This window comes from Pseudarthrobacter adonitolis (assembly GCF_055412845.1).
The window spans coordinates 1-57,671 of the sequence record NZ_JBVAYW010000020.1 but is presented as its reverse complement, the minus strand read 5'-3'; the positions used below and the strand labels follow the sequence as shown (position 1 = coordinate 57,671).

The 57,671-nt window shown below is 64.0% G+C and carries 46 protein-coding genes, 1 tRNA gene and 3 pseudogenes (1 of these 50 running past the window's edge); 25 read left to right on the top strand and 25 right to left on the bottom strand.

Annotated features, from left to right (window positions below):
- Window positions 1–1,570, top strand: the 3' portion of a protein-coding gene (locus tag ACZYZ4_RS16280) for a glycoside hydrolase family 3 protein (RefSeq protein WP_463862552.1). 866 nt of this gene lie to the left of the window's left edge; 1,570 of the gene's 2,436 nt are visible here — the last part of the coding sequence; the start codon falls outside the window, past its left edge; it ends in the stop codon at window positions 1,568–1,570.
- Window positions 1,571–1,642: 72 nt separating this feature from the next.
- Here ACZYZ4_RS16280 and ACZYZ4_RS16275 read toward each other — a convergent pair whose 3' ends face one another.
- From ACZYZ4_RS16275 to ACZYZ4_RS16225, 11 genes are all read right to left on the bottom strand, one after another.
- Window positions 1,643–2,617 (bottom strand): formylglycine-generating enzyme family protein, encoded by a 975-nt coding sequence (locus ACZYZ4_RS16275; protein ID WP_463862550.1) that lies wholly within the window; start codon window positions 2,615–2,617, stop codon window positions 1,643–1,645.
- A gap of 29 nt (window positions 2,618–2,646) precedes the next feature.
- Window positions 2,647–4,428 carry a sulfatase gene (locus tag ACZYZ4_RS16270; RefSeq protein WP_463862540.1) on the bottom strand — a complete coding sequence of 594 codons (1,782 nt, stop codon included), beginning with the start codon at window positions 4,426–4,428 and terminating at the stop codon, window positions 2,647–2,649.
- 4 nt (window positions 4,429–4,432) lie between these two features.
- The gene (locus tag ACZYZ4_RS16265; RefSeq protein WP_463862538.1) at window positions 4,433–5,164 is read right to left on the bottom strand and encodes an MgtC/SapB family protein; all 732 of its coding nucleotides are present in this window, start codon (window positions 5,162–5,164) and stop codon (window positions 4,433–4,435) included.
- The gene (locus ACZYZ4_RS16260; RefSeq protein ID WP_463862536.1) at window positions 5,161–7,062 is read right to left on the bottom strand and encodes a glycoside hydrolase family 3 protein; all 1,902 of its coding nucleotides are present in this window, start codon (window positions 7,060–7,062) and stop codon (window positions 5,161–5,163) included. Before ACZYZ4_RS16260 ends, ACZYZ4_RS16265 begins: the two co-directional genes overlap by 4 nt.
- A gap of 121 nt (window positions 7,063–7,183) precedes the next feature.
- Window positions 7,184–8,026: an ATP-binding cassette domain-containing protein gene (locus ACZYZ4_RS16255; RefSeq protein WP_463862535.1), complete on the bottom strand. Its 843-nt coding sequence runs from the start codon at window positions 8,024–8,026 to the stop codon at window positions 7,184–7,186.
- Complete coding sequence (locus tag ACZYZ4_RS16250; protein WP_463862533.1) at window positions 8,019–9,914, bottom strand: dipeptide/oligopeptide/nickel ABC transporter permease/ATP-binding protein; 1,896 nt, start codon at window positions 9,912–9,914, stop codon at window positions 8,019–8,021. Before ACZYZ4_RS16250 ends, ACZYZ4_RS16255 begins: the two co-directional genes overlap by 8 nt.
- Window positions 9,911–10,852: an ABC transporter permease gene (locus ACZYZ4_RS16245; RefSeq protein ID WP_463862531.1), complete on the bottom strand. Its 942-nt coding sequence runs from the start codon at window positions 10,850–10,852 to the stop codon at window positions 9,911–9,913. Before ACZYZ4_RS16245 ends, ACZYZ4_RS16250 begins: the two co-directional genes overlap by 4 nt.
- Window positions 10,853–10,924: 72 nt before the next feature.
- Window positions 10,925–12,451, bottom strand: coding sequence for an ABC transporter substrate-binding protein (locus ACZYZ4_RS16240; RefSeq protein ID WP_463862529.1), 1,527 nt, complete (start codon window positions 12,449–12,451; stop codon window positions 10,925–10,927).
- Between the two features lie 301 nt (window positions 12,452–12,752).
- The gene (locus ACZYZ4_RS16235) at window positions 12,753–13,364 is read right to left on the bottom strand and encodes a TetR/AcrR family transcriptional regulator (RefSeq protein WP_463862528.1); all 612 of its coding nucleotides are present in this window, start codon (window positions 13,362–13,364) and stop codon (window positions 12,753–12,755) included.
- An 82-nt stretch (window positions 13,365–13,446) separates the two neighbouring features.
- A complete protein-coding gene (locus tag ACZYZ4_RS16230; protein ID WP_463862526.1) occupies window positions 13,447–14,253 on the bottom strand; it encodes a tyrosine-protein phosphatase in 807 nt (268 codons plus the stop codon).
- A gap of 99 nt (window positions 14,254–14,352) precedes the next feature.
- Window positions 14,353–15,957, bottom strand: a complete 1,605-nt coding sequence (locus ACZYZ4_RS16225; RefSeq protein WP_463862524.1) for a carboxylesterase/lipase family protein — start codon at window positions 15,955–15,957, stop codon at window positions 14,353–14,355.
- Between the two features lie 130 nt (window positions 15,958–16,087).
- On the opposite strand from ACZYZ4_RS16225, the gene ACZYZ4_RS16220 reads away from it, so the two are divergent.
- The 5 genes and pseudogenes from ACZYZ4_RS16220 (at window position 16,088) to ACZYZ4_RS16200 (ending at window position 19,940) form a co-directional block, all read left to right on the top strand.
- Window positions 16,088–17,374 (top strand): MFS transporter, encoded by a 1,287-nt coding sequence (locus ACZYZ4_RS16220; protein ID WP_463862522.1) that lies wholly within the window; start codon window positions 16,088–16,090, stop codon window positions 17,372–17,374.
- Between the two features lie 109 nt (window positions 17,375–17,483).
- Window positions 17,484–17,730, top strand: a pseudogene (locus tag ACZYZ4_RS16215) (leucine zipper domain-containing protein); the annotation flags it as partial.
- Window positions 17,731–17,858: 128 nt separating this feature from the next.
- Window positions 17,859–18,128 (top strand): transposase domain-containing protein, encoded by a 270-nt coding sequence (locus ACZYZ4_RS16210; RefSeq protein ID WP_463862520.1) that lies wholly within the window; start codon window positions 17,859–17,861, stop codon window positions 18,126–18,128.
- An 8-nt stretch (window positions 18,129–18,136) separates the two neighbouring features.
- A pseudogene (locus ACZYZ4_RS16205) lies at window positions 18,137–18,865 on the top strand (transposase); the annotation flags it as partial.
- A gap of 132 nt (window positions 18,866–18,997) precedes the next feature.
- Window positions 18,998–19,940 (top strand): annotated as a pseudogene (locus tag ACZYZ4_RS16200) (IS481 family transposase).
- On the opposite strand, the gene ACZYZ4_RS16195 reads toward ACZYZ4_RS16200, so the two are convergent.
- Window positions 19,937–20,737, bottom strand: a complete 801-nt coding sequence (locus ACZYZ4_RS16195; RefSeq protein ID WP_463862518.1) for a PaaX family transcriptional regulator — start codon at window positions 20,735–20,737, stop codon at window positions 19,937–19,939. The pseudogene ACZYZ4_RS16200 and the gene ACZYZ4_RS16195 sit on opposite strands and share 4 nt — an antisense overlap.
- A 535-nt stretch (window positions 20,738–21,272) precedes the next feature.
- On the opposite strand from ACZYZ4_RS16195, the gene ACZYZ4_RS16190 reads away from it, so the two are divergent.
- On the top strand, window positions 21,273–21,713 hold the full coding sequence (locus tag ACZYZ4_RS16190; RefSeq protein WP_463862516.1) for an acyl-CoA thioesterase: 441 nt from the start codon (window positions 21,273–21,275) through the stop codon (window positions 21,711–21,713).
- A gap of 122 nt (window positions 21,714–21,835) precedes the next feature.
- Here the strand turns inward: ACZYZ4_RS16190 and ACZYZ4_RS16185 are convergent, their stop codons facing one another.
- Window positions 21,836–22,234, bottom strand: coding sequence for a RidA family protein (locus ACZYZ4_RS16185; RefSeq protein WP_463862514.1), 399 nt, complete (start codon window positions 22,232–22,234; stop codon window positions 21,836–21,838).
- A 136-nt stretch (window positions 22,235–22,370) separates the two neighbouring features.
- Between ACZYZ4_RS16185 and ACZYZ4_RS16180 the strand changes: the two genes are divergently transcribed.
- Genes ACZYZ4_RS16180 through ACZYZ4_RS16155 form a run of 6 tightly spaced genes read left to right on the top strand, consistent with a single transcriptional unit; the run spans window position 22,371 to window position 30,140 of the window.
- Window positions 22,371–23,264: a fumarylacetoacetate hydrolase family protein gene (locus ACZYZ4_RS16180; RefSeq protein ID WP_463862512.1), complete on the top strand. Its 894-nt coding sequence runs from the start codon at window positions 22,371–22,373 to the stop codon at window positions 23,262–23,264.
- 11 nt (window positions 23,265–23,275) lie between these two features.
- Window positions 23,276–23,758, top strand: a complete 483-nt coding sequence (locus ACZYZ4_RS16175) for a cupin domain-containing protein (RefSeq protein WP_463862510.1) — start codon at window positions 23,276–23,278, stop codon at window positions 23,756–23,758.
- A gap of 5 nt (window positions 23,759–23,763) precedes the next feature.
- On the top strand, window positions 23,764–24,669 hold the full coding sequence (locus tag ACZYZ4_RS16170; RefSeq protein ID WP_463862508.1) for an acyl-CoA thioesterase: 906 nt from the start codon (window positions 23,764–23,766) through the stop codon (window positions 24,667–24,669).
- Window positions 24,670–24,711: 42 nt separating this feature from the next.
- On the top strand, window positions 24,712–26,370 hold the full coding sequence (locus ACZYZ4_RS16165; protein ID WP_463862506.1) for an AMP-binding protein: 1,659 nt from the start codon (window positions 24,712–24,714) through the stop codon (window positions 26,368–26,370).
- Between the two features lie 12 nt (window positions 26,371–26,382).
- Window positions 26,383–28,773 carry a bifunctional salicylyl-CoA 5-hydroxylase/oxidoreductase gene (locus tag ACZYZ4_RS16160; RefSeq protein ID WP_463862504.1) on the top strand — a complete coding sequence of 797 codons (2,391 nt, stop codon included), beginning with the start codon at window positions 26,383–26,385 and terminating at the stop codon, window positions 28,771–28,773.
- Between the two features lie 2 nt (window positions 28,774–28,775).
- Window positions 28,776–30,140, top strand: a complete 1,365-nt coding sequence (locus tag ACZYZ4_RS16155) for an MFS transporter (RefSeq protein WP_463862502.1) — start codon at window positions 28,776–28,778, stop codon at window positions 30,138–30,140.
- Window positions 30,141–30,199: 59 nt separating this feature from the next.
- Here ACZYZ4_RS16155 and ACZYZ4_RS16150 read toward each other — a convergent pair whose 3' ends face one another.
- A complete protein-coding gene (locus ACZYZ4_RS16150) occupies window positions 30,200–30,976 on the bottom strand; it encodes a PaaX family transcriptional regulator (protein WP_463862500.1) in 777 nt (258 codons plus the stop codon).
- An 82-nt stretch (window positions 30,977–31,058) separates the two neighbouring features.
- On the opposite strand from ACZYZ4_RS16150, the gene ACZYZ4_RS16145 reads away from it, so the two are divergent.
- Complete coding sequence (locus ACZYZ4_RS16145; protein ID WP_463862498.1) at window positions 31,059–31,844, top strand: hypothetical protein; 786 nt, start codon at window positions 31,059–31,061, stop codon at window positions 31,842–31,844.
- A gap of 217 nt (window positions 31,845–32,061) precedes the next feature.
- Window positions 32,062–32,132, top strand: a tRNA-Gly gene (locus ACZYZ4_RS16140).
- Window positions 32,133–32,160: 28 nt separating this feature from the next.
- On the opposite strand, the gene ACZYZ4_RS16135 is transcribed toward ACZYZ4_RS16140, so the two are convergent.
- Complete coding sequence (locus ACZYZ4_RS16135) at window positions 32,161–32,466, bottom strand: hypothetical protein (protein WP_463862497.1); 306 nt, start codon at window positions 32,464–32,466, stop codon at window positions 32,161–32,163.
- A gap of 184 nt (window positions 32,467–32,650) precedes the next feature.
- Here ACZYZ4_RS16135 and ACZYZ4_RS16130 point away from each other — a divergent pair, with 184 nt between their 5' ends.
- Together ACZYZ4_RS16130 and ACZYZ4_RS16125 are read left to right on the top strand one after the other, a co-directional pair.
- Entirely contained in the window at window positions 32,651–32,788 is a 138-nt protein-coding gene (locus ACZYZ4_RS16130) for a hypothetical protein (protein ID WP_167349828.1), read from the top strand.
- Window positions 32,785–33,939, top strand: coding sequence for a N(5)-(carboxyethyl)ornithine synthase (locus ACZYZ4_RS16125; RefSeq protein WP_463862495.1), 1,155 nt, complete (start codon window positions 32,785–32,787; stop codon window positions 33,937–33,939). Before ACZYZ4_RS16130 ends, ACZYZ4_RS16125 begins: the two co-directional genes overlap by 4 nt.
- A gap of 68 nt (window positions 33,940–34,007) precedes the next feature.
- Here ACZYZ4_RS16125 and ACZYZ4_RS16120 read toward each other — a convergent pair whose 3' ends face one another.
- Entirely contained in the window at window positions 34,008–35,396 is a 1,389-nt protein-coding gene (locus tag ACZYZ4_RS16120; protein ID WP_463862493.1) for an MFS transporter, read from the bottom strand.
- Between the two features lie 162 nt (window positions 35,397–35,558).
- Between ACZYZ4_RS16120 and ACZYZ4_RS16115 the strand changes: the two genes are divergently transcribed.
- Window positions 35,559–36,413, top strand: a complete 855-nt coding sequence (locus ACZYZ4_RS16115) for a LysR substrate-binding domain-containing protein (RefSeq protein WP_463862491.1) — start codon at window positions 35,559–35,561, stop codon at window positions 36,411–36,413.
- Window positions 36,414–36,570: 157 nt separating this feature from the next.
- Window positions 36,571–36,885: a hypothetical protein gene (locus ACZYZ4_RS16110; protein WP_463862489.1), complete on the top strand. Its 315-nt coding sequence runs from the start codon at window positions 36,571–36,573 to the stop codon at window positions 36,883–36,885.
- A 131-nt stretch (window positions 36,886–37,016) separates the two neighbouring features.
- Here ACZYZ4_RS16110 and ACZYZ4_RS16105 read toward each other — a convergent pair whose 3' ends face one another.
- Both ACZYZ4_RS16105 and ACZYZ4_RS16100 read right to left on the bottom strand, forming a co-directional pair.
- Entirely contained in the window at window positions 37,017–40,496 is a 3,480-nt protein-coding gene (locus ACZYZ4_RS16105) for a proline dehydrogenase family protein (RefSeq protein WP_463862488.1), read from the bottom strand.
- 328 nt (window positions 40,497–40,824) lie between these two features.
- Window positions 40,825–42,288, bottom strand: a complete 1,464-nt coding sequence (locus ACZYZ4_RS16100) for an amino acid permease (RefSeq protein ID WP_463862486.1) — start codon at window positions 42,286–42,288, stop codon at window positions 40,825–40,827.
- A 155-nt stretch (window positions 42,289–42,443) separates the two neighbouring features.
- On the opposite strand from ACZYZ4_RS16100, the gene ACZYZ4_RS16095 reads away from it, so the two are divergent.
- The 3 genes from ACZYZ4_RS16095 to ACZYZ4_RS16085 all read left to right on the top strand — a co-directional run bounded on the left by ACZYZ4_RS16095 (window position 42,444) and on the right by ACZYZ4_RS16085 (window position 44,238).
- Window positions 42,444–43,370, top strand: a complete 927-nt coding sequence (locus ACZYZ4_RS16095) for a LysR substrate-binding domain-containing protein (protein WP_463862484.1) — start codon at window positions 42,444–42,446, stop codon at window positions 43,368–43,370.
- A gap of 105 nt (window positions 43,371–43,475) precedes the next feature.
- Window positions 43,476–43,901 carry an aspartate 1-decarboxylase gene (gene panD / locus ACZYZ4_RS16090; RefSeq protein ID WP_205630562.1) on the top strand — a complete coding sequence of 142 codons (426 nt, stop codon included), beginning with the start codon at window positions 43,476–43,478 and terminating at the stop codon, window positions 43,899–43,901.
- A 79-nt stretch (window positions 43,902–43,980) separates the two neighbouring features.
- Window positions 43,981–44,238, top strand: a complete 258-nt coding sequence (locus tag ACZYZ4_RS16085) for a hypothetical protein (RefSeq protein WP_463862555.1) — start codon at window positions 43,981–43,983, stop codon at window positions 44,236–44,238.
- On the opposite strand, the gene ACZYZ4_RS16080 is transcribed toward ACZYZ4_RS16085, so the two are convergent.
- From ACZYZ4_RS16080 to ACZYZ4_RS16070, 3 genes are all read right to left on the bottom strand, one after another.
- A complete protein-coding gene (locus ACZYZ4_RS16080; protein ID WP_463862482.1) occupies window positions 44,153–44,413 on the bottom strand; it encodes a LacI family DNA-binding transcriptional regulator in 261 nt (86 codons plus the stop codon). The two genes, ACZYZ4_RS16085 and ACZYZ4_RS16080, sit on opposite strands and share 86 nt — an antisense overlap.
- A gap of 256 nt (window positions 44,414–44,669) precedes the next feature.
- Window positions 44,670–45,659 carry an LLM class flavin-dependent oxidoreductase gene (locus tag ACZYZ4_RS16075; protein WP_463862481.1) on the bottom strand — a complete coding sequence of 330 codons (990 nt, stop codon included), beginning with the start codon at window positions 45,657–45,659 and terminating at the stop codon, window positions 44,670–44,672.
- 195 nt (window positions 45,660–45,854) lie between these two features.
- A complete protein-coding gene (locus tag ACZYZ4_RS16070; protein ID WP_463862479.1) occupies window positions 45,855–48,176 on the bottom strand; it encodes a coiled-coil domain-containing protein in 2,322 nt (773 codons plus the stop codon).
- Between the two features lie 532 nt (window positions 48,177–48,708).
- Between ACZYZ4_RS16070 and ACZYZ4_RS16065 the strand changes: the two genes are divergently transcribed.
- The 3 genes from ACZYZ4_RS16065 (at window position 48,709) to ACZYZ4_RS16055 (ending at window position 51,746) form a co-directional block, all read left to right on the top strand.
- Window positions 48,709–48,864 (top strand): GNAT family N-acetyltransferase, encoded by a 156-nt coding sequence (locus tag ACZYZ4_RS16065; RefSeq protein WP_463862477.1) that lies wholly within the window; start codon window positions 48,709–48,711, stop codon window positions 48,862–48,864.
- A 46-nt stretch (window positions 48,865–48,910) separates the two neighbouring features.
- Entirely contained in the window at window positions 48,911–50,623 is a 1,713-nt protein-coding gene (locus ACZYZ4_RS16060) for a helicase HerA-like domain-containing protein (RefSeq protein ID WP_463862475.1), read from the top strand.
- Between the two features lie 130 nt (window positions 50,624–50,753).
- Window positions 50,754–51,746 carry a hypothetical protein gene (locus ACZYZ4_RS16055; protein WP_463862474.1) on the top strand — a complete coding sequence of 331 codons (993 nt, stop codon included), beginning with the start codon at window positions 50,754–50,756 and terminating at the stop codon, window positions 51,744–51,746.
- A 231-nt stretch (window positions 51,747–51,977) separates the two neighbouring features.
- On the opposite strand, the gene ACZYZ4_RS16050 is transcribed toward ACZYZ4_RS16055, so the two are convergent.
- From ACZYZ4_RS16050 to ACZYZ4_RS16035, 4 genes are all read right to left on the bottom strand, one after another.
- Complete coding sequence (locus tag ACZYZ4_RS16050; protein ID WP_463862472.1) at window positions 51,978–52,751, bottom strand: type IV toxin-antitoxin system AbiEi family antitoxin domain-containing protein; 774 nt, start codon at window positions 52,749–52,751, stop codon at window positions 51,978–51,980.
- A gap of 69 nt (window positions 52,752–52,820) precedes the next feature.
- Window positions 52,821–54,842 (bottom strand): NHL domain-containing thioredoxin family protein, encoded by a 2,022-nt coding sequence (locus tag ACZYZ4_RS16045; protein ID WP_463862470.1) that lies wholly within the window; start codon window positions 54,840–54,842, stop codon window positions 52,821–52,823.
- A complete protein-coding gene (locus ACZYZ4_RS16040) occupies window positions 54,842–56,992 on the bottom strand; it encodes a bifunctional copper resistance protein CopD/cytochrome c oxidase assembly protein (protein ID WP_463862469.1) in 2,151 nt (716 codons plus the stop codon). Before ACZYZ4_RS16040 ends, ACZYZ4_RS16045 begins: the two co-directional genes overlap by 1 nt.
- A gap of 102 nt (window positions 56,993–57,094) precedes the next feature.
- A complete protein-coding gene (locus ACZYZ4_RS16035; RefSeq protein WP_056341443.1) occupies window positions 57,095–57,382 on the bottom strand; it encodes an HU family DNA-binding protein in 288 nt (95 codons plus the stop codon).
- Between the last annotated feature and the right edge of the window lie 289 nt (window positions 57,383–57,671).

The window sequence follows — 57,671 nt, the reverse complement described above, 5'->3', positions numbered from 1 at the left end:
TGCCGCGGGGTCAGTGTTGGTCAAGAATGACGGGATACTGCCGTTGCCGGCGGCGCCGACGCGGGTCGCAGTCATCGGCCACAACGCCAGGTTCGCCCGTACCCAGGGCGGTGGCAGCGCAACCGTCCTCCCGGAGCGGGTTATCTCGCCGCTCCTCGGAATCTGCCTCGCGATGCCCAGCGGCGAAGTGTCGTATTCAATCGGCGCCGTGGTCCAGGAGGGGGTGGCCGAACTCCCCCTCGAGCGGATGTCCAACCCCGTTACCGGCGGAGCCGGCGTGCGCGTGCGGTTCCTGGATGCCAGCGGCGTGGAACTCGCAGCCCAGGATCGCCGCTCCACCGCACTGGTGTGGCTCGGAGGCGGGGTCCCGATCGCCGAGTCAGCCGTAGTTGAGCTGTCAACACACTACGTCCCGGAACAGACCGGCGAGATCCTCTTGGGCTTCGCCGCGGTCGGAACCGCACGGATCATTGCTGACGGCAATCTGGTTGTTGAAGGCACCGTCACACCGGCAGGGAACGATCTTGGCGCTTCTTTTCTCGCTCCTGATTCCCTGACGGGGAAACTCTCCGTATCTGCCGGAAAGCCGATCGATATCCGGGTCGAGTACGAAATCGGCGACCGCAGCGGCCCGTTAGCGGATGCGCTGGCATTCACCTTCGGCCTGGCAGCCGATGATTCGAACCCTAAGGCCCTGATTGCCCAGGCTGTTCAGGCAGCCAGGGGTGCGGATGTGGCCGTTGTTGTTGTCGGGACGAATTCACGGGTGGAATCTGAAGGGTATGACCGGGACTCCCTCGCCCTTCCGGGGCGCCAGGACGAATTGGTCCGGGCCGTGGCAGCCGCGAATCCGCGAACCATAGTTGTGGTCAACGCCGGATCACCGGTGCTTACGCCCTGGCGCGACGATGTGGCGGCAGTCTTACTGACGTACTTCGGCGGACAGGAGTATGGACACGCTGTCGCGGACATGCTGTTCGGCAAGGTGGAACCCGGGGGCCGGTTGCCCACCACCTGGCCCAAGGAGGAGCTGGATGTTCCCGTCCTGAACGTCACACCGGCTGACGGAGTGCTCGGCTACGACGAAGGTATCCACATCGGATACCGGGCCTGGCTCAAGAACGGCACTGCGCCGGCCTACGAATTCGGACACGGGCTGGGTTACACCACATGGTCCTTCGACGGCCTCGAAGTGGAAACACTCAACGCAGCGCAGGGCGCGGCCGAAACTGGGTTCGAGGTCCAGGTATCCGTGAAGAACACCGGGTCGCGAGCAGGCAAGCAGGTGGTCCAGGTCTACGCAGAACGCGCGGACTCCGTTGTGGACCGCCCCGTGCGCTGGCTTGTCGGCTTCGCCCCGGTCTGGGCGGAGGCGGGAGCTACTGCCACCGCCGCTGTCCAGCTCACAGCACGGTCCCTTGCCCACTGGCAGGACGGGTGGCAGTACGAGGCAGGCGAGTACACGCTCTCTGTCGGGTCAAGCGTCACGCAGCTTCCGCTCAGCACAACGGTTTCCCTTGATGCCGGGAGTATCGCGGTGTCCAGCCAGGCTGCCGTGGGCGTAGCTTAGACCCGGCACCGCTCAAACCAGGCGGGAGCAGCACATCGCAATGTGCTGCTCCCGCCTGACGTTCGCTACTGGCTACAGGGCAACCGTCCTGAAACCAAGATTCCCGCTGGAGGAATCAGGCAGGCTTGAACTGCGTGCGGCCACCCGGTAGCGGTTGCAGTAGGACTCGTGGCACAGATATGACCCTCCGCGCATCACTTTCTTCTCGCCGTGGCCGGGGCCCAGGGGGTTGGCCGCCGCGGCCGCCGCTTCGCCGTAGTACGTAGGTGAAAACCAGTCCTGGCACCATTCCCAGACGTTCCCTGCCATGTCATGAAATCCATAGTCATTGGGCGGGTAACTGCTGACCTTCTCGGTGGCCATGGTCCCCTGTGGGTAGGTGCTGCTCCAGGGGAATGTCCCTTGCCAGATCTTGCATTGAGCTTCACCGCGGGGCACCAGCTCGTTTCCCCATGGATAGCGGGCGCCTTCCAGCCCGCCGCGGGCCGCGAACTCCCATTCAGCCTCCGTGGCCAGGCGGCGCCCGGCCCAGAGGCAGTATGCCACCGCATCCCGGTAGGCAATATGCGTCACCGGATGCTCGTTGAGGTCCGACGACGGGTCACCGGCCCGGGCGCCTGCGGCACCAAAGGGCTGACGCCAGTTCGCGCCGCGGACAGTAAGCCACCACGGCGTCTCCCTGGAGAAACCCAGGATGTCCTCCGGCTGTGCAGCACAGGCCAAATGGAAAACGGCCGAAGTTCCCAGATGCTCCGCCACCGAAAGGTAGTCCGTGTCTGCGACGAACCGGGCAAACTCCTGGACCGTCACCGGGGTCTGGTCCATCTGGAAGCTGTCCACCCGTACCCGGTGCAGGGGAAGCTCGCCGTCGGACTCATAGCCCTCTCCCCAGGCGTCCCCCATCAGGAAAGACCCGCCCGGAACCCACACCTGGGGCATCAACGTCTGCGGCGGGGCCGCCGTCGGGGAGGCCCTGGAAGGCCGACCCGGGAGGGCGGACGTGACTGAAAGTGGCTGCAGCCTGGCGGCAGGGGCACTGCAACACATCGGATTCTGCTCCGACACGCCTGCGCCCGTCAGCGGCTGCTGGCTGAAGCTGCCAGCAGCCCATCCAGTGACATCAAGTCTTCCAGCGTGATGTCTGCCTTCATCGCGGCTATTTCCACCAGGGTCATTGACCCGGCCATCATCAGGATGAACGGGTTGGCCAGGAACGGAATGGAGGCCAGGACGATCTCCTTGGCCTGCCCGTCCTCGAGTAGCTCGGACAGGCTCCGCTGTGCCAGCACCGAGTTCACGGACAGCTGTCCACTCTGCGGTGCCGGGCGCAAGGACTTCTGGACTTGCTCCCATTGCTTGTCAATCAGCAGATGCTCCTCACCCAGCGGCCCCTCGATGGGCAAGGCCAGGCGCTGGTACTGCTCCAGTGGTGCATCGGATTCCTTGAGGCAATCGCGGAGCAGGGTGGCCATGGTCAGCTCAAGACCCCGGTCACGCAGCGGATTATCCTGGGCCGGGTCAGTCTGCAGATCAAACAGCAGGGTGCCATAGACATAGGGATTCCCGAAGCTGAACGCCGGCACCTTCAGTACCGGAGCTCCCTTGGTGAAACTGAAGGGTTCCACCAGTTCCGCCTGCCGCAGTTCCTGGGGGCTGAAGAGGGCATGCATGTGCATTGGCATCAGCGTGTAGTCGAAGAGCGGCGAGTTGGACTCATCCCCGCACGCCCGCATGTAGACATACCGCCCGTCGGTGACATTGACGTGGCCGCCGGTGTTCCCGAAGAGCCCCGCCTTGCGCACCGGCTGGTCATTGACCACGGTATTGGCCAGGGGAACGCCCTGCATATCCGGAGTGACGGGAACGGCGAAGAACTCCAGCAGGGTGGGGCCGAAGTCGATGGTCTGCACCAGGGCGGACCTGCGCTGCCCGGCACTTTCGGCGCTTCTGGGATCCCACACAAAGAGCGGGGTGTGGATGTTTTCGTCATACCAGGGCTGGACGTTTTTGCCCCACCAGTTGTGCTCGCCCAGGAGCAGCCCATGATCGGTACACACGATCAGCATGGTGTCCTGCCAGAGCCCGTGTTCGTCCATCGCGTCAAGGACCCGTCCCAGGGATCGGTCGCACATGGTGAGCAGCGCGTTGTACTCGTTTTTCAGGTGTGCGGACTCCTGATCGTTTTCAATGACTTTCCGGTACATCGGCCAATCAAAATGCCGGCCGGTGTAGCCCTCTTCGTACAGCTCGCGGTACACGTCGTAGCTGAAAAATGGCTCGTGCGGGTCGAATGCTTCAATCTGCAGGAACCACTTGTCCTGGTCCTTGTTGGTGCTGATGAATTCAAGCCCTGCGTCAAACGTCAGGGTTTGCGGATGCTGCTTCTCGTCCTGCAAATATCCACGGTTTATCCAGTCCTGGCGCCACAGGGGGTCGCTGCGTTTGTTCACCGTCTCGGGGATCTCCGGGTCTGCCAGCTGGCCCTTCCACGCGTCCCCCTCCTGCCCGCGGAAGAACTCAAAGGTGTTGAACCGCCCGTGGTAGGTGGCGCCGCCGTCGCCCCAGTAGTGCTTGTTGTCCGTCACCAGGTGCGTGTAGACCCCGCTCTTCTTGAGCATCTCGGGAACGGAATCGTCGAAGGGCTCAATTGGCCCCCATGAACGGTGCAGGAAGTTATAGCGCCCGGTGTGCATCTCGCGTCTGGCGGGCACGCAGGGCATCGAGCCGCCGTAGCAGTTCTCGAACGTAACGCTCCGCTCCGCCAGTCGGGCGAAGTTGGGGGCTATTATTCTGCTTGACCCGTAGGGCGGCAGCATCTTGCGGTTGAGCGTATCGAACATCACCATGATTGCCTTCACAGCGTTACTCCTCTTCAATGTCTTCAGCACGCCAACGTACGGCGTAAATCTTGGGATCCAGGCTCATGCGTTGCACGGTTCTCTCCAAGGAGCCGATGTCCGCCTCCACACTCGCCGAAAGCTCCGCCCGCACCTTGACCAGCGCGTTTTTCGTCCCCCGCGCTGACATCGACTGCAGGCTGAAACCGGGCCGGCTGATCGCCTGCACCAACATGGAACGCACCATGCCTTCACTCTCGCCGTCAGTTGTGGCCTCCAGCAGGTAGCCGACGTCCGCCGTCGACTGAACGTCCCCAGCCACCCGCCGCGGATGCCGGTTGATCATCCGTCCCACCGGGCGCAGGAGTGTGTTCACTCCAACGATGCACAACGCCCCAAGGATCGCGATCAGGTAGAGCCCTGACCCGGCCAACGAGCCGACGGCGGCAGCGCACCATAGCGTCGCGGCGGTATTCAGCCCGCGGACGTTGAGTCCCTCACGCATGATCACGCCGGCGCCGAGGAACCCGATGCCGGACACGATCTGGGCCGCTACGCGGGTGGGATCCGCCCCGATGCCCCCGAAGGAGTACGCGCCCATCACCACGAAGAGCGCGGACCCCCCGGCGACCAGCGCGTTGGTGCGGATCCCGGCCATCCGGGACCGCCATTGCCGTTCCAAACCTATGGTGGCGCCCAGGAGCAGGCTCGTGATGACCCTCAGCGAGAGGTCAAACAGCTCGGCGCTGAAGGTCACAGCTCCTGCGGAACGGCAGCGTAGCGGAGGCCGAACCCGCAGTCGAAGAGCGGATCGGCGGTGTCGTTGGGAACGTCAGGGCTTGACGCCTCAATCGCGGCCGTGCTGGACGGCAGTTCGAAAGGAAGCCTTCCTTCCGGCTGGGCCTCGCCAAAGAGCACAGAGAGCAGCGCACGGTCCGAGGACCCGTAATTGACGGTCAGGACCGACGCCGCAGCCGCGATTTCCGGCATGACGGCCGGGCGCTCCAGGTACACGTCGACGACGGTCGGTACCGTGGCGGCCAGGGCGGACACCTTGGCGATGGTGGCGGCGTCGAACTCGAGGGAGCCGGCGTGGAAAAGCTGTTCCAGGAAGTTCCCTGTGCGGGGCTCAAAGGGTGTCCGCAGCCGGACGATGGCGACGTCGGCCTCCTCCGCCGTCTCGACGATGGTGGCGTACCGGCTTGCCTCGGCGGCCGCGACGCCATCGAGGAACACTTTGATTCCGGTGGTGAGGGGAAGCAGCGGGCCGGGGCCGCCGCCGTCGTCGTCGGAAGCACTGCCGGCTGTTGCCGGGGCGTTCTTCAGCAGGGTGATGCTCCGCTGCTGGACCCGGAAGCCGGCCTCGATGTATTCGGCGCGGCCAACGTTCTCCGCGGCCTCCTTTTCACTGACGAAGGGATCCTCGAAGAGGCCCAGTTCAAACTTGACCTTCAGCAGCCGGGCAACCGACTCGTCCAGCCGGGCTTCGCTGACAATGCCTGCACGGATCAGGCCAAGCACCAGCTCCGAATCGTTTTCCCCGCCGAACTGGTCGCAGCCGGCGTCGATGATCTTCGCGGCGCGTTCGCCGGGGGTAAGGTGCTCAACTCCCCACGCACGGGCAGGGAACGGGATGCCGGCCAGGTTGCCGTCGGAAACCAGCCCCCAGTCGGTGCACACCACGCCGTCATAACCGTAGTGGCCGCGGAGGATCCCGGTAATGACGTCCTTGTTGAAGCCGAAGCCCACCTCCTCCACCTTTTTGCCGTCGACTTCCAGCCCAACGGGCATGCCGTAGTAGGGCATCACGGCGCTGGTGCCGGCGGCAAAGGCAGCCTCAAACGGGCCCCGGTGGTAGGCCTCGTTGTTCCCGGGGTAGACCTGCTCGCGGCCGTAGTCGAAGTGCGGGTCCTCGCCGTCCTTCTGCGGCCCGCCGCCGGGGAAATGCTTGGTCATGCAGGCCACCGATTCCGCGGACAGCCCGCTTCCCTGGAAGCCCTGCAGCATGGCCGCCAGCTGGCGTCCGGCCACTGCGGCGTCTGCGCCAAAGGTGCCGGATTGACGCGCCCAGCGCGGCTCGGTCGCGAGATCCGCTGTGGGGTGAAGGGCCGCGCGGATTCCCACCGCACGGTATTCCTTACGGCAGATATCGGCAAAGTGCCGGGTGGTCTCGGCATCGTCCAGCGCGCCGAAGCCAAGCGGTTCGGGCCACTGCGAAAAAGGCCCGGCCGCGAAGGAGGCTCCCATGTTGTCCGTGAACGAGTGCCGCGGGTCTGTCGAAATCGTGACCGGGATGCCGTGCGGAGTCTGCTCGGCCCCCTGCTGAATCCTGTTGTGCCAGCCGGCCAGCTCGCCGGGTCCCGGTGTGGAAAGCACGTTGAAGTGGTTGACGTACCGCTCCTGGAGAAGGTGGCTGGTCGGCTTCCCGCCGAACATTCCTGCGTCCTCGATCAGTTCGCCGTGGGGGCCAACCTCAATCATCGGCTGGAACATGAGCCCGGCTTTTTCCTCGACACTGAGACGGGCAACGAGGTCGGCAACGCGCTCGGCAACGGGCAGCTTCGGGTTTTCGTACGGCTCCATGGTGCCGTTTTTGTTCAGGTCCCGGAACACGGTGCCATCCGGGGAGGTCAGGGTTGTCAGCGGTTTGGTCATCTTGGTACTCCTTTTGCGTCAGGCCCTTTGGCCAGGTCGCGGTTTAGGTCAATCTGTTGGGGCTTATTCAGTTGGCTGGCTTGCAGTTGGCTATGCAGACAGGGCTTCGGTCTCGAGCAGGCTATGGCGGGTCCAGTCGTCGTTTGCGCTGTTCGGCGGGATCGGGAACGGGGGCTGCCATCAGGAGCCGGCGGGTGTAGGGATGCTCCGGGCGCTCCGTGATGGTCCGGCAGTCACCGTATTCCACGATTTCCCCGTGGTACATCACGGCGACCCGATGGCTGATATGCCGCACCACCGCAAGGTCATGCGAGACGAAGAGGTAGGCGACGCCGGTACGGTCCTGGATCTCCACCAGCAGATCCAGGACCCTGGCCTGTGTGGACAGGTCCAGGGCGGATACCGGTTCGTCGCACACGATGAGCCGGGGCTTGAGCGCCAGCGCCCGGGCAATGGCTACCCTCTGCCGCTGGCCGCCGGAAAACTCCCGGGGCAGCCGCTGCCCAGCATTGGCCGGCAACCCGACCTGGTCCAGGAGCCTGCTCACCTCGAGAGCAGCCTGCCCCTTCGGGACGCCCTGCGCAATCAGGGGCTCGGTCAGGATTTCGGCTATGAGCATCGCGGGATTCAAGGACGTGTAGGGGTCTTGAAAGATCACCTGGATCTCCTTGGCCAATAGCCGGCGGTTGGCCTTGGACATGCCTACCAGTTCCCGGCTGTTGTACCGGATACTTCCCGAGGCCACTGGCGCCAGGCCAAGAATCGCCCGGCCGAATGTCGTCTTTCCGGAACCGGATTCGCCCACGAGCCCCACCGTCTCCCCCGGGCGGATGTCCAGCGAAACTTCCTTGAGCGCCCGGAAGGGCGGCCTTCTGAAGCCTTTGGACGGATACTCCACCACCACGTTCCGGGCATCGAGAAGGAGCCCGGCACCGTCATCCGGCGACTGTTGTGGTCTAGACATTCGCTACCTCTTCCTTCAAACGTGCGGGCCCCTGCTTGGGCTGATCTGTCGGCCCGGGCTGCCAGGCAGGACGCGCCGGCCCACCCTCAAGGGTCGAGTCCAGAAGCATTTTTGTGTAAGGATGTTGCGGTGCAGCAAACAATTCCTGGACGGTGTTCTGCTCGACGATGCGCCCCAGCTGCATCACCGCCACACGGTCGCAAAGATCCGCGACAACGCCGAAATTGTGCGTCACCAGGATCATCGCCATGCCGCGTTCCTTCTGCAGCCCGCGCAGGATATCCAGAATCTCGGCCTGGACCGTCACGTCGAGCGCCGTCGTCGGCTCGTCTGCGATCAGCAGTTCGGGGTTGCAGGAGATCGCCCCGGCGATCAGGACCCGTTGTGCCATCCCGCCGGAAATCTGATGGGGGTAGGCGTTGAAGGTCCGCTCCGGATCACGGATCCCCACGCGGGCCAGCAACTCCAAGGCCTGCGCCTTGGCGGCCTTGCGGCCCAGGCCCAGGTGGGCCCGGATCGGCTCCACCAGCTGGTAGCCGATTTTGAAGGCGGGATCGAGATTGCTCATGGGTTCCTGCGGAATGTAGGCAATCTTGCGGCCCAGCAAGGCGTTCCGCTCTTTGACCGTCAGGGCTGCCAGGTTCTTGCCCTCCAGCCATAGCTGCCCGTGGCCGATCAGAGCCTCCGCCGGCAGCAGACCCAATACCGCGAAGGCCGTCTGGGTCTTCCCTGATCCGGACTCACCGACCAGTCCGAGGACTTCCCCCCGGTTTACGGACAGCGACACATCGTGCACCACCGTCGTGACGGTTCCAACGGCTTTCGGATAGCCGACTTCAAGGCTGTCGACCACCAGTAGCGCGGCCGGCCGGGGTGATCCTGCCGCTGACCCTGCACCTTCGGCGCCCTTCAGGGAACGTTGGGTTGTCTTCGCAGCCCGCAGTGCCTTGCCGCTGACCTTCGCAGTACTGCCGGCTTCCAGGGTGTCCCGCACCACGTTGCCCAGCAGGATAAAGGAACCAACAAACAGCCCGATGATCACGCCTGGCCAGATGATCAGAGTCGGAGCCTTGTACATGGCCAGGAACGCTTCCTGCAGCATTCCGCCCCAGGTGGGCGTCGTTGGGTCGCCCAGACCAATGAATTCCAGGCCGGCTTGGATGACGACGGCGATGCCGGCGACGAAGCTCGCCTGGATCACGATCGGTGCACGCACCGTCATCAGCACGTGCCGGCCGATAATGGCGGCATCTGAGAGGCCGGAAACCCGTGCAGCGTCGACGTACAGTTCATTTTTGACACTGATCACCAGGCTCCGGACCAGGCGGAAGAAGCCCGGCGCAACCATGACTCCCAGAACCGCCATGGTCATCACCGTGTTCGGGCCCACGACAGCGAAGAGCGCCACCAGCACGATCTTGCTGGGCAGGACCATCAGCAGTTCGGCAATCCAGTTGCTGACGGCGTCAACCGGCCCGCCGAAGTAGCCGGCCACCAGCCCGATGGTGACACCGATACTCACGGAGAGGACGACGGTCACGGCGGCCCCGATGATGGTCAGCTGTCCCGCGACCAGGAGGCGGCTGAGAACGTCCCGGCCCGAAGAGTCTGCGCCCAGCAGGTGGCCTGGCGTGAGTGGGGGGACGTTGGCCACGCTGATGTCCACAAAGTCCGCGGCAAAGGGCGCCAGCAGCTTTGCGAAGGCGCTGGCCAGCACAATCAGAGCGATGATAACGACGGCGGCCGCGCCGAAAGGATCGCGCAGCACCTTGCGGACCAGTCCACGCTTGGCCCTTCCGCGCACTACCTCGGCAGGCGATACTGCGTTTTCGGGGCTGGGCGAGCTACCCTTTGAGTCGCTTTGGGGTGGGGACAAGGGAGTTCTCATTTCACACGCGCCTTCGGGCTGACCCAGCCATTGACCAGGTCGATAGTGAGGTTCACGATGACCACGATGGCCGCCATGGTCATGACCACCGCCATCACGATCGGGATGTCGCCCCGGAGGGTCGCATTCAGTGCCAGGAGTCCCAGCCCGGGCAGGGCGAAGACCTTTTCAATCACAACGGCACCGCCAATCATTCCGACGAACTGGAGGCTGAGGACGGTGAGCGCGGCCGGGGCAGCGTTGCGGAGTGTGTGCTTGAACAGGATCGAGCGCGGTGAGAGCCCCCGTGAGCGGAGGGTCCGCACATAGTCCTGGCCCATCACATCGATGACGGAACCTCGGATCTGTTGCGCGGCCCCTGCCACACCGCTGACGGTGATGGCTATGACAGGCAAAGCTATGGACATCAGCCAGCCACTCGGGCTGGTGGCTAGAGCCACGTAGCCTGTGGCGGGAAAGATTGCCACGTTAATGGCCAGGAACACCACCAGCATCAGGGCAACCCAGAAGTTCGGCAGGGCCACACCAATCACGGACACCAGCTGAAGAACTTTGTCCACCCAGCCGCGGCGGACTGCCGCGGTGACGCCGAGCAACACGCTGAGGATGGCAACGGCTGCGAGTGCAACCACCACGATGGAAAGCGTCACGGAGAATCTGGAGCCGATAGCGGCCGTCACGGACTCGGAAGTAAACCACGAACGGCCAAAGTCGCCGGTGATCATCCTCCCAAACCATGCGAAGTACTGCGTCATGATGGGCTGGTCCAGTCCCAGCTCCTTGGCTTTCGCGTCCACCTGGGCCTGATCAGCATCACCGCCCAGAACATGGCGGGCGATGTCGCCACCGCTGGAGTAAATAAGAAGGAACGTGACAAGGGAGATGGCGGCAATCAGGATCACACCGGTGACCGCTCGCCGAATCAGAAAGTTAAGCACAATGGTCCTCTCAGGAATCTCGGATATCGGCCTGTGACGGCAGCGGTCGGCCGCCGCCACAGGCATCGATGATTAGACCCGTGAATAGTTTCTGAGGTAGGGAACTCCGCTGCCGGCCTGCATGGTGACCTTCGTGCCGGAATCCGTGAGCTGGATGCTCTTCGTGGACGTCCACGCACCGAACCAGGCATTGTCAGTGACGTATTTGTTCACTGCCTTGTAGGCCGCCAGCTGTTCCTCACCGGTGGTGCCTTGAACCTTGGCCAGTAAGGCGTCCAGGTCGGCGTTCTTGGTGCGGAACGGGTTCCATGCCGCTGTCGGCGAGATCATCTTGGAAATATCCCGCCACGGGTGACCGGAACTGGAACCAAGCGAGACAGCTGCGTACTTGCCCTTAAGGACGTCGGGTACGATCGCTTCGTTCGGCACCTTTTCCCATGTGACCTTCACACCGATTTCTGCCAGCTGCTGGGTAATGTACGGTGCGGTCAGATCGCCGGGGACAGTCGGCATGGTGAGTTCGAACCCGTCGGCGTACCCGGCGTCTGCCATCAGGGCTTTGGCCTTCGCCGGGTCATAGGAGTATGCGGTGTTGAACTTCTCGTCGTAGGCGGGGCTGGCGGGGTTGAATATCTGCTGGGTGGCCTTCGCTTCGCCACCGAAGATGTTCTTGGCGATAGCCTGTCCATCAATCGCATGGTTCAACGCCTGGCGTACACGCAGGTCCTTCAACGCCGGCGCTATTGTACCTTCGCGGTCGAACAATATCAGCCCGGTCCAGCCGATCAAGTGTTCGTTTACTGTTACTTTGCTGGCCTTGGCCTCCGCGAGCACGCTGGCATCAACTTCGGCGGCATTGACCTGGCCGGACTTCATGGCGTTGAGCCGGGCGGTGATGTCTTCCATCGGCTTCACCACCACAGAGTCGTAGGGGAAAGCCGCAGCATTCCAATAGTCCTTGTTGCGGACATAGGTGTACTGGCTGCCGCGAATGGTGGCTGCGGTATCCAGTGTGTACGGGCCGCTGCCCACCGGCACGGTTTTCAGACCGTCCGTGTCCATTGCCGCCGGTGACGCCATGACGCCGGCCACAAGGCAAAGGTAGTACGTGAAGGCCGGATCCGGCGCGCTCAGCTCGATCTGGACTGTGGTCGCGTCCACTATGGTGACTGTCTTGACCTTGGCCACCATGTAGACGCTGACTCCGGTCCCCTTCTTCAAATGCTCGATGTTCGCCTTGACCGCCTCAGCGTTGAAGGGAGTTCCATCGGTAAATTTGACGCCCTCGCGCAGCTTCAGGGTGAGAACCGTGTTGGTCTCGTTGTACTTGAACTCCGTGGCGAGGTTGGGTTCAATCTTGCCGTCCGGAGTGTAGTTCAGCAGAGTGTCATAGACAGGTTGCCAGTACTGGACCTGGGCCCCGGTGTCGAAGGCTCCGGGGTCAAACGACATCACGTCCTGGCGCGCCCCGATGGTCAGTGTGCCACCGGTTTTGGGGCCTGCGGCTTCGCTTCCTGCCGAACCACACCCGGTCAATGCAAGTGCTGCAACTGCGGCCATGGTTACCCCGGCCATCCAAACCTTTACTGCTGATCGCAAAGCGGACCTCCTCGTCCATCGAAAAAACATTAGATTCCTTGGACTCAGGCATTTTTTGTGCCTGGCAATAGCCGCTGCATGCGAGTCCGAAAGGTTCACTCGGGCCATGATGTGGCCTGGCTCACCAACTACGCCGAACATACCGTGTGATCGGTCGGTAAATCAAGGAAAACCTTTTAATGTTCGGTTTTGGTCACCGTAAGGGTAGTTCGGGGCAGGCAGCACGGGGCAGCACAACAGGAGAGGCTTGTAGTTCGGGGAACGCTTGGTCCTCACAACAGGTGAGGGCCCGGCTTCACCGCTACGAAGGCGGTCTTGGCGCGAGCCACAGATTCAGCGCCTCTTGCAGGATGGCAAAGCTGCGCTTCATGACGATCTTCTTGTTGTGCAGATACTGCAGCTGGAGCCCGTCGGTTACGGCGATCAACAAGGAAGCCAGGGCGTCCACGTCCACGTCCTCGCGGATGGCTCCCCGGACCATGTCCTGCCTCAGGGCCTCGGCCATGCTGCGCCTGACGAGCTCGTAGCGGTTCTTCATATAGTCGCTGGCCGGGTGGTCCTTGGTCAGCGTCTCCGCTGTCATGATGGCGAAGAACCGGGTCCAGATCTTGTGTTTCGCATTGTGGGAGACAACCGCATTCAGCTTCTTCCAGACGGCCTTATCGGCGCGCTTCTGGTCCAGGAACCGTTCCCTGTCCTGGCTGAAGTGTTCCTCCAGGAGCGCGAAGAGCAGTTGCTCTTTTGTAGGGAAGTGGTGCAGCAGCCCGGACTGGGTAACCCCGGCCCGGTCTGCGATCACCTGGAGGGCAGCGCCCCGATAGCCGAGTTCGGCAAAGGTGCGCTCTGCTTCGGCGAGAATTTCAGCCCGTCGCTTTTCCCCTTTGGCGTTCCTGACGCCTGCCGCTGCACCCACCGCTGCTACTTCCTTTGCGCCGCAAGTGCCTACCGGCAGCCAGTTTGCGGGTATTTCACCATACAGTCCAGCATCAGTCTACTCAGGCGACCACGAGCTGGCTGCGAAGGCGGGAGACCAGATTCTCATCCAGGCCTGCGGCCCGCAAGGGCTCCAAGGCGTCACCGTATTTCTCGTCGAGCTTCAGAAGGGCCAGCCGCAGGACCGAGGGCCTGGCATCCATCAGCGGCGGCAGGTTGTCCATGTCCAGGGACTCGAGGAACTCCCGCGGAGGCACCCGTGGCGAGTCATCCGCAGCGGCTTCCCCGGGCTCCATGCCGCTGGCCACCGTCGGAGCCGCCGGCGTAGCGGCCAGCCATCGCGCCACCATCGACCGAACGTTGCCGGCCGTGATGCCATAGTCCCGGATGATCTCTTCATCCTCGGCGCCGAGTATCCGCAACAGCAGCGCAGCCAGGATCCCGGTGCGGTCCTTGCCTGCTGCACAGTGGAAGACCAGGCCGCCCGTGCTCCATGCAATGAGACTCAAAATGCTCACGAGCTGCCGTGAATGCTGCTCAACCAGACGGACATAGAACTCCGCCATATCGTCGTCGTCGGCCGGCATTGCATAGCCGTCCATCACCTGACCGCCGAGCGCCACATTGTGGTAGTCGATCCCGCGGGAGCCCAGCCGCCCCAGATTCACCCTGGCGGTTTCCTCCGCGGCTCGAAGGTCCACTATTTCCGTGATGCCGTAATCCGCCAACAGCGAGTCGAGAAACTCGTCAGTTGCCGTGCTGAGGTCATCGCTGCGGAAAACACGCGAAGGCCGCACCTCTCCCCCGGTGACAGGAATGCCACCCAAGTCACGGAAGTTGCCCGGTTCGGTAAAAATCGTTGAAGACATAGCCCGCCATCTCTCTCTGATACCCCCGCCCGGGGGCTGGAAAACACTGTAACTGATTTACCGACCGGATAGTCGGTTTTGGTGTGACTTTATTCAGGGTCAGGGCTTACGGGGAAACAGGGTTGACTCCAGTTTTTCCATGACCTGTATGCGGTCACCGTCCGGGTCATGGACGATAGCGGACTCCGGCCAGCCGAACACCATGGTGGCGACCGTGTCCGGGTCATGCTGAGGCCAAGTTGGCAGCGCGGCTGTTGAGGGATTTCCGTTATGCGCAAACGCTGTCCAGGCCGAAACCATTTGATGTGCAATCTCATCGCGGCCGTCCCGAACACCCGAGAGCGGAATGCGGTCCTGGTTCCCGAAAACGAATGCGAGGTCCACGCTGTGAGCGGCACCCAGCTGTCCCTGGAGTACGCCGGTGGGATAGTTGAAGAGGTAGCCATAGACCGGCGCGGTTGAGTTTTGATGTTTTAGTTCAACAAACTGCCTGTTGCTCACGCGGATGTGGCGGTCTGTTTCCATCCGGCGCAGGATCTCCTGGGAGCAGGCGGCAGGGAATGCGTCCCGGTAGACCGCCAGCAGGTCTCCGGCCAAGTCGCCGTAGCCGTGCTCAAGGCGGATCGCGAGAGCTTCTTCGTCCAGTGACCCGTAACCGGTATCCATGGCCAGGAAGAGCCCGAACTCCTCGCTGGTGCAACCTATCAGGAGCGGCACATGCGACGCGCTGCTCTCCACACTTTGCAAGGGGTGGCCCACGATCGTGGTGCCGTCGACCACGGGCGAAAAACCAAACCCGACTTCGGGGGTGCGGGCCATCGCGCTGGCCTGGGCCGCGAGCAGCGCCTCCACGGAGAGTTGCCGCAGTTCTTCAACCGATCCGCCGACGCCTCCTGCACCCGCCGTTTCCAGCTTCAGTTCCGCGCACAGTGAAGCGAACAGGCCCTCTGCCGCATCCTGCGGCAGCAACTGCAGGCCCGCGCCGCTTTGAATGATGGCCTTGTGGAATAAGCCAGACGCTTGCGGCATGGCCATGAGCGCCGAAATCTTCATACCTCCGCCGGACTGGCCGAAGACCGTAACGCTTGCCGGGTCTCCGCCGAATTGCCCGATATTGAGCCTGATCCATTTTAGCGCCGCGACGATATCCAGCATTCCGGCCTGGCCGGCGTCCGGGAAATCAGGGCCCGAATAGGGCAGGAAGCCAAAGACGCCCAGGCGATGGTTGATCGTCACAACAACTACGTCGCCCTGATCGGCAAGGCGCTCACCATGGAACGCCGGCTCCGACCCGGCACCATGCAGGAACGCTCCCCCATGGAGCCAAACCATAACGGGCAAGGCCCCGGACGCCTTAGCTGCCGGTGCCCATACGTTGAGCATGAGGCAATCTTCGTCAATGAAGGTCCCCTGTACCGGGCTCCCGGAGTGCGGATACAGCAGGCTTGCAAAGCCTTGCGCTAGCTCGGGGACGCCGTGCTCAAGCATCTGCGCGCGGGAGACCGCGCTGGGAACCGGTTGCGGAGCAGCGGGTCCAAAGACAGTGGCATCGCGGACTCCGGCCCATGGCGTGACTGCCTGCGGCGCCCGGAACCGGTTATCTCCTGAGGTGGGGGCGCCGTAGGGAATTCCCAGGAACGCCACCACCGGTCCCAGATCCACACCGCGGACCTGACCCGCTGCTGTCGGGACGATCGTTTCCATACTGACCTCCATTACTAAAAGTGAAGTACATATAGTTAGACCCTTGAAGTATTTCATATGCGGCCCCATAGTTGGGTATAGCCAAGTCGAACGCCAACGGGGGTGTTCGCATCAGGATGGAGTTCGCGTCATGTCTATACCACTGCAGCCGGCCGAAGCTTTCGAGGTCGACGATGAGAGTCCCGAATCCGGGAAGCCCCAGGCAGCACCGGAGACCAAGAGGCTGCTGCCGTCGCTGGCCATCCTTGGGTTCGTTCTCTTTGCCACGTATTCCGGACTGTTGTCCATACTTCTCCCCACTCAGATCGCCAACATCGATGCGGCGAACAAGGTGGTCAATTTTGGCCTTGTATCAACAATCTCGCTGGTCTTTACCATCATCGCCCAGCCGCTGATCGGCGCGATCTCGGACCGCACCCGCAGCCGCTGGGGACGCCGGACGCCGTGGATGGTCCTGGGCGCCGGGGTGGGCGCGATGTTCCTGTTCATCCTCCCCACCGCCGGTTCAATCCTGTGGATCACCATCTGCTGGGTCATCATCCAGGTAGCGCTGAATGTCCTTCAGAATCCGATGACGGCCATCACTCCTGACCGCTTCCCCGAGGCACGGCGCGGCGTCGCATCCTCGATCGCGGGCCTTGGCCTGATGGTTGGCAACGTATTGGGCGTTGTGCTAGCTGGAGCCCTGGCCGCGAACCTTGGCCTGGGATACTCCATCTTCGGCATCCTGGTCATTGTCGCGACCCTGGGCTTCGTCCTGTTCAACGCAGACCTGCCGAGCCTCACCATGAAGAGATCAGATTTCAGCCCCATCGCCTTCCTGAAGTCCTTCTGGATCAATCCGCGCAAATATCCTGACTTCGGCTGGGCCTTCGCGGCACGGTTCCTGTTCATCCTTGGCTACTTCACCGCCTTCGCCTACATGCTCTACGCCCTCACCGACTTCATCAAGCTCGCCCCGGAGGAGGCGACCGCGACGGTTGGCCTGCTAAGCCTGGCCGGCCTGGTGCCGACCATCGTGGGCATCGCCGTGACCGGCTGGCTTTCCGACAAACTGGGCCGCCGTAAGATCTTCATCTACATCTCTTCGGTTTTCCTGGCCATCGGCTTGTCCATGCCCCTGTTTTCTCCGACCGTCACGGGAATGATCATCATGTCCGTCATCAACGGCCTGGGGTTTGGCATCTACATGTCGGCTGACACCGCCCTGATGACCCTTGTCCTTCCTAATGGCGGCCAGGACGCAGGCAAAGACCTCGGAATCCTGAACATTGCCACCAATATCCCGCAGGCCATGAGCCCCGGAATCGCTGCGCTGGTCATCTCCCTCTTCGGATACCCCGCCCTGTATGTGTTCGCCATCGTCGCCGTTATCCTCGCCGGCATCGCCATCAAACCGATCAGGGCCGTCGCCTAGGTGTATTGACCACGGAGGTTAGGAATATCCGGCGTGGTTAGGTGACAAAAAGAAGACCTCCAAGTGGAGTGGGGCTTGTCTAGTGTCCAGTTTCACTGGGAGGTCTTCAATGTCCCATGCTAATGCGGTCCTTACGCCGAAGGGCAGGCTCCGGCTGGCCCGGTGCATCGTCGATGATGGGTGACCGCTGCGGCGGCAACTGATAGGTTCCAGGTCTCGGTAACGACTGCGGCGCGTTGGGCGGCCCGCTACCGAGCCCGGTGAGTTTGGCATGCAGGACACTTCGAGCCGGCCCCGCACCTCTCCGCGGAGGACGCGCCCGCGGAGAGGTGCGGCGGATCATCGCGATCAGGGTCAACTGCAATGCCGTTCGGTTAGGGGCCGGGGGTGGGTGTCAAGTCGGCGTGTCTGCGGGGCATATGGGTGTGGCTCCTGTTTGAGTAGTTCGGTCCACCAAGACTGATCTGCTCATACAGGAGCCACGATGTCCGATCCTGCCATCAATCATGCGCCAGGGGTATTCGCGCCGGGCCATCTGGGCGAGTTGACCCGCGTCGTTCCGTTCGAAATGGTTGATGCCGCGCTTGAGTCCGCCGGCGGCAAGGAACACCGGGTCAGGAGACTGCCCTCGCGGGTCGTGATCTACCTGTTGCTGGCCGGGGTCTTGTTCGCCGACCAGGGGTGGAGGCAGGTCTACTCGCGCCTGGTTACGGGGCTGCCGGGACCGGTGAAGGGCCCCTCGGCCCGGCGCTGAGCGAGGCGATGTGCCGCGTTGGTGTGGGCCCGCTGCGCGAGCTGTTCACCCTGGTCAAGGGCCCGCAGTATGTGCTGACCGGCAGGTGGCCCGGTTCGCCGGACGGCTGGTCGTGGCGATCGATGGCACGCAGCTTGCCGTGGCAGAACCGGGCCCGGTATCCCAAGCCACGCAGCGGACCCAACGGCGAAGCGGGATATCCGATGCTCCGGTTGGTCGCCATCTTCACGGCCGGGACCCGGTCGGTGATCGACGCGGTCTTCGGCACCGATGCGGTGGGCGAGCTGACCTATGCCCGCCAAATCACTGCATGTCTGCACCCGGGGATGGTGCTGCTCGGGGACCGGAACTTCGCCACCTTCGGCTTCTTCCGCGCTGTGTCCGAGGCGGGGGCAGACTTCCTTTTCCGCGCCAAAACCAGTACCTATGTCATGAAGCTGCCGGTCCTGGAGCTGCTTCCAGATGGTTCCTACCTCTCCAAAGTCGCCGGCCTGCCGGTCAGGGTCATCGACGCCGCGCTGACAGTCACGACCGAGGCGGAAACCCGCACCACCGACTACCGCCTGGTCACCACGATGCTTGACCCTCTCCACGCTCCGGCCCAGGGTCTGGTCAGCCTCTACCATGAGCGCTGGGAGATCGAAACGGCGTACTGCGAGCTGAAGTCACGCATCCTGGGCGGCCGGGTGCTGCGTGGCAGGCACCCGGGAGCGGTTCTCCAGGAGGTCTGGGCCCTGCTGACCTGCTATCAGGTCCTGCGCACAGCGATGACCGACGCGACGCTGCTGCATCCCGCGACCGATCCCGACCGCCTGTCATTCAGCATCGGGCTCAGGACTGCCCGCGACCAGGTGATCCAGGCCCGCGGCATCCTGGCCGGGGCCGTGATCGACCTGGCCGGACGCATCGGTGCGGCGGTCTTGGCTGAGGTGATGCCCGCCCGCCGCATACGGACCCGGCCCCGGGTGGTCAAACGCGCGATCTCCAAATACCGCGCCAAGGAACGGAACGTCGACCGCCGCACCTACCCCGCGACACTCACCACGAAGATCTTGACACCCGGCCCAAGCAGCTATCCGAACGACATTGGGGTCAACCGCCGGTGGAGACCGGCTCGGATTGGCTTTCTGCTGGGGATCCATCCCTCCACGGCGCACCGGGTGCTCTCCAGGTACGGGCTGGCCAGGCTCTCCTGGCTGGACCGGGCCACGGGCAGGGTGATCCGCCGCTACGAGCACGCCAGCCCCGGGGACCTGGTCCACGTGGACATCAGGAAACTCGGACGAATCCGTGCGGGGAGCGGACATCGGAGCCTGGGCAGGGCTGCCGGCGGACGGAACAAGTCCGGAACGGCGGCGAACCGGCGACCGGGCTACGCCTTCCTGCACAACGCCGTCGATGATCACTCACGCGGCCTTCACCGAGACCCTCAACGATGAGAAGAAGGAAACCGCGGCCGGATTCTGGGAACGCGCCAACGCCTATTTCGAGTCCTGCGGCATCACCGTCAAACGGGTCCTGACGGACAACGGCTCCTGCTACCGTTCCTACGCGTTCAGAGACGTCCTGGGAACGGGCCCCAAGCACAAACGCACCCGCCCCTACCGGCCCCAGACCAACGGCAAAGTCGAGCGCTACAACCGCACCATGCTCGACGAATGGGCCTACGCCAAACCCTACGCATCAGAATCAGAGCGTGTTGCCACTTTCACCGACTGGCTCCATCACTACAATTATCACCGAGGCCACACTTCACTCAAAGGTCAGCCACCGGCCAGCCGCGTCACTAACCTCTCAGGTCAATACATCTAGCGTTCGACGACGGACCGTGCGTAGCGCTGGGCGATGGGGCCAAGCAGTGAGTGCAGCCTGGCAAAGAGTGCTTCGGCGGCCAGGCCGCTCCAGTCACCGGGAAGATACTCTTCAGGCAGGCCGGGATCCATATAGGGCAAACGGCGCCATTGGGTCACCATCGGGACGTAGTCGGCGAAGGCCTGCTTGAGATACTCCGGTGACTCAGGTTCGCCCGGGGGCAATTCGGACCAGCGCTGCAGTACAGGCTCGTGGCGGTCGATGAAGTCCGCGTATAGTGCGTCAAGAGAGGGCAGGTCCCACCATTGCCCGACCTTCGACCGGATATGGTCTTCGGTCAGGTGGGCTGCCTTAAACAGGTCCACGTATTCCATCAAGGCCGCACGTTCAAGCTGTTGACTCACTTCGTCCGCCAGGTTGCCGGGAGCTATCCATAAGCCCGGCGAAACCTGACCGCAACCGATGCGCGTCAAAATGGTGCGGAGCTTGTGGCGAAGATGCCGCTGGGACTCAGGGACGGAGAATGATGTCAGGATCCAGTCATCACCCTTGCGTGCGCGGTGCGGGGAGAAAATGCGTTCGTCGCCCGCCCTGAAAACATGCTCTAGTCCTGGCGCCAGCCTGTAGGCGGCCGACCCGTCCTTTCGGAGGCTGACGAGAACTCCGCGCTTCTTCAGTCGCGAGACCGACGAGCGCACTCCGGCTGACTCGACTCCCAGGTCGCTCAGAAGTTGTATCAGCTCTGATACTGCAAACGCGCCGTCATGTGCACGGGCATAAAGTCCGTAGACGGTCACGATGAGATGCTGGTGGCGTGGCATAGGTGAAATGTCAGGGACAGCATTGGCTCCAGACATTAAACACCTCCGATAGTGGATCATTTTAACAGTCCAAGGCTACAGGCCTGAGGAACGCGCATCCTGCACCCTGGCCCACGGCCTTAAGGCACGAGGCTAGATGAACATCAGTCCGGCCCACGGGGCGCAAACCGGAACAGAGCCCCCGAAAACCTCCTCGAAATTCTTCCTAGCTGACGACACTCCTCGGTGGTTCATGGTTCTTTTCGTTGCGTTCGTCAAAGTCGGAAACAGACATCGGAACTCCTTGGAAAGGGGCATGTAGACGTGGCGTCAGTGCCGCCGTCAGGCATGCGTCATGAAATGAGTATATGTCGTTTTTGTGACGGACATAAAGAGAGCGATATGATGTTTGCTTGGGCGGCGTTTGCCGGATCCGCAATCACGCCCATTGCGGATCCGTGAACGGTCGTCATCACAGGGATATACTCTAAGGTCTGGTGACGTGGGACCATCACGCGCTGAAGGGAGACCCATGACTGACAGGACGCGGCCAAGCCGGCACGCCAGCATCGATCGCAATGTCGAATGGGTAGACACTGACGCCTCCGGCCATCAGCACAATTCCTCCGTCATGCGTTGGGTTGAGTCCGCGGAAGCGGAGCTCTTCCGGGCCCTCGACCTTCCTGACTATTTCCCGAGCGCGCCGCGTGTACACCAGGCGATCAGCTACAGGGCTAAACTCTGGTTCGGCCAGCGCATCACGGCAACTGTCGGAATCCAAAAACTTGGCCGCACGTCAATGACCTACGCCTTTGAAGTGTTCGGCCACCCCCATCTCGAATCCGAAGGCGGAATCGCGGCATTCGGCACGGTGACCGTGGCCCACGTCCCTTCAGGGTCCTTGACGGCCCAGCCCTGGCCGGCGCACATGGCGGAAGCCGTAAAATCACTTCAGCTCACGACGCGGAACTGAACGACGGAGCGTAGGCGCTTCGCGCCATGAGTCCGGCCCCGGCGTGGATGCACACCGGGGCCCGGTCAAAAATCCGACAGCAGTGTCGGTGCGCGGGGCCGGGAGCGCCACCGCCCGCATAATCAGCGGTTTCCGATCACCGCAATCCCCTGGATCTCGATGAGAGCTTCCTTCTGCCACAGCCGGGTGACGCCGATGCCGGCCATGGCGGGATACTCCGAGCCCGCCATCTCGCGCCAGATCCGTCCGATTTCACGGCCGTTCGCCATGTAGTCGTCGACGTCGGTGAGATAGATCGTGACACTGACCAGGTCCTGCGGCTGTCCCCCGGCCTCCGTCAACGTTGTCAGAACGTTCGAAAACGCCTGTCTGAACTGTTCAACAATGCCGCCGGGCACGATGCTCATGCCCTTGTCCAGCGCCGTCTGCCCTCCCAAATACACGGTGTTCCCGGCAAGGATGCCATGGGCATACCCGGATGGTTTGGGAAGCGACTGGGGGTTGACTGTCCTGTTGGTCACGGTGGTTCCTCCTGCATATGGGGGTGGTCGTCGGTTCGGAAAAAGAGCTCTGTTCAGATCCTCTGCATCGTGCTACCTTGAGCATATGTGACGACCGTCAAAAAGTCGACACATCAGATTGAAGGGAACTGGACGGATGAAACTGGCCACACTGCGGGCGGGCAAGGACACCACGGCGGCGGTACTTGTCTCAGACGAAACTGCTTACCTGCCGCTGCCATACCCGGATGTGGGCTCCATGGTCGCGGACCCGAAATGGCGCCGTACAGCCGATTCCGTCGTATCGGGACGGCGTCATAATGCCAACAGCGTTTCGGCTTCAGCCGCCGAGCTGGCAGCCCTGCTGCCTGCGGCGGGCAAGGTGATTTGCTGCGGCCTGAACTACAGCGATCACATTCAGGAAATGGGCCGGGAACTCCCGGAATACCCCACACTTTTCGCGAAGTACGCAGACACATTGACCGGGGCAAGGGACACGATCGACGTCGTCGGCAGTGAACGGGTGGACTGGGAGGCCGAACTGGCCGTCGTCGTCGGATCCCCCCTATTCCGCGCAGATGAGAAACAGGCCCTGCAGGCAATCGCCGGCTACACAGTGGCAAACGATGTCTCGATGCGTGACTGGCAGAACCGCACCCTGCAGTGGTTCCAGGGCAAAGCCTTCGATGCCACCACCCCCGTTGGACCGGTCATGATTACCCCCGATGAAGTCGAGGGCGATTTCGAGGTCCGCGGTTACGTGAACGGCGAACTGGTGCAAGCCGGAAACACGGGCACGCTTGTGTTCGGCCCCGCGAAACTCCTCTCCTACATCTCCCACTTCACGGTTCTGCGGGCGGGGGACCTGATCCTCACCGGTACACCCGGCGGAGTGGGAATGGGAATGAAACCCCCACGATTCCTGCAAGACGGCGATCTTCTCACCACCGAGATTGCAGGCATCGGACGCCTGGAGAACAGGATCCGCATCCACCACAACGACGGCCGCGCAACCTACAGCGCGCCTGTCACCATAACCGCAGCTACCTAGGAGTGAAAACCATGACCAAAACCACAACCGCGTACCTGACCGAGGGCAACAACTCCATGTACGCCGGAGCCGACGGCAAAGTCGTCCCGGTCGTCACACGTGCAGGTGAGGAAGACACCAACACCGCCCAGTCCGGTGATGCCGTTCGGGTATCGGGTGTGTCCATCCAGCACACACCCGCCACCAAGATCTGGTTCGGCCAGGTATCGAACACACCCGGATACCGTTCACTGCCCCACCACCACGGCGAGGCGGAAACCGGCGGATACGTCCTGCGCGGCCACGGCCGCATCTACTACGGCGAAAACTACTCCGAGTACCAGGACATGAAGGCCGGCGACTGGGTCTTCGTCCCGCCCTTCATGCCCCACGTCGAGGCCAACATGTCCGTCACCGAAGAACTCGTCTGGCTCACCACCCGCACCCCGGAGAACATTGTCGTGAACCTCGAAGACGTCGCCGACGACACCCTCGCCGACTACCGCCGGGCGTAAACGACATGACTTCAGCCAAGCCGGCCGTCGCGATCCGCACATCTGAGACCTTCCTCCGGGCCATCCAGCTCACCCACGTCCCGGTGCAGGTCAATAAGGAGGCCTACGAGGCCACCACACAGTACGTTCCATGGCCTAAGGCCTACGGCGGGGACATGGTGGCCCAGTCTGCCGCTGCCATGATGCGCTCCGTCGAGGCAGACCGGACACTGCATTCCATGCACAGCTACTTCATGCGGCCAGTCGACGTCGGTGCCACTGTGCGCTACGAGGTGGAACGGCTGCGCGACGGGCGCGGCTACTCGACCCGCAGCGTCCGCGGTTACCAGAACGGCAAGACCGTCTTCACGGCCATGGGGTCCTTCCAGGTTCCCGAAGACGGCCCCGAGTACCAGCCGGGCTCCCCCGCGGACCTCGCACCTGAGGTGCTGCGCACCTCTGCCGAGGTGCTGGAAGGCGTCGACGGGCCGGCAGCCGAGTACTGGGCAGCGGGACGCAGTTTCGACATGCGCCACGTTCCCGGTCCGCTGTACCTGGACGTCGAGGGAGGCCCCCAGGCCCACCAGGCCGTCTGGGTGAAGGCCTTCGACCGGCTGCCCGATGCAGCCACTGACCGCCTCACCGCTGACCTGCACCGGGCGGCCCTGGCCTACGTGTGCGACTACACGATTCTGGAGACGCTACTGCGGGTCCGTGAGCTGCACTGGTCCTCGCCCGGGCTCAGCACCGCAAGCCTTGACCATTCAATGTGGTTCCACCGTGACGGACGCGCTGACGAATGGGTGCTCTATGTCCAGGAAGCCGTCTCCGCCCAACGCAACCGAGGCCTGGCCCTGGGCCGTTTCTTTGACCGGCAGGGGCGCCTGCTGGCAACCGTGGCCCAAGAGGGCATGATCCGATCTTCTTCCTGAGCCGGGTTCCCGGACTCACATCATTATTCGAAAGGAGAGGCCATGACATTCACATCATCGGCCCACGTGGATACCTTTACCAGGGACCACCTACCACCGGCCAACCTTTGGCCTGCGCTCGAGTTCACCCTTCCGGAGCTCCAGTACCCGGAACAGCTCAATGCTGCTTCCGTGCTGATCGACGGCGGAGTCACCGAATACGGGCCGGACCGCCCCGCACTTCACACACCTGACGGCACAACCTGGACCTACGGCGATCTACAGCAACGTGCGAACCAGGCGGCGCAGGTACTCACCGAGGACTTCGGTGTGGTCCCGGGCAACCGCGTCCTGCTGCGTGGGCCCAACAACCCGTGGCTCGTCGCTGCCTGGCTCGGAGTCTTGAAAGCCGGCGCCGTGGTTGTCACCACCATGCCGATGCTCCGCGCCGCCGAAGTCAGCACGTTGATCGGGCTCACCAAACCGGTGGTGGCAGTCTCGGATCACCGGTTCGTCGACGAACTGGCCGCGGCAGCAGGCGCCACCGTTACTGTTCTGTCCTATGGAGGGGATGGCATCGGCGATCTTATCGCCCGCTGTGCTTCCAAAGACGGCCAATTTACCGACGTTGAGACCTCCGCGGACGATGTCGCACTCCTGGGACCGACGTCAGGGACCACCGGTGCACCGAAAGTCACCATGCACTTCCACCGTGACATCCTCGCCACGGCAGACACCTTCGCCCGCCACATCCTCCAGCCAACCTCCGAGGATGTGTTTGCAGGATCACCGCCTATCGCCTTCACTTTCGGGCTCGGAGGTCTGGTAATCTTCCCGTTGCGGTTCGGCGCCTCGTCGCTTCTGACAGAACGTGCCGCCCCGGTGGAACTGGCGGAAAACGCCGCCGCAGCCGGTGCCACGATCCTCTTTACCGCGCCCACAGCCTACCGGGCCATCCTCAAAGCCGGCCGCGGCGAACTACTCAGCCGCCTGCGGATCGCTGTCTCGGCCGGTGAGCACCTGCCCAAGGAAACGTGGGAAGCCGTCCGCGACGCCACCGGGGTCCGTCTGGTGAACGGTATCGGCGCGACCGAACTGCTCCATGTGTTCATCTCGGCTGCCGGCGACGACATCCGCCCCGGCAAAACAGGCAAGGCGGTGCCCGGTTACCGGGCAGTGATCCTGGACGACTCAGGCATAGAGGCCGGACCCAACCAGCCCGGCAGGCTCGCCGTCATAGGGCCCACCGGCTGCCGGTACATGGACGATGACCGACAGGCGAAATACGTCGACCACGGCTGGAACGTGACCGGGGATACTTTCGTGCAGGACGAAGACGGCTACTTCACCTACCAGTCACGCTCGGACAACATGATCGTCTCCTCCGGATACAACATCGGCGCCCCCGAAGTGGAAGCAGCCATCGACCAGCACCCTGACGTCGTCGAAAACGCTGTCGTGGCACGGGCCGACCAGGAGCGCGGCAGCGTGGTCTGCGCCTTCGTCGTCCTGCGCGAGGGCGTCAGTGCAGACGACGCCAAACGCAAGGAAATCCAGGACTTCGTCAAAGCCACCATCGCCCCATACAAGTACCCGCGGGACGTCCGCTTCGTCGATGAACTCCCACGCAACCCCAGCGGCAAACTGCAGCACTTCAAGCTGCGCGACCGCCTCAAACACGAAAACGACCAGCTGGCCGGCGCAGCCGCCACCCAGCCCTAGAAGGAGCAACCCATGAAGATCGCAATCGTCGGAGGCGGCCCCGGAGGCCTGTACTTCGCAGCACTGATGAAACAGCTGGACCCCTCCCACGACATCACGCTCTGGGAACGTAACGCCGCCTCGGAAACCTTCGGTTTCGGCGTCGTATTCTCCGACGAAACCCTCGGGGGCATCGGCAACGCCGACCCGGTGGTTGCCGAGTACATGAGCCGGCGGTTTGCCCGGTGGTCCGACATAGACATCCACTTCCGCAACGAAACCCTCACCGTCGGAGGACAGGGCTTCGCAGCCATGAGCCGCAAGGAGCTGCTCGAGCTGCTGCAGCGCCGCTGCGCAGAACTCGGCGTGGACGTGCGTTTCAGCACCCCGGCACCCCCGATCGCCGAACTCGAGGCCGGCTATGATCTGGTCCTCGCCTCCGACGGTGTCAACTCGCAGATCCGGGCAACCTATGCGGAGTCTTTCGGCCCGAACCTTGATCCCCGACCCAACAAATTCATGTGGCTCGGCACGGACCAGGTTTTCGAGGCGTTCAAGTTCTTCGTCAAGGACACCGAATACGGCACCATGCAGATCCACGGATACCCATACTCTGACGAAGGCTCCACTTTCATCGTCGAAATGTCCCCCGACGTGTGGGAGGCAGCCGGCTTCGACGACACGGCCACCGACGTATTCGCGCCCGGCGTCTCCGACGAGAAGGCAATCAGCAAAATCCGCGCCATCTTCGCCGAAGAACTCGCCGGACACGAAGTGCTGGCCAACAACTCCAAGTGGCTGAACTTCACAACGGTCCGCAACCGCAGCTGGCGCCACGGGAACATCGTGTTGCTCGGCGACGCCGCCCACACCGCCCACTTCTCCATCGGCTCCGGCACCAAGCTCGCAATGGAAGACTCCCTGGCCCTGGCCGCGTGCCTCCACGAGCACCAGGACCTCGAAACCGCCCTGGCGGCCTACGAGACCGAGCGCCGTCCCGTCGTCGAATCCACCCAACGAGCCGCTCAGGCTTCGCTGGAATGGTTCGAACGGATCGGACAGTACAAAGGGCAGGAACCCACGCAATTCGCGTTCAACTTGCTCACCCGCTCGCGCCGGATCACCCAGGAGAACCTGCGCCTCCGCGACCCGGACTTCGCCGGCGCCGTGGACAAGCACTTCGCCGATTCCCAAGGCTTGCCAGACATTGCCCCTGCAATGTTCCAGCCATACCGCATCGGCGGACTCAAGTTGAAGAACCGCATCATCGTCTCCCCCATGGACATGTACTCCGCCACCGACGGCGTGCCGGGGAACTTCCATTTGGTACACCTCGGCTCGAAAGCCCTTGGCGGGGCGGGACTGGTGATGACGGAGATGGTTTGTGTGTCCCCTGAAGGACGCATCACGCCCGGCTGCTCTGGTCTCTATACAGACGAGCAGCAGGACAGCTGGAAGTCCATCGTCGACTTTGTCCACGAACGATCGACGGCAAAAATCGGGTTGCAGATTGGACATTCCGGCCGTAAGGGATCCACGCGCCTGATGTGGGAAGGCATCGACGAGCCCCTCCAAACCGGGAACTGGGAACCGGTCGGCCCGTCCGCATTGCCCTACGGGGCCGGCAACCAGGTTCCACGCGAAATCGACACCACCGAAATGGGCCGGGTCAAAGCCGACTTCGTTGATGCTGCCCGCCGCGGAGCCGAAGCTGGCTTCGACCTCCTCGAGGTCCACGCCGCCCACGGATACCTGCTGTCCTCCTTCCTTTCGCCAATTTCCAACCAGCGCACCGACGAGTACGGCGGCAGCCTGGAGAACAGGCTGCGCTTCCCGATTGAGGTCTTCGACGCAGTCCGCGCCGTTTGGCCTGCGGACAAGCCAATTACCGTGCGGATCTCGGCGACCGACTGGATCGAGGGCGGTAACACCTCTGACGATTCCGTTGAGATTGCGAAGGCATTTGTCGCCCATGGCGCTGCTGGCCTGGACATCTCCACTGGACAGGTGGCCAAGGAAGAGAAGCCGGTCTTCGGCCGCAGCTACCAGACGCCCTTCGCCGACCGTATCCGTCAGGAGGTTGCCGCGCCGGCAGGCGTGGCCGTGATCGCCGTCGGCGCTATCTCCAGCTACGACGACGTGAACTCGATCCTCCTCGCAGGCCGTGCTGACCTGATCGCCCTTGGCCGTACGCACCTCTACGATCCCCAGTGGACCCTGCATGCCGCAGCTGAGCAGGAATACCAAGGCCCCGGCGCCCAGTGGATTCCGCAGTTCCGCGCCGGCCGCCGGAAACCACCGAGCTCGCGAACTGATGCGGTCCGGCCCCGGCTGTCCTTGCTCAAGGAAGCGGATATTGAAGAGACCAACACCCACCTTCGCTGGACTCCTGAGTTCGCCGCTGCATCGGTTTTGGTGAAGTAGCCATGGCTACCGCAACGGTCAACGACTGGAAAGTGCCCAAGAAGACCACCGGCCTGGTGTTGTTTTGCTGTTGGCTCGCGATCCTCGCCGAAGGGTACGACGTCGGCGTCCTCGGGGCCATCCTCCCGGCCCTTGCCGAGTACAAGGAATGGAACCTCAGCCCGATTGCCCTTGGGGGACTTGGCTCATATGCCTTGATCGGCATGCTTATCGGAGCCCTGTTCATTGGTACGCTCAGCGACCTCGTGGGCCGTAAGAAGATGCTCCTGGCTTCCATGGTGATCTTCACCATCACCCAGGCAGGCGCAGCATGGGCTCCCACTCCTGAGCTGTTCGGTCTGTTCCGACTGATCGGCGGCCTGGGCATGGGCGGTGTTATTCCAGTGGCAGCGGCCCTGACCATTGAATACTCGGCACCTAACAAGCGGTCGTACAACTACGGCCTCATGTACTCCGGCTACTCGCTGGGCATCGTGGCGGCCGCACTCGCTGCAATGTTCGTGCTGCCCATGGGCGGATGGCGCGCGGTTGTCGCTATCGGTGCCGCGCCGGTAGTTCTGATCCCGATTATCTGGAAGTTCCTCCCCGACTCACTTGAATACCTTGAGTCCAAGGGCCGGAAGTCCGAGGCAAAGGCCTTGGCTGCCAAGTTGCGGATCGCCGACTACCAGCCGGTGGTTCCGGTGGCTTCCGCAGCCTCCGGTACCCAGGCCGCAGATCCGTGGTGGAAGACCATCACCACCATGTTCTCGCGGAAGTACCTGCGTTCCACGGTGTTCTTCTGGATCTCGCTGTTCTGCGGCCTGGTGCTCGTCTACGGCCTGAACACGTGGCTGCCGAGCATCATGAAGAAGGCTGGGTACGACCTCGGTTCCTCGCTCACGTTCCTGTTGGTCTTCAGCCTGGCCTCCGCAATCGGTGGCCTGCTCCTGGGCCGCGCGGCGGACAAGTACGGCAAGAAGCTCATCCTGGTGGTGTTCTACATCCTGGGCGGCCTGGGCATCATGCTGCTGGTCTTCCCGAACACCATGGTGGTCAACCTGCTGTTCGTCGCCTTCGCAGGTATTGGTTCCATCTCCACCTCGCTGGTTCTCACCGGCTACATCGCCGACTACTACCCGGCGAAGGTCCGCGGTACCGCCACGGGTTGGGCTTTGAGCTTCGCCCGCCTGGGTGCCATCTCCGGACCCTTGATCGGTGGCTGGATTGCCGGCTCGAAGCTGCCTTTCGAGGCCAACTTCGCGATCTTTGCCGGCATCGCAGTGCTGGCGGCAGGAGCTGTGGCAATGATTCCGAAGCCGCAACCTGAGGTGCCTGTTCTTGCCCCCAGCGCCGACCCGGACGACGCCGCCGTGGGCGCACGCTAGGAGAACCATGGATCATGCTGAGACGTTTGGGAGCGATGCGGTGGAGGCCGCTTCGTATGCTACGGAAAGCGGCGCCATACCGTCAGCATCGGGACGTAGAAGTGGAACGCATGCCGTCGGAGCTCGGCCGTTGATTCAGCCGGCGCGGCCTCGGGGTCGTCGCCCACCTGCCCGGACCAGAGTTCTCCTGCGCCGTCGTAAAGGTCCAGGAATTCGCCGAACTGCTCATCGATGGCATTCAGGTCCCACCACTCTGCGATCTTCGGCCGCATGGGTCCATCAAACAGGTAATCGCTCCGGAAGAAATCCACGTACTGCATGAGTCCCCGCGAGGTGAGCCGCTCCCGGGCCTGGCCCAGGCTCTGGGCCGGGGCGATCCATACGCCCGAGGCTACGCATCCGAAACCCAAGGCGGACAATTCGGAGCGCAGTTGGTGGCGCCGGTTCCGCAGGGATTCCGGGACGGAGTAGACGGCCATCACCCAGGCGTCCAACGGGGTGGCCCGTTCCGGCGCGAAGATCCTCCGGTCGCCTTCCCGGAAGACGTCCAAGACCGTATCGGAGAGTTCGTACTTTGCGACGCCGTCCCGGCGGACACTCTTGAGGACGCCTTTGGCTTTCAGCCGGGAGACGGAGGAACGGACACCGGGAGCGCCATGGCCGAGCGTTCCCAGTATGGAGATCAATACCGACACCGGAAGGGCATCGCCGGAGCTGCGGCCGTAGAGGCCGTAGATGGCGACAATGAGTTGCTGGTGGCGCACCGGTGGTGCGAGGACGGCCAACATTCTCGTCGCTGACGGCACGGTGCCAAAGCCGCGAATTTCAGAGACCACGCGGAAGCGGCTCAAGAAGGAAGGGAAGTGGGTTCCCGAGGTCGATGTTCACCACGAGGGTGGCGAGGAAAACAGTCAGAGAGTGCTCGGATTCAAGGAGCTTCTGATTGCAGTACGCCCCGACGACTTCCCCAATTCCCGCATCATCATTGGGCGTGCTCCCGTGGCTAAGGAAGGATACGGCGGTGAAGCTGGCATCGCGGTCACCGAACTCACGAAGATTCGCAAGCTCACGAAGGGTGTCCTCGGTCTTCGGTACGACGGCGCAATGACCGGCATGCACCTCGACGCCATGCTGAAGATAGGCATCAGCGCTATAGCGCCAGTGCCTAAGGACAACATTCGTAGGGTGCTCTACAACATCGATTGCACCTGCGGAAATCCGCACACCCTGTACACAGAGGGTGGCGAATTCGTTGAACTTGATGTCCTTGACACTGGTAAAACCTACTCCGTGCCCTGTAAGCGGACCGATCAGTACTCACGCAAGAATGCTGACGGCACACACCGTTGGTACGCGAAGCTGCTGCTGCTGCTCTGCGGGGAGCACCGGACGGAGCGGCTCGACACCACAGCCGAAGACAAGAAGCGCAAGTTCAACCGCGCCCACGTCATCCGCTTGCACCCTCCGGAGAGCAAGTACTACGAGGACACCTACGGTTATCGCGCGGATATCGAGAGCCTGAACAACAACTTGGATTCCACCCTCTACCGCCACCGCATGATCACGGACTCGAAGGAACGGCAGGCTTTGGTCATCCTCGGCTTCGCAATGGCGCGTAACGCGATGAGCGCCGAAGTCTTCGCGGCACGGCTAAAAGCCGGACACTTCAGCGATCCGCCGAAGGAATTGGCGGAAGCGGCATGATGCAACGGTAGTGAGGACCAAGAAGCCCTATCTAAGCCTGTCCTCGGACGGGCTTATTGCCGTTTAAGGTGGCATCCGGGGGAGATAGGTGGCTCCGTCAGCCCCGAACCGGTGCCAAACGGCTGGTGTCGCGGTTCCACGTGGGCTTCCGACTGGGGTAATGTAAATCTCGTTGTTTTCGCCGGGATTTCTGTCCAATTTATTGGACAGTCCCAATGCGGCTGTAGCTCAATGGTAGAGCGCTAGCTTCCCAAGCTTGATACGCGGGTCCGATTCCCGTCAGCCGCTCACCGTTTTCGCATCGCCGCAGCGCTTCCTAGCTGTTCCTGGCCTTCCTGATGTCCCGTTCCACGGCCTTCTTCAGCGCCGCGAGCCTGGCCGCCTCCTGTTTCCGGTAGGTACCCTCCCTGGCCCCGGAAAACATGCGCCCGATTCCCTTGGGAACGTACTGCGCAGTCACGGTCACCCGGGTACGGTCCGCCACCGGGTACACCACGCAGGAACAGGTGATGGTTTCGGTGCGCGTGTGGTGTGTTTCGGTCCAGGACCGGTCCGCCACCTGGTCCTGGACATGGAACTCCACACCCTGGCCGGGAACTGCCGAGCGGGCCTGGGCATCCACACAGAATGCGTAGACCTCCGTGCCGAGTTCGCCGGAAGAGTGCGGCGGAGTCCGGAAGGTTACGGCGACCAGGCAGCATTCCGGCGAACTCGAATCGATTCAGGAAAACTCCCAGTAGCACGTTAGGTCCCTCCGTGTATCGTCAGAAGTCAGGAACTTCTTCGGTTCCGCTACAGGAGCAATCATGGCTGACAAGTCCCCGCGTCAAGCAGCATCCAAAAAAGCCGGCAAGTCCATCAAGGAAAAGCGCGCCGATAAGCGGGCCGCCGGAGCGCCGGCCACCTCCCTGGACATCACGTCCAAGGCCGCAAAAAAGAAGTGAGTGGCCAACAGAGCCATCTGACGCTGGGCGTCCTGGCATCCACCCGGAAACCGGACGAACGCCGCCTCCCCATCCACCCCCTGCATTTCGAACGGATCGCTCCGGAACTGCGCCAGCGCATCATCCTGGAACAGGGCTACGGCGAGCGCTTCGGCGTATCGGATGACCACCTCTCAACCCTCGTGGGCAAATTGGCCACCAAGGAAGCGCTGCTGGCGGAGGCCGACGTCGTACTCCTGCCCAAACCGCAGCCGGAGGACCTCGCGGAACTGCGGGACGGCCAGATCCTTTGGGGCTGGCCGCACTGTGTCCAGGACCGCGCCATCACCCAGCTGGCCATCGACAAGAAGCTCACCCTCATCGCCTTCGAAGCGATGAACCACTGGGCGAGCGACGGCGGCTTCGGGCTTCACGTGTTCCACAAAAATAACGAGCTTGCCGGGTACTGCTCGGTGCTTCATGCGCTGTCGCTCACCGGATCCACGGGTGACTACGGCCGCCGGCTCAGTGCCGTGGTGATCGGCTTCGGCGCTACCGCCCGCGGCGCCGTGACCGCGCTCAACGCGCATGGCATCCACGACGTCCAGGTGCTCACGAACCGGGGAGTCGCCGCGGTTGGCGCCCCGATCCACTCGGTCAACATCGTCCAGTTTGATCACGACGACAAGGCCCCCTTCCTGAGCCAGGTCATCACCGAGCGCGGCAGGGTTCCGCTGGCGCCGTTCCTGGCCGAGAGCGACATCGTGGTCAACTGCACGCTGCAGGACCCAAACAATCCGCTGACGTATTTGCGGACCGAGGACCTCCCGGCGTTCAGCCCGGGCAGCCTGGTGGTCGACGTGTCATGCGATGAGGGCATGGGCTTCAGCTGGGCGCGCTCCACCACGTTCGCCGAACCGATGTTTATCATCGGCGACCACATCAATTACTACGCGGTGGACCACAGCCCGTCCTACCTCTGGAATTCCTCCAGCTGGGAGATCAGCCAGGCCCTGCTGCCGTTCCTCGAAACGGTCATCGGCGGCCCGGAGGCGTGGGACGGGAACGAAACCATTTCCCGCGCCATCGAAATCCGCGAGGGCGTGGTCCTCAACAAGGACGTGCTGGAGTTCCAGCGGCGCGAAGCCGAGTACCCGCACCTGCCCGCTTAGCCAGCCTTCTGTGGGCCGCGGCCACCTAGGCCGCAACACTTAGGCCGCAACACTTAGGCCGGAGCCCTTTACGCCGCAGCCACGCGGCTGACGATCCGCAGCGGGTGGCGGCGGTCCTTAAGGTCCACCCTGAGTGCCAGCGCACCCTTTCGGGCCAGGACGACGGCGACAGTCACCGCGGCGAACGCCGGTACGCCGCCGGACACCATGAGTGCCACGTGCGGGTCCACATGCTCGGCGATCCAGCCGAGCATGGGCCCGCCGATGGCCTGGCCGCCGATCAGCACCATGATGTACAGGCTCATGACCCGACCCCGGATGCCCATGTTGGAGCTGATCTGGACCAGCTGGTTGGAGCCGGTGAGGAACATCAGGCACCAGAATCCGGACAGGACCATCACCACGCTGAACCACACCATGGACGGCGCCAGCGCGGCCAGGCACAGCATCAGGCCATACATTCCGGCGCAGAACACCACGGAGCGGAGCCGCAACTGGCGGCGCCGGGTGGACGCGACAGCGCCAGCCAACGCACCCAGTGCAACCAGGGCGTTCAGCAGGCCATAGCCGCCGGCGCCGACGGCGAACACGTGGTCCGCGAACGCGGCGAGCAGGACTGGCAGGCTCATGGCGAAGACGGAGATGAAGCCGGCCATCAGCCACGGCCAGTAAATGGTGGGCTTGCTGAGCGCGTATTGCAGCCCCTCACGCAGCATGCCCTTTTTCTTGGGGGCGGGAGCGCTGACGAACAGCTGGTCCTTGCGCAGGAGCAGCAGCATGGTCACCGTGGAGCAGCACGCCAGCGCATTCGCGGCGAAGGCCCAGCCGGCGCCGACGGCGGTGAGCAGCAGTCCCGCCAGTGCCGGGCCGATCAGGCCGCCCAGCTGGAACGTCGTCGAGTTGACGCTGATGGCGTTCCGGAGGTACCTGGGACCCACCAGTTCGTTGACGAACACCTGCCGCGCGGGCTGATCCAGCACGGTGACCAGGCCCAGCAGCAGCGCGATGGCGTACACGTGCCACACTTCGATGGCGTCGGTCAGGGCAAGCACCGCGAGCGCTGCCGCGAGGACCGCGGCCAGGCTCTGGCAGAGGATGAGGATCCTGCGCTTGGCGAACCGATCGGCCATCATGCCGCCCCACGGCCCCAAAAGCAGCGACGGCATGAACTGCAACGCCACGGTGATGCCCACGGCGGTGACGGAACCGGACAATTCCAGCACCAGCCAGTCCTGGGCGATCCGCTGCATCCAGAGGGCAACCACCGCGACAAAGTGCCCGATCGCGAAGATGCGGAAGTTAGGAACTCTCAGGGAGATAAACGTGTGCCGCCAGGGAAGGTGTTCACTGACGACGGCGATGGGTTGGGTCTGGGTGGAAGCGGCGGCAGCGGACGCGGAGGCGGAGTCGATGACGGGCTGGCTGACGGTTGCCGACGTTGGCGGTGGGGGTGCCACAGGGATGTCCTCAGGGAAGCGGGCGGACTGGGATGCTTCCGACGTTAGGCTGGTTCCAGGTGATTATGTAGCCCTATCGCGTCTATAACTACCATTACAAAGCGTAATGACACCCACTCTGACGTGGGTGAACAGCCAGCCCGGCAGCAAGAGGAGTCCATCGTGTTCGAACCCGCCCAGCTCCGTTCCTTCCTGGCTGTGGCCGAGACGCTCAGCTTCACCAAGGCAGCGGAACGCCTGGGCCTGGCACAGCCGACCGTTAGCCAGCACGTCCGCAAGCTGGAGACGGCTGCCAAGCGCAACCTCGTCAGCAGGGACACCCGCGATGTCCGCCTGACGGACAACGGTGACGCGATGGCCGGCTTCGCCCGCACCATCCTCTCGGCCCACGACGCCGCCACCCGATATTTCTCGGGCTCGGCCATGCGGGGCCGGCTGCGTTTTGGCACGGCCGATGACCTGGCCATCACCGGCCTGCCCCGGATCCTTCGTGAGTTCCGCCAGGTCTATCCACAGATCAACCTTGAGCTCACCGTTGGCCAGAGCGACCAGCTGTACAAGAAACTCAACGCCGGCCAGCTGGACCTGGTGTTTGTGAAGTGGGTGGCCGGCGTCAAAGACGGCACCGTGGTCCAGCACGACACCTTTTCCTGGGTAGGACTGGAACAAACGTTCCTGGAGCCCGGGGATCCCGTACCCCTGATCGCCTACCCCTCCCCCAGCCTCAGCCGGAAATTGGCCATCGATGCGCTGGAATCAAGCGGACGGACGTGGCGGATCACGTGCACCACCCGGCAGATCAGCGGCGTCCTGGCGGCACTCCGGGCAGGCATCGGCGTTGCCGTGATGCCGACGTCGCTGGTCCCCGAGGACCTGTTGATCATCACCCGCCGGTTCGACCTGCCTCCGGTCGGCGACGTCGATTTCACCCTGATCCGCAACCCGCTGGCCAACGCCGAAGTGATCGATGCACTGACCCAGGCCATCGTCGGGCGGACGCTCAAGAAGTCGGTTTGACCGAATTTGCCGCAGGAATCAGAGCTGGAAACGAACCATTGAAGTAAAAGCCCGCCTCCCCTATGCTGGTTTATCCATGGGGTCAAGCAGAGGCCGGTTCAACACTACGAGCGCGCCCCGCAGCCCATGATGCGGCCACGCTCGGGATAGGCAGCCAATGACGACAGCCGAGAACACCCATTTGCACACCTTATATACCCAGCAAGGTAGCACTGCACGGCCGCTGGTCACCCATCATTCCAGCCACAACACCGGCATTTCGCGAGCCGCCGAGTACATCGGCAAGCCCACGTGCGACAAGTGCGGCACGGATGAGTTCATTTACCTCGAGTCCTACATTCCACCGGTGTACCGGCGTGACGGGGCGGTCAGGACACTGGGCGAAGTCGCCTACACCTGCACCCGTTGCGAAGATTTCTCCGCCCATAATGTTCCTGCATCGTGGACTCCCCCAGGCTGGTATTTGGGCTAATTACCAACGGTCTCCAGGCTCGCCCCGGCGCAGCCACCTGATCCCTACGAAACCATTCAACAGCGAAGGCCCGGCAACCGCCCCGAAGGCGGCCACCGGGCCTTTCGTGTCGGTTGGGTCTTCGGTCCGCCCTAGATCAGCGAATCCGAGAGGTGGTTCGGGGTGCCGAAGCGGTGGGCCGTGATGCTGATGGCCTGCTCGTGCAGGAACGGCAACAGCTCCACCCGTCCGGCCTCGGTGACCGCGTGGGCGTAGATCGCCAGGTCCGGACGCCCGTCCGTGGCCTCGGCGAGGGCGGTGGCGTCGCCGCCGATCAGCCGGATCCGCGCACCGGACAGTTTGCCCGCCGCGGCGAGGCGTGCAGCCGAAGCCAGCCAGCCAGCGTCGGACTCTACCATCACGTTGATGTCCAGCCCGGTGAGCACGGCACGCAGCTGGGCGGGAAGTTCGACGGCGGTGGACACGGCCAGTACCGAACCGGCCAGGACGCCGGCGGCCACGGTCCGCGCCAGGTGCGCCAGCGGGGCACCTTCGGCGAGCCGCACGGTGACCGGCAGCGCACGGTAGCGGAAGATGTTCCGCTCCGCGCTGAGGCCGGACACATCCTTGGCAGCGCCGAACTCGTCGGCCCAGGCCTGGGCGTCGGACGCTAGGGAGCGCTGCAGTGACTCAAGCTCGACCGGCTGCAGGGCGTCTGCGGCCGCGTTCAGGATCCGGCGGACGCCCGCGTTGGTGACAACTGCCGTGGACGAGGATTCGGCGCCGATCCAGTCGCCGAGGCCGGCGAGGTAGTTGGGTCCGCCGGCCTTGGTGCCCGCACCGACGGCGGACTTCTTCCAGCCGCCGAACGGCTGGCGCTGCACGATGGCACCGGTGATGCCGCGGTTCACGTAGAGGTTTCCGGCCTGGATGGAGTCCAGCCAGATGCCGAGCTCGTCCGGGTTCAGCGAGTGCAGGCCGGCGGTGAGGCCGTATTCGATCTGGTTCTGGATGGCGATGGCCTCTTCCAGCGAGTCAGCGGTCATCACGCCCAGGACCGGTCCGAAGAATTCGGTGAGGTGGAAGTAGGACCCGCGGCGGACGCCGTAGCGCACGCCCGGGCTCCAGAGGCGGCCGGTCCCGTCGAGCTTGTGCGGTTCCACCGCCCAGGTCTCGCCTTCGCCGAGGGTGGTGAGGGCGTTGAGCAGCTTGCCGTTGGCGGGCTCGATGATCGGGCCCATCTGGCTGGTGGGGTCCTGCGGGTAGCCCACCTTCAGCGAGGTGACGGCGTCAACCAGCTGGTTGTGGAAGCGCTTGGACTTGGCCACCGATCCCACCAGAATCACCAGGGACGCGGCGGAGCACTTCTGGCCGGCGTGGCCGAACGCGGAGTAGGCCACGTCCTTGGCGGCCAGGTCCAGGTCGGCGCTGGGGGTGACGATGATGGCGTTCTTTCCGCTGGTCTCGGCCAGCAGCGGCAGGTCCTTGCGGAAGGAGCGGAACAGCTCGGCGGTTTCGTAGCCTCCGGTGAGGATCACGCGGTCCACGGCGGGGTGGGAGATCAGCTGCTGGCCGAGCTCACGCTCGCCCAGCTGGACCATGGACAGCACGTCGCGGGGAACGCCGGCTTCCCAGAGTGCCTCGATCATCACGGCGCCGCTTCGGCGTGCCTGCTTGGCGGGCTTGATCACGACGGCGGAGCCGGCGGCGAGTGCCGCGAGGGTGGACCCTGCCGGGATGGCGACCGGGAAGTTCCACGGCGGGGTTACCACGGTGAGCTTGGCTGGGACGAACGTGGCGCCGTCGACCTTTTCCAGCTTGCGGGCGGACTCTGCGTAGTAGTGCGCGAAGTCCACGGCTTCGCTGACCTCGGGATCGCCCTGGTCGATGGTTTTGCCGGTTTCGCTGGCCATGACCTCCAGGAGGTCGGCGCGACGGGCCTCCAGGACGACGCCGGCGCGGTGCAGGATCGTCGCACGATCGTCGCCGGACAGGGCGCCCCAGGCCTTGCCCTTCTCGACGGCGGTGGCGATCACCGTGTTGAGCGTCTCTGCGTCCGTGATGGTGGCGGCTTCCACGGCGGCGTTGCCCAGCGTGGAGGACGGGACACGCTCCAGGATGGCGTGGCCCCAGTCGCGGTTGGCGGGCAGGGACGGGTCAGTATCCGGAGTGTTCGCGAACGAGTCACGCGGCAGGGGCTGCGGCGGGAGGCTGCGGTTCTGCTGCCGGTTGGCCGGGGGGACCTTGTCGTCGAGCGTATCCAGGGAAGCGAGGAAGCGCTGCTTCTCACGCTCGAACAGAACTTCGTTTTCACTGAGTTCGAACACGGCGGACATGAAGTTGTCCTGGCTGGCCCCCTCTTCGAGGCGGCGGATCAGGTAGGCGATGGCGACGTCGAATTCGGCGGGGTGCACCACCGGGGTGTAGAGCAGGAGCGAGCCGACGTCCTTCTTGACCGCTTCGGCCTGGCCCTGCGCCATGCCCAGCAGCATCTCGAATTCGATGCCGGACTCCACGCCGCGCTGTTTGGCGAGCAGCCAGGCGAAGGCGATGTCGAAGAGGTTGTGGCCGGCCACGCCGATCCGGACGTTGTTGATCCGCTCCGGGTGCAGCGAGTAGTTGATGACGCGCTTGTAGTTGGTGTCCGAATCCTGCTTGGTGTGCCAGGTGGCCAGCGGCCAGTCGTGCAGCGAGGATTCCACCTGTTCCATGGGCAGGTTGGCGCCCTTGACCACACGGACCTTGATGGCGGCGCCGCCGTGGGCGCGGCGTTCCGCGGCCCAGTCCTGGAGGCGGATCATGGCGGCGAGGGCATCCGGGAGGTAGGCCTGCAGCACGATGCCGGCTTCGAGGTTCTTAAATTCGGGCTGGTCCAGGATCCTGGTGAAGACCGCGATGGTCATGTCCAGGTCCTTGTATTCCTCCATGTCCAGGTTGATGAACTTGGCCTTCTGTCCCGCGCCGGCGAAGGACGCGGCTTTGGTGAACAGCGGCGTGAGCTTCTCGACGACGTGCTCCACGGCCTCGTCGAACGCCCAGGCGGAGTGCGGGGCCACGGTGGAGGACACCTTGATGGAGACGTAGTCCACGTCCGGGCGGGCCAGCAGGGTGTGCGTGCCCTGGAGCCGGCGGGAAGCCTCATGCTCGCCGAGGACTGCCTCGCCGAGGAGGTTGACGTTGAGCTTGATGCCGTCCTTGCGGATCTTGGCGATGGCCGGGCCCAGCTTGGCGTCGGTGGCGTCAACGATCAGGTGGCCCACCATTTCGCGGAGCACACGGCGGGCGATCGGGATGACCACCTGCGGAAGGATCGGTGCCATGGTGCCGCCGACGCGGACGGCGCTGCGCATGTACCAGGGCAGGAACGCCGGGACCTTGGGCGCCAGGGCGGCCAGGTTGCGGGCGGCGACGTTCAGGTCTTCGGGGCGGACCACGCCGTCCACAAAGCCGACCGTGAAGTCCAGGCCGTTCGGGTCCTTCAGCACACCGGCGAGTTGCTCGGCCGAGGCATCAACAGGAACTTTCGAAGCCTCGTTCAGCCAGCGGCGCACCAGCGTGATGGTTTCCGCCGCGAGGGCACGGGCCTGCGAGACGGCTGCCTGTCCGGTCGCTTCCGTTGCACTGTAAGTCATGGTGTGCTCGTTCTTTCCTTGGTATGGAAGGGGGTCTTATCCATCAGTATGAGCTTGCAGTCACATAAGATAAAGCGATGTTTTCTAAGCAATACAGGTTAGAAAACCCAATGCTTCAAGTTGCCGTCCGAACGGTCAGGAAATCCCCGCTTTTGGGCAACGCTCTCTCACTTCCTGCGCATTTTTCCGCGACGCTCTCTCACATCCTGCAGCCATCCGGGCAACCCTCTCGCTCTCCACCGAAACGCACGAACCCTCCCCCACAGGATGTGAGAGAGGGTTCGTCATTCGCGCCCCGAAAGTGAGAGAGCGTCCGGGGTGGGTGGGGTCAGCCGAGGGGGCGGTGCATCTCCACCGCTTCTTCGTGGCGCGGGCTGTCCGGGTTCATCAGGGAGTGCTTGCGGCCGTAGAAGAAATAGATGGCCAGGCCGATGACCAGCCAGACGCCGAACCGCGCCCAGGTCTCCCAATGCAGCTGAAACATGAGGAAAGCCGAAGCGAGAACGCCAAAGGCCGGAATGACCGGCATCAGCGGCAGGCGGAAGGTGCGCGGGGCGTCCGGCTTCTTGTAGCGGAACACGATCACCGCGAAGCAGACGACGACGAACGCCGCCAGGATGCCGATATTCGTCAGGTCCGCGACGGCCTTGATGGGGAACACACCCGCCAGCAGGGCGGAGGCGATGCCGGCAATCCAGGTGACTCGCTGCGGGGTTCCGTGCCGGTCCGTCTTGGCGAACCAGCCGGGCAACAGGCCGTCGCGGCTCATGGAGAACCAGACACGCGTGACCCCCAGGAGGAAGGTCAGCATCACCGTGAGGATGGACAGGACGGCGAAGACCGAAATGATGGTGGCGATGACGGGCAGGCCCACTCCAGTGAACGCGGAGGCGAAGCCTGCCTTGGGGTCGATGTCCTTGTAGTTCTGCATGCCTGTCAGGACGAGGGTGGCGGCGACGTACAGCAGCATGGCAATAATCAGCGAAAGGATGATTGCCTTGGGCATGTGCTTCTTGCCGTCAGTGGCCTCTTCGGCCGCGGTGCTCATGGCGTCGTAACCGAACACTGCGAAGAACACCGTTGCCGATCCTGCCAGGACCGGGCCGAAACCGCTGGGCATAAACGGGTTGTAGTTATTGGTGTCGATGTAGAAAACGCCGAGGCCGATAATGAACAGGATCAGAATGACCTTGACGGCAACGGCCACCAGCTCGAACCGGCCGAATGCTTTCGTCCCGCGGGAGAGAATCCAGGTCACCAGGAGGCAGACCACGATGGCGGGAATGTTCACGATGCCGCCCGTGCCCTCATCCGGCGTGGACGTCATCCAGACAGGCATGTGGATGCCGATTCCCGACAGGAACGCGTCGAAGTAGCCCGAGATACCGATGGCCACCACGGCGACAATGGCGATGTACTCCAGCAGCAGGTCCCAGCCGATAAACCAGCCGATCACCTCACCGAGAGCCACGTAACCATAGGTGTAGGCCGAGCCGGCCCGGGGAATCATCCCGGCGAACTCCGCATAGGACAGGGCTGCGGCCGCTGACGCAAGGCCGGCAACAAGGAACGAAATCAACACGGCGGGCCCCACACCCGGAGTGTCCTCGCTGCCTGCAGCCACCAGTCCGGCCAGGGAGAAGATACCGACGCCAATGATGCCGCCGACGCCGATGGCCGTGAGCTGCCAGAGGCCGAGGGACTTGAACAGTCCGCTGTGCTTGTTTTCTACTTCGATGTCGTCGATGGGCTTGCGCCTCATGATCGACTGGGTCATGTCTTTAGTGCTCATCAGGAACTCCTGCTTGGGGTGCGACCCCGTCGCGGGGCCCTTTTGAACGGACTGTGACGGGGGTAACTCATCCCCAACAGTATGCAAGCGCAGTTGCATTAGATAAAGTGACTCCTTCTAACCAATATTCATTAGAATCATCAAGGAATGTGGCCATGCTCGATGTCCGGCGCCTGCGGCTCCTCCGCGAACTGAAGATCCGGGGCACGCTGGCGGAGGTGGCGGAGGCATTGCAGTACAGCCCGTCGTCGGTCTCCCAGCAGCTTGCACTGCTGGAAAAGGAAGTGGGTGTGGAGCTGCTCCGGAAAACGGGGCGGCGCGTGCAGCTGACGCCGCAGGCCGAAGTCCTGGTGGCCCACACCGCCCAGCTGCTCGAAACCATGGAGCAGGCGGAAGCGGATTTGGCGGCGTCGCTGACCACTGTCATGGGGACCGTCCGGATTGCGGTGTTCCAGTCCGCGGCCTTGGCGCTGATGCCTGACACGCTCTCGCGGATGACGGCTGAGTACCCGGAGGTCCGGATCGAAATGATCCAGCGCGAACCCGAAACGGCACTTCATGAGACGTGGGCGCGCGATTTTGACCTGGTCATCGCCGAACAGTATCCGGGACACGCCGCTCCGCGGTACCCGGAGCTGGACCGCATCAAGCTGACCACTGACGCGATCCGGCTGGCCGTTCCGCCAGCGGCTCCCGGCCGCCCGCCCATCACGTCGCTGGAAGATACTGCCGCGCTGCCCTGGGTAATGGAGCCCCGCGGCGCAGCTTCCCGGCACTGGGCGGAGCAGGCCTGCCGGAGTGCCGGGTTCGAGCCCGATGTGCGCTTCGAAACAGCCGATCTGCAGGCGCAGATCAGGCTGATCGAGTCCGGAAATGCCGTGGCCCTGATGCCGGACCTCGTCTGGACCGGCCGCGGCACCACCGCCCGGCTGCTGGACCTGCCGGGTAATCCGCACCGTACCGTCTTCACCTCGGTGCGCCGCTCCAGCGCACAGCGGCCGGCCATCCTCGCCGCCCGCGAGACGCTGGCCGCCACCGCCATATCCGTAGCAAGGACGGACGACGGCGGCGCGTCCAGTTAGGTGCCGGACCGCCGCGACACCTGCCAGGTGCGTGGGGACAGCTTCCGGCGCCATATTTCGTGCGTCACAGCACGATCCGGGGGCCGGCGCTAGACTGGGCAGGTTATGAATCGCACAATGTTCAAGTCCAAAATCCACCGGGCCACCGTCACGCACGCCGACCTGCACTACGTAGGATCGGTCACCGTTGACCTGGACCTCCTGGATGCTGCCGACATCCTTCCCGGCGAACTCGTGGCCATCGTGGACGTGACCAACGGTGCGCGCCTGGAGACCTACACCATTGCCGGCGAGCGCGGCTCAGGTGTCATTGGCATTAACGGGGCAGCCGCGCACCTGATGCACGAGAACGACATTGTCATCCTGATCACCTATGCCCAGATGACCACGGAAGAGGCAAAGGCCTACAACCCGAAGGTTATCCATGTGGATAAGGACAACAAGATTGTCCGGATCGGAAACGATCCGGCCGAGGGCCTCACGCCGGGCCTGATGCGTCCGCCGTTCGCACTGAACAACGCCGCCCTGTAGCCGGAGCGTGGGTCCGGGCAGACACCGCCGCCATAGCCTCGGAGGCTTTTCTTGGTAGGCGGGCTGCAGGGCTTTCTTTGTGGTCTGGTTCATCATCATGGTGGGCTGGTTTGTGGACCGCCAGCGGATCCCTGGCCACAACGCCGGCCAGGTATTGAGTGCTGGCGGTACCGGCCATAATCGGCGTGGCACTGCTGCTGAACTGACCGCTGAGTCCGACGGCGGGACTCACCCTCAGGGGCGGACCTACGTCACGCAGGGCAGACTCTTGCAGCCCGACGGCGGCGCCCACCGCGCAATTCCGCGGCAGGCCGCCGTCGTGCTTCCAAAAAGGTGACGTGCGTGACAACCGGCAGCATCAAGGTGTCCGGCTCAGACCCTGTCCAGTTTGGCCACACCGATTTCCGGCCCCGGGTGGCGTCCCTGACGCCGGGCTGGCCGTTCAGCGCATAGAAAACAGCACCTTTGCTGACGCCTGCCGCGTGGGCGACGTCGCTGATGGTAACTGCCATGATGTGGGGCCCTTTAGGTTTCGGGTCCCGTGACTCACGCCACTGAACCGGTTCAGCAGGCTCTGCTTAACCGGTTCAGTCGAGGGATGTCAAGAGTCCGTGCGGCTGGCGCTCATAGTCGCGTCACGCAGGGCAGCTTTTTGGACCACGACGGCGGCACCCGCCGCGTGATTCCGGGGGACCCCGCCGTCGGGCTTTCCAAAAGGGTGCTTGGCGTGACGCGGGGCCGACCCAACTGCTGGCGTCCCGGTCGGGACTAGACCCGGGCCAGCCCGGCGACCTCCGCCAGCAGCTCCACGGAGCGGATCCGGGCCTCGGTGCCGGTGTTCTGGTGCGCCACGATGAGTTCGTCGGCGTCGGCGTGCTTGGCGAACCCGTCCAGGTAGTCGAGCACCGAATCCGGGGTGCCGATAGCGGAGTACGTCATCATCTGGGACACGTGCTGGCCCTGTGGGGAGTCCAGGATCGTGTCGGCCTCGTCGTCGGAGAATTCGCGTCCGCCGCCAAAGAACAGCGCGACGCGGGCACGCAGGGTGGCCCGGAAAGCCGCCTGCGCCTCGGCAGCGGTATCGGCGGCAACCACGTTGACGCCGGCGATCACGTGCGGTGCATCCAGCTGGGCCGACGGCTTGAAGTCACGGCGGTAGACGGCCACGGCATCCTGCAGGGCGTTGGGCGCGAAATGTGAGGCGAAGGCGTACGGCAGGCCCAACTGGGCGGCAAGGCGGGCGCCGAACAGCGACGATCCGAGGATGTACAGCGGGACGTTGGTGCCCTTGCCGGGGGTGGCCTCCACGCCCTGGATCCGCGTGGGACCGGTGAGGTAGCCCTGCAGCTCCAGGACATCCTGCGGGAAAGTGTCCGCGGACATGGGGTCCCGGCGCAGCGCGCGCATGGTGTTCTGGTCACTGCCGGGGGCGCGGCCCAGGCCAAGGTCGATCCGGCCGGGGTGCAGCGTCTCCAGGGTGCCGAACTGCTCGGCGATGGTCAGCGGCGAGTGGTTGGGTAGCATGATTCCGCCGGCGCCCAGCCTGATGCTCTCGGTGTGGGCGGCCACGTGGGCAATCAGCACACTGGTGGCCGACGACGCGATAGCGGACATGTTGTGGTGCTCGGCGTACCAAATCCGCCGGTAGCCCAGCTCCTCGGCACGCTGTGCCATCGCCACACTGCCCGCGAAACTCTCCGCCGCCGTCTGGCCTTTGCCGATGGTTGCCAGATCAAGGATAGAGAGGGGAAGCGTCACGTCGGTGCCGGCCTTTCAATGCGTTGCGTAGGGTGGCCGGCCGGGTCGCGGCGGGCCACTGTGGACAACGACGGCGGTGCCCGGGTTATTTCTGCGGGCTGGGGTGGAGTGCCCCACAGCATGCGCGGGAGACTGCCGCGCACGCGTGGGGCACTTCGTTGGGCGCCGCTCAGCAGCTCAGGCCTGACTCACGGATCAGGCGACGCACCCGCCGAGCGCGATCTGACCGTCAGTTGCCTTGATCTGGTTCTGTACGCTGCCCAGCGCGGCTTGCAGATCAGTGACGATTGTCCGTTGCGCCTCGATGGCAACCTTTTTTGCTCCCTTTTGCGACTGGAGGTCCCGGAGCACCGCCTGTGCTGCCGTTACCTGGCCATCAAGCGTCAACAGCTGCCCGTTCAGATTAGCCAGTGCAGACTCGGCCACAGCGATCTCGCCGTTGAGTTGATTGAGCTGAGTGACCAGTGGAGCCACGCGCGTCTGCAGGGTGAGGATCTCGGCCTCCTTGGCGGTGATCTGGCCGTTGAGGCCTGTCAGGTCTTCCACCAGCTTGTCCAGGATCGTGTTCAGCGCGCTGATCTCGGCTGTTTTGCCTGCCACAGCCTTGTTTGCGTCCTCCACTGCGGTTACCAGCGCGGGCAGCTGGTCCTTGAGCGTAGAGAGTTCGGCCTGCTTGTCCACCACGGCGGCGTCGGCTGCAACCTGGGCAGCCAGTGCGTCTTCCAGCGCATCCTTCCGTTCCGCCAAGACGACCTTTTGAGCCGCGATGGCCGCATTTGCAGCTTCCACTCCGTCAGTCAGTCCCTGCACGGCCGCTTCAAGATCAGCCACGATTATTTCCTGTGCGGTGACGGCGCTCCCGGCGGTGGCCGCGGCACCCTCAAGTCCGGTGAGCTGGCCCTGCAGAACGGCGAGTTCGCCTTCCTTTACCGCGACCGCGCCGTTGGCCTCCGTTACATCGGCCTCAAGTGCCGGCACCCCGGCTTTCAGGGCTAGGATCTGACTTTCCTTGTCGGCCACGGCGGCGTTGGCTGCGGTCACAACTGCCTGCAGTGGTGCCGCCTGCTGCTGTAAGGCGCTGCTCTCCTGCTGCTTGAGCAGCAGCTGCGAGCTTAAGGTGGTCACCTGCGAATTGAGGCCAGTGAGATCGCCTTGCATGCCGGAGATCAGCGTGGTCTTGTCGGTGATCTGATCCGTCACCGCCGCGAGCTCAGCCTGCTTGGCATCCCGCTGGTTCCTCAACCCAGTCGCATTGCCGTGGCTCTTGTTGATCCTGTCAGTGAGATCAGCGATCGCAGCCTCCAATGTCTCCTTCTGTGCCTGGAGTGCAGCGAGACCGCCCTCCGCGGTGGCCAACGCGGCTTGCGTGGACGTGATTGTCGTATTCAGGGTGGCGATCTGCTCCTGCAGGGAGCCAATCCCGGCATTCGCCGACGTGATCGCGGTGGTGTTTGCGGTGAGCGCTGACGCCGCTGCAGCAGCACTGGCCTGCAGGGTGGCAAGGTCAAGCTGGGCGTCGGCGATCTGGGTGTTCTTGGCGGCAAGTGTGTCAGCTGCAGTTGTCGCCAGCGCCTGCAAAGCAGAAAGCTGTCCCTGGGCTGTGCCGATCTCCGCCTCTTTTCCCTCCACTGCTGTGGCAGCCTCCCCAGCCGCTTGCTCCAAGTCGGCGAGCACACTCCTGGCATCGTCAAGCCTTGCCTGCCCGGCCTGCAGCTTATCTTCCGCAGCCGTCCCGGCCTGGACGAGAGAGGCCAGCTCCGCCTCGGCATCCCCGACTTCACTGGTTGCAAGGTCAACAGCAGCCTCGGCATCCCGGGCTGCTCCGGTGAGGGTGACCAGTTCACCCTCTGCCACCTGGATGGCGGCTTTCTTGTCCGCCAGGGCTACAGCAGCCGCATGTGCTTGTGCCTCGAGCGTCACCAGCTCCGCTTGAGCAAAACTGATCTTGCTGTTCTGCTCAGTTATCTGCACGTCGACAGCTGCCGCCTGTTCCCTGAGCAGCGAGGCGGCTGCCTGAGCCTGGGCTATTTCCTCCCGCAGCGGTGATATTTGGTCTGCGAGGCTTGCCGCCGCGACGTTGAGGGCATGGAGCTCCTCCTGTTTGTCGGTGATGGAGAGCTGCGTGGCGCTCAGTTCTGCGGCCAGGTCAGCAATGTGGGCGTCCGTGTCGGTGAGGTCCTGGTCCAGCTGCCTTTCCTCGGCCTCAAGGACAGCAAGGACCGCATCCGCGGCGGCGAGCTCCGCCGTCAATCTGTTCTCAGTGTTTACCAGTTCGGCGCGCTCTGCCTGCAGTGCAGCGATTACGTCAGCGTTCTTCCTCGCCGCTGCCTTGAGCAGGTTCTCCTGGACGAAGCCCCGGTGCGCCAACTGGTTCACCACGCCGTTGCAAATGCCGGTTGCAGACCCCGAAGCGGCCGCCGGCATAACAAAAACAAGCGTGCTGGTCAGCAGACCGGGCAGGACAACCGCAGCGGCAAGGCGCCGGGCGAATACAGACTTCGAAGGGGCACTCGGCATGATGACTCCTGGTGAGACCGTAGGGGCGGCCGGCTCCGGCCGCAGCGTAGTTTCACCGTAAGTGCCACGTCTGAGGGGCACACGCGTAGTGGGCACCTGTCTTTCCGGCGTGAGTACTCGTCTTTCGGGGGAACCGCCGCGGCACCACTTGGTTTTGTGACCGCCGGGGACGCCCCGTTAACGGCCGTTACCCCTCCTACAGAACCAGCAGATCGAGAATGGCAGCTACGCCGAGATCCTGGACCGCTGGGGCCTGTCGTCGGAGGCCATCAAGACCTCCGAGCTGAACCCGGCAGGCCTGCCCAAGAAGTAGGCCCGCCGGCGACGAATCCCCCGCCGGATCGTTATCCAGCGGGGATTGTTTTGTGCACAACCCCATCGATTGCTGAGTAGCCGCCCTTTTGAGACCCAAAAGGGCGCGTACGGAGCAATCGATGGGGGGTTAGAGCAGTTGCTCGCGGACCGTGAGCTGAACTTCAACTAGCGATGTCGTCCAGGCCGGTGGGGGTGGTCCAGGAAAACGGCGAGGCCATTGCTGGCAGAGCTGGAGGCTCTGACGGCCCGCCGGAGCTACCGGCGCGTCTTCCTGACCACCGGTCCGCACCAGCCCGAAGCCAAGCACCTGTACCTCACCTCGGGTTATGAGCCGCAGTTCGATCAGGACCAGGATCCGGAGATCATCGGGTAGCTCGCGTTCACCAAGAATCTCCCGGCGGCCCCGCTAAGCTAGCGGCATGGCCAACAAAACCACTGCGGAAAAACTCGCCACCATCCAGAAGGGCTACACCCTGGAAGGCGCCACCATCGAGCTGGGTGCCGCCATTGTCGACGGCGAACTCCACAAGGAAGCCCAGGTCCGCCTGCCGCTGGCCATGATGAACAGGCACGGCCTGGTGGCCGGCGCCACCGGCACCGGCAAGACCGTCACGCTGCACATGATGGCCGAGCAGCTGTCCGCTGCCGGAGTTCCCGTGTTCCTCGCGGACATCAAGGGCGATCTTTCCGGCCTGGCCACGGCGGCCGCCGGTAGTGAGAAGCTGAAGGAGCGCACCGACAGCATCGGCCAGGCCTGGGCCGGCAAGACCTTCCCGGTGGAGTTCCTGGCCCTGGGCGGCGACGGCAACGGCATTCCCGTCCGTGCCACCATCACGTCGTTTGGCCCCATCCTGCTCTCGCGCGTTATGGAGCTCAACGACACCCAGGAATCCAGCCTGCAGCTGGTCTTCCATTTTGCGGACAAAAACAACCTTGAGCTGATCGACCTGAAGGACCTCCGCGCGGTCATCCAGTTCCTCACCTCGGACGACGGCAAGGACGAGCTGGAGGAACTGGGCGGCCTGTCCAAGGCCACCGCCGGCGTCATCCTCCGCGAACTGGTAAACCTGGAAGCGCAGGGCCTGGAAAGGTTCTTCGGCGAGCCTGAGTTCGACACGGCCGAGCTGCTCCGGACCGCACCGGACGGGCGCGGCGTTATCACCTGCCTGGAGCTACCCACGCTGCAGACCAAGCCGATGCTGTTCTCGACCTTCCTGATGTGGCTGCTGGCGGACCTGTTCGAGGACCTCCCCGAGGCCGGCGACCTGGACAAGCCCAAACTGGTGTTCTTCCTCGACGAGGCCCACCTGCTGTTCAACGGCGCATCCAAGGCATTCCTGAACGCCATCACCACCACTGTCCGGCTGATCCGTTCCAAGGGTGTGGGGATCTTCTTCGTCACCCAGACCCCCAAAGACGTTCCGGCCGATGTCCTGGGCCAGCTGGCCAACCGCATCCAGCACGCCCTCCGCGCCTTCACCCCCGAGGACGCCAAGGCCCTGAAAGCGACCGTGTCCACGTTCCCGGTCAGCGACTATGACCTCGAGGAAACCCTCACGTCTGCGGGGATCGGCGAGGCCGTCATTACCGTCATGAATGAGAAGGGCGCCCCGACGCCGGTTGCTCACACACGCCTGCGCGCCCCGGAATCCGTCATGGGCCCCAGCGCCGAGGAGCTCATCAAGAGCACTGTGGGCGGGTCCGCGTTGCTCGCCAAGTACGGGACCGCCGTTGACAACGTCTCTGCCTACGAGAAGCTCACCGGCAAAGGCGCGACGCCCACCGGCGGAGCCGCGCCGGGTGAGCCCCCGGTTCCGGGAACTTCCGGGCAGCCAGGTTCGGAGCAGGCCGACGTCGACGCCGAGGCCCGCAGGATCGAGGAGGAAATCCTGGGCCGGCCCAGCAGCCGTCCCGCGCCGGCGACGGATCGTGGTGCCGGCACTGATGCGCCCTCGCGGCGTGCACCGGAGCCTGCGGCCCCTGCCGGCGGCAGCCTGGTGGGCGACCTTGCCGGAGCACTCAGCGGGGCCCTGGGCGGCGGGCTGAAGAGTATGGTCCGTTCCATGGGCACCCAGCTCGGCCGGGAACTGCTCCGCGGCGTCTTCGGCACCTCGTCCCGGCGCCGCCGGTAGGCAAACCCGGACGATGTCCCGCCCTGGACTTCCCGCCGTCGGGCATCAGGAAAGACGTCGCTCCGCGTTACACGGGGCGGCGGCTACACCTGTAATCAGCGGGCTTGCAGGTAACGTAAGGGAAGTGCAGATGAGTCAGGCGTTGGTGAGGATGGCAGCAGGGTGGCTGCTTGGCCTCATGCTTGCCGTGGCCGCGGCCATCGTTGGGGTCAATGTGGTGAACAATACGGTGGCAAGTCCACAGCAGCCTGTCCGGGAATATCTGGACGCCCTCCACGAGGGCGACGGCGGCAAGGCGCTGGGCCTGTTGCGGGCCGCAGTGCCGCCCAGCAACGCCGCCATGCTCGACGGCACAGCGCTGCAGACGGCCTCCTCCCGGCTGGCGAACGTCACCATCGGCGATGCCGAAGAACGCTCAGGCAACCAGGTCGTGGTGCCCGTGCAGTACACGATCGACGGCAGCAGGCTTCGTACCGAGTTCCTGCTGGAGAAGACCGGCACCGAATGGCTGTTCTTTAATACGTGGGCGTTTGTGCCGTCGCGGCTGCCCACGGTGGGCCTGACGGTGGTGAACGCCAGCGAAGTAAACCTCAACGGCGTCCCTGTGAACATGCCCCAAGGCAGAAATTCGTTCGCCGTGTTCTATCCGGGCGAATACGAAGCCTCCCTGAACGGTGAATACTTCGCTGCTCCGGCCACGCGCGCCACGGTGACATCCCGCGATGTCCCGGCGGCTCCGTTGAACCTGCTGACCGAAGCCACCGACCAGCTGCGGAAGGATGTGGGCGCGAAGGTACAGGAGTTTCTGGACACCTGCGCCGCCGAAGCCGTGAAGCAGCAAAAGCTGCAGCCGGACTGCCCCTTCTACTTCGCCAGCACCAACAACGTGGACGACGGCACCATCAAGTGGACCATCACGGAGTACCCGGAGATTTCCGTCGAGCCCTTCGACGGCCGCTGGGTGGTTGCTCCCCTCGACGGGAAGGCCAAGGTGGAGGCGGTCCAGCAGAGTTCCTTCACCGGCGCCTGGTTCCCGCTCAACGAAGAGGTGGACTTCAGCTTCACCACCCGTCTGGATGTCGCCGGCGACACCATCAGGGTCACCCCGCTCCTGAGCTACTAGCGCCAGCCCCGTTGGCCTGGCTGACTGGCTGGCCTGGCGCCACGCACAGCACGCTTTTGCCCCCTGCGCACGCCAGCCCCTGAGTTTCCGGGGTTTTCCTGCCTGGACCACCGACTCGTTGTTCCGGCGGTTGTCCTTCTTCACCTGGGTCCACTCAGCATGTTGCCGGCCGTCCAGCTCCATTACCAGCCAACCCTCCAACAGCAGATCAACCTGACCCACACGCTCAAGTTAGGCCTGGGTTTCCACGCGGATCCCGGCCTGCCGGAAATAGGTCCGGGCCAAGGTCTCCAGGAGCGAGTCCGCACCCCGGTCCACCCACCTCAGGACCTCGCGTGCAGGGCCGTTCCGCTTTCCCGGCAGCCGGGCCCGCAGAAAGTCCACGGTCATATCTCCCCGCTGAACGGCACATTCCACCATCACCAAGGACTCGGCAAAGGGCAGGCACCTCAGCGCGTGAATGAGGACATCGGCCAGTGCGGCTACGGGCCTGTCTGGCTGCGGCGGCAGCAACAGCCCGGCATGGTGGATCCCGCTGCCGGTGACCGCATCGGCCCTGCGGTGATGCACATGCAGCGCGCCCGAGGACGGCAGCGACCACAACCCCTGGCGGGGCGCGGCGCTGGCACACGTCAGGAGTTGGCGGTTACGCAACAGGCCAACAAGCTCTGCCGGCACCGTCGGGAGGGCATACAGCCCGCGGTCCGGCTGGAGGAGCTGTCCGCCCCGGACAGCCCGGCGCAACGACGCATCATCGATTCCCAGCCTGCCCAGCGCCGGGCGCCTGGCTGCTCCACCGCAAATGTGCAGGGCTTCTGCACATCCAGGTGGCCATGCTGCCGCCGCCGAGGCTCTGGCCGCGCCCCCAAGGCGCCCATATGTGGAAAACTCGGGGCGCTGGCAGTTGCCCCCGGCGGCACGCCGAGCACGCTTTTGGCCACGGCCGGAGGCCCTAACCCTGGAAATCCGCGGCCGGCCCCTACCCCGGCGCGCAAAAGGCTGCATCCCGTGACATCAGGTCACAGAAGGCAGCCTCAGCAAGCCGGCGCCGCAAAGCGGCAGCGGCGGTGGTGATCAGTCCATTCCGCGCAGGTCCAGGACCAACTCGGTGTCGCCGTCGTCCGTCAGCAGCACGGGGATGCCCCAGTCCTGCTGATACAGGTGGCAGGCGGCGTGGTCAGGGATCTCGCCGTCCGCATCCTCCGGTCCGTCACAGGCCGCGGCACGGGCGGCAATGTGCAGGACGCCCTCCGGAATGCCGGAAGCCAGCTCCAGCGTGCGGAGCAGCCCCACCGAGGTTCCTCCGCCGGCAACTAGCAGCTCCGGCGGGGTGGAGGAGATCTTCAGCTGCGTGGGATCACCCCAGCGGTCGTCGAGCTTCTGCCCGGTAGGCGCGGTGAAACGCACGGTCAGCTCGAGCAGACCGGGGGCTACCGGGCTCTTCGGCCGGTGGGTTTGCGAGGCGCCCTCGTCCACCTGCTGGGCTTCCTTGGGGATGGGCACGTACACCAGCTGGTGCTTGTTGGCCTCCACCACTACCAGCAGCGGCTCGGAGCCGGCGGCGTGCGTGTGGTCCACAATCACGTCGGAGGGCTCCGAGAGTCCGCGGGCCAGCGTGGACACGGTCCCTGCGGCGGGGTCGTAGCGCCGCACGGCACCGTTGTAGGTGTCGGCGATGGCAATGGAGCCGTCAGGCAGGACGGTGACGCCGAGGGGGTGCTGGAGGCGTGCCTCGGACCCGGGTCCGTCGCGGAAACCGAAGTCGAACAGGCCCTTGCCCACGGCAGTCTCCACGGTGACCGTGCCGCCATCGTCAATGATCAGCTTGCGGAGGCCGGATGTTTCGGAGTCCGCCACCCAGATGTTGCCGTCGGCGTCCTCGGCCAGGCCGGAGGGCTGCGCGAACCAGGCTTCGTGGGCGGGGCCGTCCAGGAGGCCTTCCAAGCCGTTGCCGGCAATAATTGCCACGGCGCCGGTAAGGGGGTCGAAGCTGAAGATCTGGTGCGTGCCGGCCATGGCGATCACCACGGCGTTGAGCTCGGTGGACCAGACGACGTCCCACGGCGAGCTGAGAGACACTTCCAGCGGGTGCTCGCTGAGCTGGCCCGTGAAACCGGCGGCGTCTTCGTCCACCCGCGCGGGGCCGGTTTCCAGCAGGCGCTGCACGCCGTTGCCAACAATCGTCGTGGCTGTTCCGTCCGTGAGCGAGAGCCCCCGGAGACGGTGGTTGACTGAGTCTGCAATGACGACGTCGTAGCCCGCCTTCGCTGCCACCTCTTCCGGAAGCAGCACGAGGCCCTGCGGCTCGTTGAACCGTGCGGTTGGCTGGACGGAGTCGACGGCGGCGGCCGGGCCGTCGGAGTGGCCCTTGGTCCCGGATCCAAAGGTCGCCAGGACGGTTTCGAAGTCGGTGCCCAACTCCACTAAGCGGTGATGCCCGGTGTCGGTTACCAGCCAGGAACCGTCGGTGGCGGTACCAGCGGCGGCGGAAGTCCCGCCGTCGGACGTTCCCCGTCCGGCTGAACCGCGCCCGGTCGGCAGGAACAGCGCCTTTCCGGGGAAGCGCAGCGTGCCCGACGTGGCTTCCGGCGCCACGTACGGGCCGGAGCCGCGGTGCAGCGTGCCCTTGGCCTCGTGCTCGGCGATCAGCTCGGGGATGAGCACGGCCAGGCCGTCAGCGTGGCCTTCACCGGACAGGTGCGCCACGATGTAGCCCTCGGGGTCGATGACCACCAGCGTGGGCCAGGCGCGCGCGGTGTAGGCCTTCCACGTCTCCAGCTCGGGATCGTCCAGGACGGGGTGGTGGATCTCGTAGCGTTCCACGGCGGCGGCCAGGGCCACGGGATCTGCTTCGTGCTCAAACTTGGGCGAGTGCACACCTACGGTGACCAGGACGTCGGAGTACTGTTCCTCGAGCGGGCGCAGCTCATCGAGGACGTGCAGGCAGTTGATGCAGCAGAAAGTCCAGAAGTCGAGCAGCACGATTTTGCCGCGCAGGGCTTCGAGGTCCAGCGATTTGCCGCCGGTGTTGAGCCAGTTGCGGCCCACCAGTTCGGAGGCGCGGACCCGGAGTTGGGTGCGTACGGTTTCGCTCATCAGCGTCCTTCCAGCTTTGAGTTGCGTTCAGCCACTCTGGCATCGCGTTCAGCCAATTTGGCAAACATATCGTTGTAAGCAGTGAGATCGGCGTCGTTATTCCTGTCCGCCGCCCGATCCACGCGCTTGGTCTCCCGTTGATCGGACCGGGACCACATGATGGCCACGCCAAGAGCCACCAGGAGGGTGGGGACTTCGCCGATGCCCCAGGCCACGGCACCTCCCATTTGCTGGTCCAGGAGAGCGGACGGCCCCCAGGCCCGGCCAAGGTTGCCGAAGTAGTCCGCCGCCAGCAGGCTGGTGCCGCCCATGATGGCGACGCCGAAGAACGCGTGGAAGCCCATGGTCGCCAGCAGCAGAAGCAGACGCATGGGATACGGTGCGCGGCGGGGCAACGGGTCCGTGCCGATCATGCTCAGGATGAAGATGTAACCCGTGAGCGAGAAGTGCAGGATCATGAGCTCGTGGCCCACGTGATCCCGCATGGCAAAGCCGAACGCGTCCGAGTAGTAGAACAGCACGATGGAGCCGGCGAAATTGGCCGCCGCGAAGAGGGGGTGCGTGACCAGTTGGGAGAACTTGGAGTGGATGAACACGAGCAGCCACTCGCGCGTCCCACGGGAGCCGTCGCCGCGGGCAGGCAGAGCCCGCAGGGCCAGCGTCACCGGGGCGCCGAGCACCAGGAAGATGGGGGCCACCATGGTCAGCGCCATGTGGTCCACCATGTGCGCGGAGAAGAGGATCCTGCCATAGACCGACGGCGGCCCTGAGGTGATGTAGGTCAGCACAAGGAGGCCGATCACCCAGTTCACGGCGCGAAACCACTGCCATTTGTCGCCGCGTCGCAGCACCTTGGCGACGCCCAGGAAGTAGGCCACCAGCCCGAAGAGCACCACGGCCACCCAGAGCCAGTCAAAGCGCCACTCCGTCAGCCAGCGCTCCGAAGTCAGTTCAGGCGGCAGCTCGTAGCCGGTGAGAATGAATGCCGGCGACGCGTCCGGCGCAAACGTGGTGGGCTGCGGCGGGGCCGACCGGCTCAGAGCGACGGCGACGCCGGAGGTGGCTCCCATAACGAGGAGTTCCACGAGCACCAGCTGCCACAGGACGCGGCGTGAGGACATTGCCGAGCCCTTGCGGCCCAGCTGGGGGATGACCCATTGCCGGTGCATCAAGCCGATGCCGCCAAGGACCAGGGTGGCTGCCGACTTCGCGAGGATCAGCTGGCCGTAGGGGGAACCAAGGAGGTCATCCCAGTTGGTGATGCGGATGCTGGCATTGAGGACGCCGGAGGCAAAGACGAGCACAAACGCAAAGCCGGCCAGGGAGGAGAAACGCCGCAGCGTCGGTTCCGTGATGTCGGCGGCGGCCCCGGCCTTCGAGCCGGTCAGGATTCCGGACAGCAGCGCCAGGACGACGATGCCGCCAACCCACACGCTGACGCCCACAAGGTGCAGGCCCAGGGAGTTGATGGCGCCTTCGTGGTCCGACGAGCTTGAGGAGTGGCCGATCAGCGCGGCAGGAACCAGCCCGGCCAGCGCCAGGATCAGTGTGAGCGCCAGTCCGCCAAGGGATCTGACGGCGAACAGCGCGGTGGTCACCACAGCCGCGATCATGGTCACTGTCAGCCATGCCCGGCCGGTCTCGATGTCCGTCATGAAGTACACCAGGGCGCGGGTGAACTCGGCGTCCCCACCGACGGCCTGGCCCGCAACGTCTGAGTAAGTGAGGACCAGTACAGCCACCGCTGACAGCGTCCAGGCAGCACCCGCAGCGGCAGCAATGGCCAGGGCCCGGGCGGACGCCGGATGTTCCGGACCGTCGCCGTTGTGGGTCCGGGACTGGGGTCCCGCAGATCTGGGGAGGATGCCGACGGCGAAGATCAGTCCGCCGATCACCGTCGCCAGTGCCACGTTGTGGATGGCCTTGCTGACGGGAAGCCCCCAGCGGACCAGGGCCCCCGGGTCAGAGACCTCACGGGCCGCAGCGGCGCCGGAGAAAAGGAGGGCCGCCGTCAGTCCCAGGAAGAGGGCGGCAAGGCCCGCGAACTGCCACGTCCGGGAAATCCCCAAGACGCCGCCAGCCCGGGCCGAAGCGCCCCTGTCGGGGCCTGGCTGGGGTGCTGTGGGACGGGATTTTGCTGCAGAAGGCACCTATCCATTGTCCGCTACGGGTGCCCACGCGGCGAATCGGCTTAAAGCAAAGGAGCGGCAACCCTGAGGTTGCCGCTCCTTTGCTGCTGTTGCTGAAGAAGACTACTTCTTCTTGGCGACTGCAGCCTTCAGCTTGGAGCCAGCGGTCAGCTTAACGCTGTGGCCTGCTGCGATCTGGATGGTCTCGCCGGTCTGCGGGTTACGGCCGGTGCGGGCTGCACGGTCGGTGCGCTCAACTGCGAGCCAGCCCGGGATGGTGATCTTCTCGCCAGCGGCGACGGAAGTCTCGAAAACCTCGAACAGCGCATCGAGGACGGAGTTGACGGCTGCCTGGCTGGTGCCGGCCTTGCCTGCTACCTCTGAAACAAGTTCACTACGGTTCTTAGCCATTGATGTCCTCCTGGACGGTCACGATTTCTGGAGCCTGAACGCGGCATGCGTGCAAGCCACTCTTCGAAAACTTACCAGCTTGGGCCCGCGAGGACCGCAAATTCCGCGTGTTTCCGCGACTTTTTGACTAAAATCACCGGTTTTCCGGGGAATTGCGGGGGAATTGCGCCCACAGCGGACGCTCTCGCAGGTCCTGCCCTCTTCCCCTGGACGCTCTATCACTTCGCGGGGCGTGTCGTGTGGGGTGTCCGGCGGCGGCGGGGGTGGGTGGGTGCCCGGTTTTCGCTGC

Excerpts from the sequence above, each read along its gene's own strand:
- ACZYZ4_RS16275 (WP_463862550.1), bottom strand. The coding sequence starts at position 2,617 with ATGTGTTGCAGTGCCCCTGCCGCCAGGCTGCAGCCACTTTCAGTCACG.
- ACZYZ4_RS16260 (WP_463862536.1), bottom strand. The coding sequence starts at position 7,062 with ATGACCAAACCGCTGACAACCCTGACCTCCCCGGATGGCACCGTGTTC.
- ACZYZ4_RS16255 (WP_463862535.1), bottom strand. The coding sequence starts at position 8,026 with ATGTCTAGACCACAACAGTCGCCGGATGACGGTGCCGGGCTCCTTCTC.
- ACZYZ4_RS16250 (WP_463862533.1), bottom strand. The coding sequence starts at position 9,914 with ATGAGAACTCCCTTGTCCCCACCCCAAAGCGACTCAAAGGGTAGCTCG.
- ACZYZ4_RS16230 (WP_463862526.1), bottom strand. The coding sequence starts at position 14,253 with ATGTCTTCAACGATTTTTACCGAACCGGGCAACTTCCGTGACTTGGGT.
- ACZYZ4_RS16225 (WP_463862524.1), bottom strand. The coding sequence starts at position 15,957 with ATGGAAACGATCGTCCCGACAGCAGCGGGTCAGGTCCGCGGTGTGGAT.
- ACZYZ4_RS16220 (WP_463862522.1), top strand. The coding sequence starts at position 16,088 with ATGTCTATACCACTGCAGCCGGCCGAAGCTTTCGAGGTCGACGATGAG.
- ACZYZ4_RS16210 (WP_463862520.1), top strand. The coding sequence starts at position 17,859 with ATGTCCGATCCTGCCATCAATCATGCGCCAGGGGTATTCGCGCCGGGC.
- ACZYZ4_RS16190 (WP_463862516.1), top strand. The coding sequence starts at position 21,273 with ATGACTGACAGGACGCGGCCAAGCCGGCACGCCAGCATCGATCGCAAT.
- ACZYZ4_RS16180 (WP_463862512.1), top strand. The coding sequence starts at position 22,371 with ATGAAACTGGCCACACTGCGGGCGGGCAAGGACACCACGGCGGCGGTA.
- ACZYZ4_RS16175 (WP_463862510.1), top strand. The coding sequence starts at position 23,276 with ATGACCAAAACCACAACCGCGTACCTGACCGAGGGCAACAACTCCATG.
- ACZYZ4_RS16170 (WP_463862508.1), top strand. The coding sequence starts at position 23,764 with ATGACTTCAGCCAAGCCGGCCGTCGCGATCCGCACATCTGAGACCTTC.
- ACZYZ4_RS16165 (WP_463862506.1), top strand. The coding sequence starts at position 24,712 with ATGACATTCACATCATCGGCCCACGTGGATACCTTTACCAGGGACCAC.
- ACZYZ4_RS16160 (WP_463862504.1), top strand. The coding sequence starts at position 26,383 with ATGAAGATCGCAATCGTCGGAGGCGGCCCCGGAGGCCTGTACTTCGCA.
- ACZYZ4_RS16155 (WP_463862502.1), top strand. The coding sequence starts at position 28,776 with ATGGCTACCGCAACGGTCAACGACTGGAAAGTGCCCAAGAAGACCACC.
- ACZYZ4_RS16130 (WP_167349828.1), top strand. The coding sequence starts at position 32,651 with ATGGCTGACAAGTCCCCGCGTCAAGCAGCATCCAAAAAAGCCGGCAAG.
- ACZYZ4_RS16110 (WP_463862489.1), top strand. The coding sequence starts at position 36,571 with ATGACGACAGCCGAGAACACCCATTTGCACACCTTATATACCCAGCAA.
- ACZYZ4_RS16105 (WP_463862488.1), bottom strand. The coding sequence starts at position 40,496 with ATGACTTACAGTGCAACGGAAGCGACCGGACAGGCAGCCGTCTCGCAG.
- ACZYZ4_RS16100 (WP_463862486.1), bottom strand. The coding sequence starts at position 42,288 with ATGAGCACTAAAGACATGACCCAGTCGATCATGAGGCGCAAGCCCATC.
- ACZYZ4_RS16095 (WP_463862484.1), top strand. The coding sequence starts at position 42,444 with ATGCTCGATGTCCGGCGCCTGCGGCTCCTCCGCGAACTGAAGATCCGG.
- panD (WP_205630562.1), top strand. The coding sequence starts at position 43,476 with ATGAATCGCACAATGTTCAAGTCCAAAATCCACCGGGCCACCGTCACG.
- ACZYZ4_RS16080 (WP_463862482.1), bottom strand. The coding sequence starts at position 44,413 with ATGGCAGTTACCATCAGCGACGTCGCCCACGCGGCAGGCGTCAGCAAA.
- ACZYZ4_RS16070 (WP_463862479.1), bottom strand. The coding sequence starts at position 48,176 with ATGCCGAGTGCCCCTTCGAAGTCTGTATTCGCCCGGCGCCTTGCCGCT.
- ACZYZ4_RS16060 (WP_463862475.1), top strand. The coding sequence starts at position 48,911 with ATGGCCAACAAAACCACTGCGGAAAAACTCGCCACCATCCAGAAGGGC.
- ACZYZ4_RS16055 (WP_463862474.1), top strand. The coding sequence starts at position 50,754 with ATGAGTCAGGCGTTGGTGAGGATGGCAGCAGGGTGGCTGCTTGGCCTC.
- ACZYZ4_RS16050 (WP_463862472.1), bottom strand. The coding sequence starts at position 52,751 with ATGCAGCCTTTTGCGCGCCGGGGTAGGGGCCGGCCGCGGATTTCCAGG.
- ACZYZ4_RS16045 (WP_463862470.1), bottom strand. The coding sequence starts at position 54,842 with ATGAGCGAAACCGTACGCACCCAACTCCGGGTCCGCGCCTCCGAACTG.
- ACZYZ4_RS16035 (WP_056341443.1), bottom strand. The coding sequence starts at position 57,382 with ATGGCTAAGAACCGTAGTGAACTTGTTTCAGAGGTAGCAGGCAAGGCC.